A 56038-nucleotide genomic window follows, 5' to 3' on the forward strand; every position below is an offset into this window, starting at 1 on the left:
CCTGGCGACCGTAGATCATGAACATGACCGCGAAGATAGCGATGGCGAGAATGAAATTGGCGATCGGACCGGCGGCAACCGTAACGGCGCGCTTCCACAGTGCGGCGCCGAGGAAAGTGCGCTTACGCTCGGCTTCCGGCAGGGACGCGAGCGCGTCGTAATCCGGAATCGAGGCCGCGTCCTCATCGCCCAGAAACTTCACATAGCCGCCCAGCGGTATAGCCGACAGCTTCCAGCGGGTGCCGTGCCGGTCGTTGAAACCGATGATCTCGGGACCGAATCCGATGGAAAAGGCCGTGATACCGATTCCCGACCACCGGCCGGCCAGATAGTGGCCGAGTTCGTGAATGAACACGATCAGCGTGAGCACGAGCAGGAAGGGAACGATATAGCCGGTCAAGAAAGCGACCGAGCCAGTCAGCATGTCCATGTTTCAGTCCCCAGTCTTTCGTGAGTACGGGCGCGGGTTACGGGCCGAAAAGGAACACGCCCGCTGGCGCATTTGCGGCACCCGACACGATCGCATCGCCAAGGGCAATGAGGAACGCGGCGAAGCAGGCGAAAACAAGGCCGTCGACACGGTCCATGACCCCGCCATGGCCCGGAATGAGACGGCTGGAATCCTTCACGCCGAATCGGCGCTTGATGAAGGATTCGAAGAGATCGCCGATCTGGCTGCAAACGGAGAGGATAAGCGCGATGACGGGGATCCACAAACCGTTGAGCGGGAAGAAGGCGGCGTGCACGAGCGTGCCTGCGATGACGGCCGAGACCGCACCGCCGATGGCACCGGACCATGTCTTGCCGGGAGAGATCGGCGGCGCGAGCTTCGGGCCGCCGATGGCGCGTCCGACGAAATAGGCCAGGATGTCCGTTGCCCAGACGACGGCGAAGATGAAGATCATCGCGGCGAAGCCTTCGCCGGTGTCGCCGCGGATGGCGGCCAGCGAGATCGAGGTCAGGCCGGAATAGGCGATGCCGCCCGCAAGCCAGCCATTCTTCGTGACAGCAAGGGCATAGACGATGCTGAGAACGGTCGCGCTCAGGAGCACCGGCAGCGCCAGTTCATCGAAGCCGAAGATTACGAGGCCGGCGATGCCAGCGACGGTCGCCCAGCCGAAGGCATTGCCGCGGAAATCCGAATCGGGAAGCCGCGTGATTGTCGACCATTCGTAATAGACGAGCACGGAGATTGTGGCGGCGAGCAGGCGGAAGGCAAAGCCGCCGTACCAGGTGGCGGCAAGAACCACGGCGGCAAGCACGATGCCGGAGAGGATGCGCAGACGAAGTTCACTCTGCATCACGAACCAACCGCAAGTGTGGGAGCGGGCTGCAGGCCACCGAAACGGCGTTCACGTGCAGCATAGCGCGCGAGCGCCGTGCGAAAGGTGTCGCGTGAAAAATCCGGCCAGAATTCAGGAATGAACATGAGTTCGGCATAGGCCGCCTGCCAGAGCAGGAAGTTTGACAGACGCTCCTCACCGCTGGTGCGGATGACGAGATCAGGGTCGGGAATGCCTGCCGTGTCGAGCGAAGCGCTGATCCGCTCGGAGGTCAGCTGCGATGGGTCGAGACGACCGGCGGCGACCTCCTCGGCGAGTTTGCGCATGGTGCGGGCAATCTCGTCGCGCGAACCGTAATTGAAGGCGATGACCAGCGTGATGCCGGAATTGCCGCGTGTCGTCTCCTCGGCTTCCAGAAGCAGCGGCAGGATGTCGCTCGACAGGTTTGCCCGGTCGCCGATCACACGGATGCGGACATTCTGCTTGTGCAGCACGGCAAGGTCACGCCGGATGAAGGTCTTCAGGAGCCCCATGAGGTCCGAGACCTCACTTTCCGGCCGGTTCCAGTTCTCCGAGGAGAAGGCAAAGAGCGTGAGGTAGGAGACGCCGCATTCGGCCGCCGCTTTCACGGCCTCGCGCACGGCCTCGACACCCTTGCGGTGCCCCATGGCGCGCGGCAGGCCGCGTGCATTCGCCCAGCGCCCGTTGCCATCCATGATGATGGCGACGTGTGCCGGTACGGTGCTGGGCGAAAGCTGGTTCATGGACAATCCGAAAAAGAGAAAAGAATGCAGGTGGCGAACGCCTTAAACCTGCATGATTTCCCTTTCCTTCTCGGCAAGCAAGCGATCGACGTCCAAAATCGTGTCGTCCGTCATCTTCTGCACCTTTTCGGATTGGGCGCGGCTCAGGTCCTGACCGATATCGCCATCCTTTTCGGCTTTCTTGAGGTCATCCATGCCGTCGCGGCGCACGTGGCGGATCGCGACCTTGGCCTTTTCGGCATAGTCATGCGCGACCTTGACGAGCGACTTGCGGCGCTCTTCGTTGAGCTCCGGCAGCGGGATGCGCAGGTTCTGGCCGTCGATGATCGGGTTGAGGCCGAGATTCGATTCGCGGATGCCGCGCTCGACGGCGCCGACCATGCCCTTGTCCCAGACGGAGACCGACAGCATGCGCGGCTCGGGAACGGAGATGTTGGCGACCTGGTTGAGCGGCACGCGCGAGCCATAGGCTTCGACCTGCACCGGGTCGAGCACATTGGCCGAGGCACGGCCGGTGCGCAGCGACGCGATGTCGTTCTTGTACGCGGTGATCGCGCCATCCATACGGCGCTTCAGTTCCTTCAGGTCGATACCTTCACTCATCGGAATACTCCCATTATCATTCAGCGGTTGCACGCGCCCAGCGTGCACCGTCGTGAGAATCAGTTGTCGGTTACGATGGTCCCGCGTCCGCCACCGGTCAATATTTCGGCAAAACCGCCCTTTTCATGGATGGAGAAGACGATGATCGGGATGTGGTTTTCGCGCGCCAGCGCGACGGCCGCGACGTCCATGACGGCAAGGCCCTTTTCCAGCACTTCGCTGTGCGTCAGGCGGTCGAAGCGGGTTGCCGTCGGATCCTTCTTCGGATCGGCGGAATAGATGCCATCGACCTGGGTGCCCTTGAAGATCGCTTCGGCGCCCATTTCGGCGGCGCGCAATGCGGCAGCACTATCGGTCGTGAAGAACGGGTTGCCCGTGCCGCCGGCAAAGATCACCACGCGGCCAAGCGACAGGTGATAGAGTGTCGCGCGCTGCGAAAAACTTTCGCAGATTTCCGGCATGGCGATGGCCGAGAGCACGACCGTGTCGATGTCGAGCTTGCGCAGCGAGGTGGCGAGCGCCAGTGCGTTGATGACGGTCGCAAGCATACCCATGTGGTCGCCGGTGACGCGATCGCCGCCCTTGGAGGCAACGGCCACGCCGCGGAAGATGTTGCCGCCGCCGACGACGACGCCGACTTCCACGCCCATGGCGCGGGCTTCGGCGATATCGGAGGCGATGCGGTCGGCAACCGCGACATCGATACCAAAGCCCTGCGAGCCCATCAGGGCCTCGCCGGAGCATTTCAGCAGAACACGTTTATAGATTGGCTTGACCGTCATTTTGTCGCTCCAGAACTCGTGCACCTGCTCACCCGATCCGGCCGCCCGGGCGGCAACCGGGGCGGTTGCGCAAGGGGCAGCCATGGCCGCAGAGAAATTTCGGGGCAGGCATATCGGCAAGCCGGATACACGAAGGGCGCCGCGTTGTCACGCGGCGCCCAATTGTTTTCCCAAACGGGATCAGGAAAAATCAGCCTTTGGCGACGGCTGCGACTTCAGCGGCGAAGTCCGACTCTTCCTTTTCGACGCCTTCGCCGAGCAGGAGGCGGGCCATGCCGACGACTTCGATCGGCGCGCCGACGGTCTTTTCAGCTTCCTTGACGGCAGCGCCAACCGTGAGGTCGGGGTTCATGACGAAGGCCTGCGACAGCAGGGCGACTTCTTCGAAGAACTTGCGCATGCGGCCTTCGACCATCTTTTCGATGATCGCGTCCGGCTTGCCGGAGGCGCGCGACTGCTCGATGAACACGTTGCGTTCGCGTTCGGCGACAGCAGCGTCGACTTCTTCGGCGCGGATGGCGAGCGGCGCCGTTGCAGCGACGTGCATGGCAACCTGGCGGCCAATGGCGTTCAGAGCTTCCTTGTCGCCGGTCGACTTCAGCGCGACGAGAACGCCGAGCTTGCCGAGACGGTCAGCGGCAGCGTTGTGGATGTAGGTCGCGACGACGCCGTCTTCGACCGACAGGGCAACCGAGCGGCGCAGGTTCATGTTTTCGCCGATGGTGGCGACGGCGTCCTTGATCGTGTCTGTAACGGTCTTGCCGGTCGCCGGGTAGATGGCAGCACCTACGGCGTCAACGGTGCCGTCGGTGGTGAGTGCTACGTCGGCAACGCCACGAACCATCGACTGGAAGGCGTCGTTACGGGCAACGAAGTCGGTTTCCGAGTTGACTTCGACGACGACGGCCTTGGTGCCGGCGCTGGCGATGCCGATGAGGCCTTCGGCAGCCGTGCGGCCCGACTTCTTGTCGGCCTTGGCGATGCCCTTGGCGCGCAGCCAGTCGATTGCCGCTTCGATGTCGCCGTTGTTTTCAGCCAGCGCCTTCTTGCAGTCCATCATGCCTGCGCCGGACTTTTCGCGCAGTTCCTTCACCAGTGCAGCGGTGATTTCAGCCATTGTGAGCCTCTTGTCGGTTGTTGCGTGCCGCCGAAAACCGCGGCGAACTCAAGGTTTTGGGAACGAATGTACCCGGAAATATGACAGGTGATGAAGATCACCGCCGGCCTGCCGCCGCAAACGCGCCCCGTGGGAACACGGGCTGGCAGGACCTTTAAACAAGCCGAGGCCAGGGATCGTCTCTCTGGCCTCGGTTTAACAGGAAAGAGGGAGCGAAAGTGTCGCTCCGACCTTGGCCTTACGCTTCGGCTTCGAGAGCCGGCTCGACCGGAACCTCAGCCGAGGCGCCGAGGTCACGGCCCGAAGCGCCCTGCTGGCGCGCGATGCCGTCGATGGCAGCGCGGGCGATCAGGTCGCAGTAGAGGGCGATGGCGCGCGAGGCGTCGTCGTTGCCGGGGATCGGGAAGTCGATCGGGTCCGGATCGCAGTTGGAGTCGATAACGGCGACGACCGGAATGCCAAGACGCTTGGCTTCTTCGATCGCGATCGATTCCTTGTTGGTGTCGATGATGAACATCAGGTCCGGCGTGCCGCCCATGTCGCGGATACCGCCGAGAGCCTTTTCAAGCTTTTCGCGCTCGCGCTCGAGGTTCAGGCGCTCCTTCTTCGAGTAGCCGGAGCCTTCCGAAGCGAGGATTTCGTCGAGCTTGCGCAGGCGCTGGATCGAGTTGGAGATGGTCTTCCAGTTCGTCAGCATGCCGCCGAGCCAGCGGGCGTTGACGTAGTACTGGGCCGAACGCTTGGCAGCGTCAGCGATGATGTCGGAAGCCTGACGCTTCGTGCCGACGAACAGAACGCGGCCACCACCGGCAACGGTGTCGGACACGACCTGAAGGGCGCGCGACAGCATCGGAACGGTCTGGGCCAGGTCGATGATGTGAACGTTGTTGCGATCGCCGAAGATGTACGGCTTCATCTTCGGGTTCCAGCGGTGCGTCTGGTGGCCGAAGTGGATGCCGGCCTCGAGAAGCTGGCGCATAGAGAAATCGGGCAATGCCATGCCTAGTTATCCTTTTCCGGTTGAACCTCCGCAAGGCGAACAGCACTTCCCAAGAGAAATGCCACCGGGCGGAACGATCCGGATTTCTCCCGGACAATCCCAAGCCTCACGTGTGGAATGAGCGGCCCTTTACGCCCAGTTTCCCGGAAAATCAAGGGCCGCGGGTTAAAAAATGCTGAGATCGCCGCGCCTACTTGCATTCCTGCGGCTTGAACATCTCAAGCTTGGCGAGCTTGCCGGTCAGCACGAACTCACCGTAATCCATGGTGAGGTCCCGCGTCACGCCGTTCTCGTAGAGCTTGAACGCCATGCGATAGACCGGCAGCGCATCGCCATCATTGGTGTCGTTGTAGTAAGCGATGGACACCGGCCAGAAGGCTTGCTTGGCGAATTTGCCGGCCTTGTCCGCATCGGGATCGCCAGCCTTCGGCATTTCCTTCTTGCCGACGACGGAGGTCGTCATCAGCGTCTTGTCGCCGGCGTCCGAGCCATCGTAGAGGCGCGATTCGAAGAAGCGGTCACCCTTCTTGGCGTGCTCGATGACCTCGAGCATATGTTCGGTCGGAAAACGGCTCTCCGCCAGTTCCAGCTTGCGCGCGTCGGGCGATGTCAGGTCGACGCTGACGCCCGTCTTGTCCTCACGCGCCGTGCCGCGCACTTCCTTGTCCAGCTTCTCGTCGGTGAAGGAGCGGGTGAGGAAGCGGAAGCTGCCGCTCTTCAGGTCCTCATAAGTGGTCGTCTGCTGGTCGGTAAGGCGCGTCTCCTCGCCGGTATTCACCTGCGTGACGAAGCGGAAGCTTACCGTGTAGCCGTCGCAGGGACTGCCGTTGAACTCATAGACCATGCGGCCATACATGCCGGCGATGCCGGAGCGCTCGGTGGCGTCCTTGAGCTGGAGGTCATAGACGGCGCGGTGCGGCGCAAGCCCGCTCGCCGGTGTGGCAAAGGCGCTGGTCACGCCGCTGCCGGCGAGGCATGCCCCGGCCATGGCGGCCGCGACAAAGGCTGAACGAAACATCCGTTTCCTCCTGTTGAAGTCGAGCGCGATGTTATATGAACTCTTTCGGCAAAAGCGAGGCAATATCCGAGCGATGCCATATTCATTTCCAACATTGCCGCGGTCCCGCGACGCAATGCCCCCTGAAGCCGAGAACGGAGACCGCAATGTCCGCTGAAATCGAAAAACGCGTCAAGGAACTGGGCTACGACATTCCCGTGGCGGCGGCACCGGCGGCCAACTACGTGCCCTTCGTCATCAGCGGCAACGTGCTCCACATTTCCGGCCAACTCCCCATGCTTGACGGCAAGCTCGCGGTAACCGGCCATGTCGGCAAGGATGTCGATGTCGCTGGCGCCCAGAAGGCGGCCGAACTCTGCGCGCTCGGCCTGCTCGCCCAGGCGAAGGCGGCACTCGGCGACCTCTCGCGCATCAAGCGCATCATCAAGATCAACGGCTTCGTCGCCTCCACGCCCGATTTCGTCGAGCAGCATCTCGTGCTGAACGGCGCCTCGAACTTCCTGGTCGGCGCGCTCGGTGAAGCCGGCAAGCACGCCCGCGCCGCCGTCGGCATGGCCGCCCTGCCCCTGAATGCGGCCGTCGAGATCGACGCCATCATGGAAATCGCCTGATGCACAAATTCAACTGGCTGACCGAGCGACCGATCGCGCATCGCGGCTATCATGATCTCAACCGGGCGGTCTGGGAAAACACGCTTTCGGCCTTCGCCCGCGCCGTCGAGGCCGGTTTCGCCATCGAGTGCGACCTGCAATATGCCGCCGATGCCATTCCCGTCGTCTTCCATGACGACGACCTGAAGCGTCTCTGCGGCATCGAAGGCGACGTTCGCCAGCGCACCGCCGCCGAGCTCGGCCTTTTGAAGATCGGCGGCACGGCCGACAAAGTGCCGACGCTGCGCCAGCTGCTCGACCTCGTGGGGGGTCGCGTGCCGCTTGTCCTGGAACTGAAGGGCCGCAAGGGCGACGACGACGGCTTCGCCATGGCCGTGCTCGATACGATCGAGACCTATGACGGCCCGATCGCCCTGATGAGCTTCGACCAGTGGCTGCTGAAGGATATCAAGGGGCTCGGCACCGACAGGCCCGTCGGCCTGACGGCGGAAGGCGCGCGGCCGGAAGAGTTCGCCGTACATGAGGAAGGGATGCAGCTCGGCCTCGACTTCATCTCCTACTACTACGGTCACCTGCCGAACGCCTTCATCAGCCGGCAGCGCGACCTCGGCAGACAGATCATCACCTGGACGGTGCGCGACGACGAGGCGCGCACGATCACGGCGCTCAACGCGGACCAGATGACCTTCGAAGGTTTCGATCCGCGCGAAGCCCTGACGGCCTGAGGTGACGGTGCGCATCCGCGTTGAAACGAGCTTTGCCGATATTTCGGCTGAAGATTGGGGGCGCCTCGCCGGCGCCTCCAGGGTCGATGCGCAAACGCCCTACAATCCGTTCGTCAGCCACGCTTTCCTGTCTTCTTTGGAAGACTCGGGCTGCGCCACGGCCGAGACCGGCTGGCTCGGCCAGCATCTTCTCCTGGAGAACGACGAGGGCGCCCTTATCGGCGCCCTGCCCGTCTATCTGAAAAACCACAGCCAGGGCGAATATGTCTTCGACCACGGCTGGGCCGATGCCTTCGAGCGGGCCGGCGGCAGCTATTATCCGAAGCTGCAGGCCTCCATTCCCTTCACGCCCGCCACCGGCCCGCGCCTGCTGCACCGGGCCGATCAGCCGGCCATCGAGACGCAGGCAGCCCTTGCCGGCGGTCTGAAAGAGCTTGCCAAGCGCCATGGCGTCTCCTCCGCCCATGTCACCTTCGTGCCGGATACGGAAATCCCGATCTTTGAGGCGGCAGGCTATCTGCACCGCACCGACCAGCAATTCCATTTCGTCAATGACGGCTACGGCTCTTACGAAGCCTTTCTCGAAACGCTGGCGTCACGCAAGCGCAAGGCACTGAAGAAGGAGCGCCGGGCGGCGCTGGAACACGGCATCGAGATCGACTGGCTGACCGGCAGGGACCTGACCGAGGCGATCTGGGACCAGTTCTTCACCTTCTACATGGACACCGGCAGCCGCAAATGGGGCCGCCCCTATCTCAACCGCCAATTCTATAGCCTGATCGGCGAACGCATGGCCGAAGACATCCTGCTCGTGATGGCCAGGCGCGACGGCCGCTACATCGCCGGCGCGATCAACTTCATCGGTGGCGATACGCTCTTCGGACGGCACTGGGGCTGCATCGAGGATCATCCGTTCCTGCATTTCGAGGTCTGCTATCACCAGGCCATCGACTTCGCGATCGCCAAGGGCCTGAAGCGCGTCGAAGCCGGCGCGCAGGGCGAGCACAAGCTGGCGCGCGGCTACCTGCCGACTATTACCCATTCCGCCCACTACATCACCCATGCCGGTTTGCGCCGCGCCGTCGCCGATTACCTCGAACGCGAGCGCCGGGACGTGGAGATGATGGGCGACTATCTGGCCGAACACGGCCCCTTCCGCCGCGGCGGAGACCACAACGAGACAGAGTAAGACCGGGAGACGAGCATGAGCTACGACAGCAACAACATCTTCGCAAAGATCCTGCGCGGCGAGATCCCCTCGCACCGTGTCTATGAAGACGAGCACACGATCGCCTTCATGGATGTGATGCCGCAGGCCGACGGACATACGCTCGTCATTCCCAAGGCGCCCTCGCGCAACATCCTCGATGCGGATCCCGAAACGCTGGCGCGGCTGATAGCCGTCGTGCAGAAGATCGCCGTCGCGGCCAAGGAGGCCTTCGAGGCGGATGGCATCACCATCCTGCAGTTCAACGAAGCGCCGGCCGGCCAGTCGGTGTTTCACCTGCATTTCCACGTCGTTCCGCGTAAGGACGGCATCGCGATGCGGCCGCATTCCGGCACGATGGAAGATAGCGCGGTGCTTGCTGCCAATGCGCAAAAACTACGCGACGCGCTTTGAACGATGCCGTTACGCTTATGCGGTGGCGGCAAGCCGACCGGAGATCGGCGCGGCATGACGGCGCAAGACCTGTCCTGACAGGATATAGGCGAGGAAAAAGACGGTAAGTCCACCGAACACATCCATCAGATGGTGCCCGCCTTGAACCAGAATGGCGGGTATCATCAGCAGGTTGACGATCGCGGCCGGGATCGCCAGAAACCGCACCCGCGCCAGGAAAACCACCGACATGCAGGCCATGACGGTGTGGAACGACGGGAAACCGATCAGGCCGAGAACATTGTGTGGCGACAGCGCCGTGGCGCCCTCGCGGCTCAAGCGCACCAGCTCGCTGCCATAGGCCGGATCGACGGCGATCGGCATGCGCTCGAGAACCTCGGCCGGCAGGCCGTGTATGGAAGACGCGCCGAAGGACGGGAAGAACGACCAGCAGATGATCGCCAGAAGCGCGCCCAATATGCCGGTCAGCATGAAACGCTGCAATTGGAGGCTGTCGGCGAAGAAGCCGAGTGCCAGAATGATCACCACCATCTGCGGCAGCGAACTGAAATAGACAACCCGGAGAATCAAGCCTAAGAGCGGAAAATCCGATATCCAGATCGCAAAAGCCGGCCAGTCGAAGCCTACGGCCGCATCGAGCCGTGACAGCAGCGGATCGATCGGTACGAAGGAAACGGGCAGCAGCATGTAGTTGAAGATGGATCCGGCCATCGAGAACAGGATAAACAGCCCGGTTGCCGTCACAGTCGCGGCAATCTGAGCATCCGAGCGGAAGCTGCGGTAATATTGCCCGAGCCCGATCATGACGAGGCCACCCAAAATAAACAGGGCATAGGCGCCGGCATCGATAGCCACGCCCTTCACGACAATCAGCACGGCCGATAGCGCCAGCAGGATCACCGTCAGCAACAGGATCAGTCGTTCCGCGGGAAGAAACAGCATGCCGGTCTCCTTGATCGTCCTTTCTCTACCGAATGCACTTTAAAATTTGGATAAATGCGACCGGGCAGGCTCAAAAGCCGAGCATAGACAGGCCAACCGCAAGTGTCGCGATCGAGACGCCGATGCCGACGGCGGGTTTCCGGCCAGTCGTGAAGAAGGCGGCAGCCCCGACGGCCACCGAGCCTAACCGCAGCCAGAGCGGCGAGGTTTCGAGAACACCGGTCGGATAGACGATCAGCTTGGCGATGACGGCCGCCACAAGCGCGGTGGCGACCGCCCTCACCCAGTTCAGCAATTCGGATTTTTCATCGATGCGGTTGCCCGCGATGACGCCGGACCAGCGCCAGAAATCGGTGGCGAGCCAGCCGGCGATGGCGATGTAGATATAGGGCCAGGGACCGTCGAAACTCATCGCTTTGCCTCCCTCTGCCTTAGCGTCCGTTCTCCCCACCAGGCGAGCGTGCCGCCGATGATGCCGGCGAGCAGGATGTCATATTCGGGAGCGATCACCGCGAAGAGCCAGCCGAGCGCAAGGCCGATGCCGAGTGCCCAATAAATCACCCGATGGCGCGCGGAAATCCAGATCGAGGCGAGAAAATAGACCGGCGTCAGGAAGAACAGGCAGCCGGAGACAACAGGTGGGAACTCCGAAACAGCGCCATAAACGAGGCCGACCAGAAGGATATTGACCGTGGTCAGCGTCATGCCGAAGCCGGCGAAGAACGCGACGCGGCCGGAGCGCGGCACGTCGCGCACATGCTCCATGGCAAAAACCCAGGCGGTAATGGCGACGAAATGCGAAATGATGAGCAACAGCCAGGTCGGCGTGCGGCGGTCACGGATTTCCGGGATGAGTGCGGCCACCATCGGCATCATGCGCACGGAAGACAGCGTTACCGCCAGGAACGCCGTCGCGATATGCGCGCCCGACAGCATGGAGCCAACGAGGATAACCTTCGCGGGAAGCGCCCAGACCATGCCGGTCATGAACATGACCTGCCCGACCGGGATCTTCGCCTCCGCCGTGAAGGCGGCAAAACCGACGAAGGAGAGCATGAGGATGATGGCCGGCAGGCTGAAAAGCCCGCGCATGCCGACAAGGAACCAGTGTGTTTGGGAGTGGTGGTCCGGCGCGGTCTCGGCAGTCATCGATGTCTCTTGCAGCAAAAAGAAAGCCGGGCAGTTTCCTGCCCGGCCCGTATCATTTGTAAAGCCGTTATTTCTTGCGCGGCACCTTCGGAACCGCGCTTGACGATTTGCGCGGCGGCTCGTCCTTCGGCTCCTGAGCCTTGGCTTCCGCCGCCTTCTTCGACGACTTGGCCTTGGCGGGTGCCGCCTCGGCGGCAACGGTTTCCTTGGCCTTGCGGGGCTTGGCCTTCTTGGCGGCAGCCTCTTCCACTTCGGCCTTCGGCTTGATCGGCGCGGTTTCCGGCACGGCGTCGAGAATCAGGCCCTTCGAGCCGTCTTCCTTCGGGCCGACGGAGACGCGAACGACGCCGCCCTTCTTGAGCTTGCCGAAGAGGATTTCGTCGGCGAGCTTCTTCTTGATGTTTTCCTGAATGACGCGCGCCAGCGGACGGGCACCCATCTTCTCGTCGTAGCCCTTCTCGGCCAGCCAGGCGATTGCTTCCTGCTGAAGATCGAAGGTGACGTTGCGTTCGGCCAGCTGCGTTTCCAGCTGCATGACGAACTTCTGCACGACCTGATGGATGACCGGCGTCGGCAGCGAGCCGAACGGGATGATCGCATCGAGACGGTTGCGGAATTCCGGCGTGAACAGGCGGTTGATCGCCTCCATGTCCTCGCCTTCGCGCTTGGACGAGCCGAAGCCGATGGCGGCCTTGGCCATGTCGGATGCGCCCGCATTGGTCGTCATGATCAGGATGACGTTGCGGAAGTCGATTTTCTTGCCGTTATGGTCGGTCAGCGAGCCGTGATCCATGACCTGCAACAGGATGTTGTAGAGGTCCGGATGCGCCTTCTCGATTTCGTCGAGCAGCAGCACGCAATGCGGATGCTGGTCGACGCCATCGGTCAGCAGGCCGCCCTGGTCGAAGCCGACATAGCCGGGAGGCGCACCGAGCAGACGCGAGACCGTGTGCCGCTCCATGTATTCCGACATGTCGAAGCGCAGCAATTCCACGCCGAGCGAGGCGGCAAGCTGCTTGGCGACTTCCGTCTTGCCGACGCCCGTGGGGCCGGAGAACAGATAGCTGCCGATCGGCTTGTTCGGTTCGCGCAGGCCGGCACGGGCAAGTTTGATCGCCGATGCCAGCGCCTCGATCGCCAGATCCTGGCCGTAGACCACCGAGCGCAGTTCCTTCTCCAGGTTGGAGAGCACCTGCTCGTCGTCCTTGGACACGGTCTTGGCCGGAATGCGGGCCATGGTGGCGATCGTCGCCTCGATCTCCTTTTCGGTGATCAGCTTGCGACGCTTGCCGGCAGGCAGCAACATCTGGGCCGCACCGGTCTCGTCGATCACGTCGATCGCCTTGTCCGGCAGCTTGCGGTCGTTGATGTAGCGCGCCGAAAGCTCGACAGCCGACTTGATCGCCTCGTTCGAGTAACGGAGCTTGTGGTACTCCTCGAAATAGGGCTTCAGGCCCTTCATGATCTCGATAGTGTCGTCGATGGTCGGCTCGTTGACGTCGATCTTCTGGAAGCGGCGGACGAGCGCGCGGTCCTTCTCGAAGAACTGGCGGTATTCCTTGTAGGTCGTCGAGCCGATGCAGCGGATCGCACCGGAGGACAGCGCCGGCTTCAGGAGGTTGGAGGCATCCATCGCGCCGCCGGAGGTCGCGCCCGCGCCGATGACCGTGTGGATCTCGTCGATGAACAGCACGGCACCCGGATAGTCCTCGAGTTCCTTGACGACCTGCTTCAGGCGCTCTTCGAAATCACCGCGATAGCGCGTGCCCGCAAGCAGCGTGCCCATATCGAGCGAGAAGATCGTGGCGTCTGCCAGCGCTTCCGGCACCTTGCCTTCGATGATGCGCTTGGCGAGGCCCTCGGCAATCGCCGTCTTGCCCACGCCAGGATCACCCACGTAAAGCGGATTGTTCTTGGAGCGGCGGCAGAGAACCTGGATCGTGCGGTTCACTTCGGCATGACGGCCGATCAGCGGGTCGATCTTGCCGTTGCGGGCCTTCTCGTTGAGGTTGACGCAATAGGCGGTCAGCGCGTCCTGTTTCTTGGCGGGCTCTTCCTGCTCGCTGCCGCTGCCGCGCGTCTGCTTCTGTTCGTTTTCGGTTTCGTCGGAGCCGCGCACCTTGCGCTCCTCGGAGGCGCCCGGCCGCTTGCCGATACCGTGCGAGATGAAATTGACGGCGTCGTAGCGCGTCATCTCCTGCTCCTGCAGGAAGTAGGCGGCATGGCTCTCGCGCTCGGCGAAGATCGCGACGAGCACGTTGGCGCCGGTCACTTCTTCGCGGCCGGAAGACTGAACATGGATCACCGCGCGCTGGATGACGCGCTGGAAGCCGGAGGTCGGCTTGGAATCCTCTTCATAGCCCGTCACCAGATTGGCGAGGTCATGATCGACATAGTCGGTGACGGTCTTGCGCAGCACGTCGAGATTGACGTTGCAGGCGCCCATCACGGCGGCGGCGTCGCCGTCGTCGATCAGCGCGAGAAGCAGGTGTTCCAGCGTTGCATATTCGTGGTGGCGCTCGTTCGCATAGGTCAGTGCCTGGTGGAGCGCCTTTTCAAGGCTTGCAGAAAATGTCGGCACGGTCGTTCCTCATTTCTTTTCCATGACACATTGCAGCGGATGCTGGTGCTGGCGGGAGAAATCCATCACCTGTGTCACTTTGGTTTCGGCAACCTCGTAGGTGAACACGCCACACTCGCCCACGCCATGATTGTGCACATGCAGCATGACCCGTGTGGCCGCTTCGCGGTCCTTCTGGAAGAAACGCTCCAGAATGTGGATCACGAACTCCATGGGCGTATAGTCGTCGTTGAGAAGCAGCACGCGATACAGGCTCGGCTTCTTCGTCTTCGGCTTCGTGCGGGTAATGACGGAGGTGCTGCGACCGGGAGTGCCGCCGCTCTCGTCACCGTCCTGCATTGTGACCCGTCTCACAGTCATTTTCGTGGTCATTCCCTGATTACGAGTCCTATTCGGCCGCTTCCTTTATGGCGCGTCGTTCGGCTGAGGTAGCCTTTGGACCTGTTATCTAATGTTTCGTCACACGATTGTAAGACCCCTGCTTCGCACTGCAATCATAATCGCCGGCTGTCCGAAGGAAATAGCGAAATTTGCGACCAGCGCGTCAGCCCCGCGCAACCCCCGAAACGCGAAAAGGCCGGCTGCGGTTGCCCGCAGCCGGCCGATAAACGTTATACGCGTACGCTTTACGAGAAAGCCTTAGGCGGCGACGGCCGACTTGGCAGCGGCAGCGGCCTTGGCGACCGGTGCTTCGTAGGTCTTGTAGGCGCCCTTGGCGATGTCGGCATACATTTCGCTGAGCTTCGTGGCTTCAGCGACGAAACCTTCATAGGAGGACTTCACGAACGCGGTCTGGAGCTCGACGGCAGCTTCGACGCTCTTGACGCCGGAGAGCTTTTCGAAGTGAGCGAGGCCGTTTTCGAAGGACTTCTTGGAGAAGTCAGCGGTCTCGGTGGCGATAGCCTGCCAGCCCTGAGCAGCCGTCGTGTAGCTCTTCACGAACGTGTCCACGGCTTCCTTGCCCTTCTTGTTTGCATCGTCAAAATTGAACATCGAAGTCTCCTTTGGATCCCGGGGTATGGTCCGAAATCTATATGCAATGCACAAAAAAGTCAATGAAATGGTGCGGCGCAATATTTTCCAGCCAAAGCAACATCTTGGGCGATAGGTATGATTATTGGCGTTGAGAAAAGCCAAGCTGTCGCAAAACAATAATAATCGGCGTCGGAACGAGAACAGCTTGGGTGAGTTACGGCTCTTGGGCGGGCATCAGGCCTCACCTTTCCCGTCCCGTACGTTCGTCCCGTTGACGGTGACGCCGCACTGACTGCCACCGTCGCCTGCCCCTCCCTCAACGTCATCCTCGGCCTTGAGCCGAGGATCCATACGGCGAGCACAACACCTGCGGTGTGGATCCTCGGCTCAAGGCCGAGGATGACGGAGGAGAAGCAGGAGCCAAGGGCAGAAGTAGGTGCCAGACACAAAAAGCCCGGCGCGAAGGGCGACCGGGCCTTTGAATTCCAACGATGTCCGACAGATCAGAGATCGATGTCGAGGATCGCCATGGAGAAGTTGTAGGAGAGTTCGCCGTCCTCGTCGTCGCGGAACACGACGCCCAGGAATTCATCAGCAAGATAGACTTCGGCCGATTCATCCTTGCGCGGGCGCGCCTTGATGACGATCTCCTTGTTGATATTGCGCTTGAAGTAGGCCTCAAGCTTCCTGATTTCTTCCGGCTTCACGATATGTCTCCGTAACGATTTGCTGTGCGCGCTTCTCGCACCTGCTCCCGAGCGTGTAAACCCTCGAAGACGGGTACCAGCCGACTTTTCCGGTCAGAGGTCGTAGTCGAAGGCCGCCAGCAGCTGATCCATCGCACGCGACGGCTCGTTGCAGCCTGCCTCGCCCACGACACGCGCCGGCACGCCGGCAACCGTCGATTTCGGCGGCACGGGCTTCAGCACGACGGAGCCGGCGGCGATGCGCGAGCAGTGGCCGATATGAATGTTGCCGAGGATTTTCGCGCCGGCACCGATCATCACGCCGTCGCCGATCTTCGGATGGCGGTCGCCACCCTCCTTGCCCGTGCCGCCGAGCGTCACGTTGTGCAGGATCGAGACATTGTCGCCGATGGACGCGGTTTCGCCGACCACCAGACCCGTCGCGTGATCGAGGAAGATGCCCTTGCCGATATGGGCGGCCGGGTTGATATCCGTCTGGAACACGCTGGAGGAGCGGCTTTGAAGGTAAAGCGCGAGGTCACGCCGGCCGTTTTTGTAGAGCCAGTGCGCGACGCGGTGCGTCTGGATGGCGTGGAACCCCTTGAAATAGAGCACGGCATCCAGGAACCGCAGGCATGCGGGGTCGCGGTCGTACACGGCCTGGATATCGACGCGCAGGATGCTGCCCCATTCCGGCCAGTCTTCCAGCATTTCGTCGAAAATCTGGTGCAGGAGGTTGGCCTGCAGGTCCGGATGGTCGAGGCGCTCGCAGACGCGATGGATCACGCTTTCCTCCAGCGAGCGGTGGTTCAGCACCGTCGAATAGAGAAAGGCCGCCAGGAGCGGCTCAGCCTGGGCGGCAACGCGGGCTTCCTCGCGCAGGCTGTCCCAGATCGGATCCATGGCCTTGAGCTTGTCGCCGGCCCTGAGTTCATTCGTCGCGACCATCGCCGCACTCCTTCATCACCATACCGGATCATATATAAAGCAAAGCGCGTCCCAGCGGAATGGCCGGACGCGCTTTGTCGTAAACGGCGTGTCAGCGCGCGCCGATCTCCGCATAGAAATCCAGCACGGCGCGTTTAAAGACCTTGTCGCCGACAGCCAGCATGTGGTCGCGGCCGGGGATATCGAGCGCGCGAGCATCCGGCATCAGGGCTGCCAGATCCTGCGGATTGCCGGCAATATCGTCCTTCGTGCCGACGCCGATCAAGGCGGGCACATCGATGCGCCCCATGTCTTCGACGGTCAAAAGATCCCGCGAAGTCATGATGCAGGCGGCAAGCGCCTGGCGGTCGGATTTCGTCTGATCGGCGAAGGCGCGGAACATGCGGCCGCGCTCGTGGGTCACGACGTCGAGCGAGGGCGCGAGCAGCGCATCGGCGATCGGATCCCAGTCACCCACGCCTTCCACCATGCCGATGCCGAGCCCGCCGAAAACGACGGAGCGCACGCGGTGCGGGTGGGCAAGCGCCATGAAGGCGGTGATGCGCGCACCCATCGAATAGCCGAAGACATGGGCTTGCGAAATGCCGAGATGGTCAAGCAGCGCTGCCGCATCGCCCGCCATCAGCGGTGGCGTGTAGAGCGCCGGATCGTGCGGCTTGGCGCTGGCGCCATGGCCGCGATTGTCGATGGCGATCACGCGGTAGCCGGCATCGCCCAGCGTCTTCAGCCAGCCCGGAAACACCCAGTTGACGCTGGCGCTGGAGGCAAAGCCGTGGATCAGCAGCACCGGATCGCCCGACGGGTCGCCCTCGTCGAAAAAAGCAAGCTCCAGGCCCTCATGGGTGAAACGGGAAAGGGGCGGGTTGTCGAGGTTCATCGCGGACCGTCTTTCGTTTTCTCGACCCTGCTCATACTGCCCTTTGACCGCGGAGAAAACGCCCGGCATAGGAAATTTCGATCAAGCAAAACCTATCGTAGGCAGTTGCAGCTCACGCGATCAATCCATGTTTTCTGGCATAGGTCTCACGAGCAAGGATGAACTCACTGCTCCACACATCGACAACATCATAGCTGCGATCCAGTACGGCCTGGAGATCAGGGGCAGCATCCATCCTACTCAAACGGACTTGCTGGCTGTAAGGATATTCATGCCCGAAGCTGTCGATAACCTGTGTCATGATGGCCGCGTATTCGCGTAGTCCCATCGCTCGCAACGCGTCCCGAACAACAGGAGCCAAAGCACCTGACGTATTATCGAAAAACTGATGCAGGCCGCCATTGGCGACCTCTCCTTCAAAAATCAAAGTAGCGTAGAGATAGACATAAGGCTGCCCCAACCGTCCGCCCCCCTCAGGAGTGAGTTTGTCTTCGATGGAGATTGCACACTTCGCCTGTGCTATCGCCTCCGCAAGAAGCCAGTCATCAAGTGAACCCAAATCACTATAAGGTGCCGCCATCGTCACTACCAGCTATCTAAGTCAGCCTACGCGTGGTTGATGATGCTATCAAATCCCAGAATCTGCAAACGCCAAGGTTGCCGCCTCGCCCGGAACGGACATCAAGGCGTGACAACGCACCGCCTACAAAATCTGCGTCCCCGCGACGGTTTTGCATCTACACATTTGACCGGAAGGCGACTATGGTCCGCGCCAGAAAACGGACTTCCACGGAGCATGACATGGCTGGGCACAGCATTCCCCATTTCCAGAACGACGGCGGCCATCGCACGATCGAGATCGGCGTGAAGGAATTCATGTGCGTCGGTGCCTCGGTGCCCTACGACCACCCGCATGTCTTCCTCGACATGGGCGACGACAATGAAAAGGTCTGCCCCTACTGCTCGACGCTCTACCGCTACAATCCGACCCTGAAGGCCACGCAGACGGAACCTGCCGGCTGCACCTTCACCAACCAGGCGGCGGCGTGACGGCCTAGAGGGCCGCACCATCATGTCCTCTGTAAAATCAGCGACTATCGTCGGCGCCGGCATTGCCGGCCTGACGACAGCCCTTGCGCTCGCCCGCAAGGGCATCCCTTCCCACATTCTTGAACAGGCCCCCGCTCTCGAAGAGGTCGGCGCCGGCCTGCAATTGTCCCCCAACGCTTCGCGCATCCTCGCCGATCTCGGCTTGCTCGATGCACTGAGCGCCTGCTGGAGCGAACCGGATCATATCCTGCTCGCCTCGGGAAACACGCTGTCTCCCCTCGCTTCCGTTCCAGCGGGCAAGGCTGCCCGCAGCCGCTGGGGTGCACCCTACGGCGTCCTGCACCGGGCGTCGCTCCAAGCCGTTCTCATCGATGCGATCAGGCAAAACCCGCTCTGCACGCTGACGACGGGCCAGCGAATCGAAAGCGCCGAAGCCGCCCGCGCCCTCGCGCCATCGGACGTTCTGATCGCCGCCGATGGTGTCTGGTCCCGCCTGCGCAAAGCCGTCCCTGGCGCCCTGCCCGCCCGCTATTCCGGTAATATCGCCTGGCGCTTCCTCGTACCCTACGGTCTGGCGCCAGCCTTCCTCAATCCGCGCACCGTGACGGCCTTTCTCGGCCCGCATGCGCATCTCGTCGCCTATCCGCTGGCGGAGATGCAGGCCTTCAACATCGTCGCGATCCATGCGGAGGCCGATGCACCGCCGGAAGGTTGGACGCGCAAGGGCGATGCCCTGACGCGCGGCCGTCTTCAGGACGCCTTCGCCGGCTGGCACGCGGGCATCCGCCGTCTCATCGCGGAGGCGCAGAACCCAATGGCCTGGCCGCTGTTCGGCTGCGCGGATGGCGCCTGGACGGATGGGAAAGACATGGTGCTGATCGGCGATGCCGCCCATGCCATGACGCCTTTTGCGGCGCAGGGTGCGGCCATGGCGATCGAGGATGCGGCGCTGCTAGCAAACCGCCTCGCCGGCACCACCGTGATCGGGCCGGCGCTGCGCCAGTTCGAAAAGGAACGCCGCGAACGCGTCGAAAAAGTCCGCAGCCGCGGCGCTTTCAACCGCTTCGCCTACCACGCCCGCGGCCCAGTCGCGCTTGCCCGCAACCTCGTGCTCTCGCTGCGCAAACCGGAGCAACTCGCCGGCGATCTGGACTGGCTTTACGGTTACCGCACGCCCGATTGAAAGCCCTCACCCGGCAAACCGGATGAGGGCATTTTCTGCGTCAGACGGCGCGCGCCGCGGCCAGTCCGCGTTCGATATCCGCCTTGATGTCCTTCACGTCCTCGAGGCCGATCTGCAGGCGCAGCACCGGACCTTCTTCCGGCCCCTTGGCGACGCGGCGGTCGTTGAGGTTCACGTGCACCGCCAGGCATTCGAAGCCGCCCCAGGAATAGCCGAGGCCGAAAATGCCGAGCGCGTCGAGGAAGGCATGAGCCTTGGCCTTGTGACGTTCCGGCGAGCCGCCGTCGAGCACGATGGAGAAGATGCCGCTCGAGCCCTTGAAGTCACGCTTCCACAGATCGTGGCCCGGAAAACTCGGCAATGCCGGATGCAGCACGCGCGACACGTCATCGACGCCTTCCAGCCAGCGCGCCAATTCCAAAGCGCTTTCCTGGTGCCGCTCCAGCCGCACGCCCATGGTGCGCAGGCCGCGCAGCACCTGATAGGAATCGTCGGGCGATGCACAGGTGCCGAGCGTGATCTGCGTGTCGAACAGCTGGTCCCAATGGGCGGCATTGGCCGAGACGGTGCCGAACAGCACGTCGGAGTGACCCGCCGGATATTTCGTCGCCGCATGAATGGAGACGTCGACGCCGAAATCCAGCGGCTTGAAATAGAGCGGCGTCGCCCAGGTGTTGTCCATGGCGACGACGGCGCCATGTCTGTGCGCGGCGGCGGCAATCGCCGGGATGTCCTGCATCTCGAACGTATTGGAGCCCGGCGCTTCCGTGTGCACGAGCTTGGTGTTCGGCTTGATCAGGGCTTCGATGCCCGCGCCGATCATCGGATCGTAATATTCGACGGTCACGCCGAGACGCTTCAGCATCGTGTCGCAGAAATGCCGCGTCGGGTGATAGACCGAATCCACAATGAGCGCATGATCGCCGGAGGAAAGATAGGCGAGGAACGGCACGGTGACGGCGGCAAGACCCGATGGCACGAGAATGGTGCCGGCAGAGCCCTCCAGCTCATCGATCGCCGCACAAAGCGCATCCGTCGTCGGAGTGCCGCGCGTGCCATACGTATATTTCTGCGCCCGGTTCTCCATCGTCGCGGCATTGGGGAAAAGCACGGTCGAAGCGTGCACGACCGGCGGATTGACGAAACCGTGATAATCCGCCGGGTCGTTCCCGGCATGGGCAAGGCGGGTGTTCACGCCGGCGCCGGCGAGGATTTCGTCTCTGTTTTTCATGGATTTCATCCGGAAATGCGAAGGGGCTTTGCGGAGGCGACTTTTCGCCAGCCAGCGCCGCAGGTCAACCCCACCTCTCTGATCGAGATGTCGTTCAAAGCGCTTCAAATGTTAAAGAAGTGGATTTTTTGAGCGATTTACTGCACAATTCCCCGAGTTTTTGCCCAAAACTGCATCAAATGCTGACAAATTTGGGTTCGCAACCGGAAAATAGGCCCGGTCACTTGACCCTGCGTAATTTTGAGAATGAGATAAGCAACCTCGCGCCGGGAGGGTGGCGAGTTCCGCACCGTGTTCATTCGAATGCGTGACCAGCGGACAAAACAAAGACAACAGAAAAAGGTTGTGAAAAAATGGCAAAAAAAATCGTGACAGCGCTCGTTGGCGCTGCCGTGCTGGGGCTTGGCGCAACGGCTGCTCAGGCAGATACGCTCTCTGACGTGAAGGCCAAGGGCTTCGTGCAGTGCGGAGTGAACGGTTCGAACCTCGCCGGCTTCGGCGCGCAGGATTCGGCTGGCAACTGGGCCGGTCTCGACATCGATCTCTGCAAGGCCGTGGCCGCTGCCGTCTTCGGCGATGCCACCAAGGTGAAGTTCACTCCCCTTTCGGCGAAGGACCGCTTCCCGGCTCTGCAGTCGGGTGAAATCGACCTTCTCGCCCGCAACACCACCTGGAGCGTCAGCCGCGATTCGCAGCTCGGCTTCGATTTCCGCGCCGTGAACTACTATGACGGCCAGGGCTTTATGGTGAAGAAGGAGCTCGGCGTGAAGTCGGCGCTCGAACTCTCCGGCGCCTCGGTCTGCGTGCAGTCCGGCACCACGACGGAACTGAACCTCGCCGACTACTTCCGCTCCAACAACATGGATTTCAAGCCGGTCGTTTTCGAAGCGCAGGATGAAGCCGACGCCGCCTACAATGCCGGCCGTTGCGACGCCTACACGACCGACGCTTCGGGCCTCTACTCGATCCGCCTGAAGATGGCCAATCCGGACGACCATATGGTTCTGCCGGAAATCATCTCCAAGGAGCCGCTCGGCCCGGCCGTTCGCCAGAACGACTCCAAGTGGTTCGACATCGTGACCTGGTCGCACTATGCGATGGTCGCCGCCGAAGAGTTCGGCATCACGACCGCAAATGTCGAAGAGATGAAGAAGTCCGCCAACCCGGATATCAAGCGCTTCCTCGGCGAAGAAGCTGACTCGACCATCGGTGCCGACCTCGGTCTGCCGAAGGACTGGGCCGTGCAGATCATCAAGGCTGTCGGTAACTACGGCGAATCCTTCGAGCGCAATGTCGGCGAAGGTTCCCCGCTCAAGATCGCACGCGGCCTGAACGGCCTGTGGACGAAGGGCGGCCTGCAGTACGCTCCGCCGATCCGCTAAGCTACGGTCAGACGTGACGATCGGGAGGGCGCAGAAACGCCCTCCCCTTTAAAACAAACGCCCGGCAAACAGGGCGAACCAACGTCAGGGGAAATGCATGGCTCTTGCGGATGCCCGAACAGGGTCCGGCGAACCGCCGAAGGTATCGCTTCTTTACAATCCGGCGCTCAGAAGCGTCGTCTATCAGGTCGTCACGCTCGTCGTGATCATCGGCGCCGTCTGGTACGCCTGGAACAACGTCGTCCAGAACCTTGCCCGCGCCAACATGACGGCGGGCTTCGGCTTCCTGAACAGTCGCGCCGGTTTCGACCTTGCGCAGGCGCTGATCTCCTATTCCAGCGACTCGACCTATTTCCGCGCGTTGCAGGTCGGCCTCATCAACACGCTCGTGGTCGCCGCCGCCGGCATCGTCACCGCGACGATCGTCGGCCTTTTGGTCGGCGTCGGGCGCCTGTCGCACAACTGGCTGATCGCGCGGCTCTGCACGGTCTATGTGGAAATCTTCCGCAACATCCCGCCGCTGCTCGTTATCTTCTTCTGGTATCTCGGCGTTCTCGCCCTGCTCCCGTCCATCCGCACGATCTTCCAGAGCGTCAAGGACGATCCGGGCGCCGTCTTCTTCATCTCGAACCGCGGCATCTACATGCCGGCTCCGGTGTTCGGTGAAGGGTTCGGCGTGGTGCTCGCCGCCTTGCTGATCGGCATCGTCGCGGCCATCGCCTTCACGATCTGGGCCAATGCCCGCCAGCGCGCCACAGGCCAGCGCCCGCCGGTTCTCTGGGTCAATCTCGCGCTCATCGTGCTCCTGCCGCTTGCCGTCTTCATCGTGATGGGCCAGCCGCTGTCGCTCGACTATGCGGTGCCTGGCTCCTTCAACATGAAGGGCGGCATGGTGATCGGGCCGGAATTCCTGGCGCTCTATCTCGCGCTGTCGCTTTACACGGCCTCGTTCATCGCCGAGATCGTACGCGCCGGCATCCGCGGCGTCTCGCACGGGCAGACCGAAGCCTCCTATGCGCTCGGCCTTCGGCCCGGCCATGCGACGCGCCTCGTCGTCCTGCCGCAGGCGCTGCGCATCATCATTCCGCCGCTCACCTCGCAATATCTCAACCTCATCAAGAACTCCTCGCTCGCGGTGGCCGTCGGTTATGCCGATCTCGTCGCGGTCGGCGGCACCATCCTCAACCAGTCCGGCAAGTCGATCGAGATCATCTCGATCTGGATGCTGATCTATGTCTCGATCAGCCTCGTCACGTCGCTGTTCATGAACTGGTTCAATGCCAAGATGGCCCTGGTGGAGCGCTGAGATGACCGAGAGCATTACCTACGTCCGCGACCGGTTCCTCGAGCCCGAAAAGCCGCCGCTGTCCGATTCGACGGCCATCGGCTGGGTCCGCAAGAACCTCTTCGCCTCGGTGAAGGACAGCGTCCTGTCGCTCATTGCGCTTGCCGCACTCGTCTATTTCCTGCCAGGCCTGATCAACTGGCTGTTCGTCTCGGCCGTCTGGACCGGGTCGGATCGCACGGCCTGCCTGACGGTCGAACAGGGCGGCCAGCTGCCCGCCGGCTGGAACGGTGCCTGCTGGGCCTATGTCGGCGACCGCTTCGTCCAGTTCATGTTCGGCTCCTACCCCCGTGACGAGCTTTGGCGGCCGCTTCTTGTCGTCGCCATGTTCGTCGGGCTGCTCATCCCCTTCCTGATGCCGAAGGTGCCGCGCAAGGGGCTGAACGCGATCCTGCTGCTCATCGTGCTCCCGGTGGTCGCGTTCTTCCTGCTGCTTGGCGGCGTCTTCGGCCTGCGCCATGTGGAAACGTCGCTCTGGGGCGGCCTGATGGTGACGCTGATCATCTCCTTCGTCGGCATCACGATCTCGCTGCCGGCGGGCATCCTCCTAGCGCTCGGCCGCCGGTCGAGCATGCCGATCCTGAAGACGGTCTGCGTCGCCTTCATCGAACTGATCCGCGGCGTGCCGCTGATCACCGTTCTCTTCATGGCAAGCGTGCTGCTGCCGCTCTTCCTGGAGCCGGGCAACAATATCGACAAGTTCCTGCGCGCGCTCATCGGCGTGTCGATCTTCGCATCCGCCTATATGGCGGAGGTCATTCGCGGCGGTCTTCAAGCCATTCCGAAAGGACAATATGAAGCGGCCGATGCACTTGGTCTAAACTACTTCCACAAAATGACCTTCATCGTGCTACCGCAGGCCATCAAACTCGTGATCCCCGGCATCGTGAACACCTTTATCGGCATGTTCAAGGATACGTCCCTCGTCACGATCATTTCGATGTACGACCTGCTCGGCATCGTGAAGGCGAGCTTTGGGGATTCGGGCTGGATCACGCCGGTCACGCCGCTGACGGGTCTGATCTTCGCCGGCTTCACATTCTGGATTTTCTGCTTCGGCATGTCGCGCTACTCGGCCTTCATCGAACGCCGCCTCGACAAGAGCCACAAGAGATAAGTGAGAGGAACACACACATGGCCAACCAAGCCCAGGCGCAAAAACTGGCAGTCTCCACCACGGATGTCGCGGTCGAGATCACCAACATGAACAAGTGGTACGGCGACTTCCACGTTCTGCGCGACATCAATCTCAAGGTCATGAAGGGCGAGCGCATCGTCATCGCCGGCCCGTCGGGCTCCGGCAAGTCGACGATGATCCGCTGCATCAACCGGCTGGAAGAGCACCAGAAGGGCCAGATCGTCGTCGACGGCATCGAGCTGACCAACGACCTGAAGAAGATCGACGAAGTGCGCCGCGAAGTCGGCATGGTGTTCCAGCACTTCAACCTCTTCCCGCATCTGACGATCCTGGAAAACTGCACGCTGGCGCCGATCTGGGTGCGCAAGATGCCGAAGAAGGATGCCGAGGAAGTGGCGATGCACTACCTCAAGCGCGTCAAGATCCCCGAGCAGGCCAACAAATATCCGGGCCAGCTTTCGGGCGGCCAGCAGCAGCGCGTGGCAATCGCCCGTTCGCTGTGCATGAAGCCGAAGATCATGCTGTTCGACGAGCCGACCTCCGCGCTCGATCCGGAAATGGTCAAGGAAGTGCTCGACACGATGGTGTCGCTGGCCGAGGAAGGCATGACCATGCTGTGCGTGACGCACGAAATGGGCTTTGCCCGCCAGGTCGCCAACCGCGTCATCTTCATGGACCAGGGCCAGATCGTCGAACAGAATTCGCCGGCCGAGTTTTTCGACAATCCGCAGCACGAGCGCACAAAACTCTTCCTCAGCCAGATCCTGCACTAAGCGGGTCGGCATCGGGATTTTGCGAAGGCGGGCCGCAAGGCTCGCCTTTTTTTTGCTGCCCGAATGGGCAGCGTCGTGCGCATTGCGTGGATGTTGGGGCTCCAGAAGCCCGCAGGTGGGGTAAATGAGGTTGGCAGAGCCCGCCCATCTGCACTGCCACTCAAGGAGTGAACAAGCTCACCTCTCCTTCGTGGCGCGTAGGCGTCAGGCCGCACGCACAACGGCAGCGCGGTATCCGCCGGCTATCGCGGAACGAAAAAGGCCGCCCGATGGGCGGCCTTTTCCAGATACGATATGTCGAACCGATTACTCGGCGTCGCCTTCAGCGGCCTTCTTCTTGGCCGGGGCCTTCTTCTTCGGAGCGGCGTCTTCGCCTTCCTGAGCTTCGGCCTTGGCGGCAGCCTTCTTCTTCGGCGCAGCCTTCTTGGAGCCCTTGTCGTCGCCGTCTTCGTCATCAGCCAGCAGGTCTTCCTTGGAAACGGTCTTGTCCGTTACCTTGATTTCACCGAGCAGGTGATCGACGACCTTTTCTTCGAAGATCGGCGCGCGCAGCGAAGCGGCGGCACCCGGGGTCTTCTGGAAGTATTCGAGGATCTGCTTTTCCTGGCCCGGGAACTGGCGCAGCTGCTGATAAAGCGACTGCTGCATTTCCTCGTCGGTGACCTGGACGCCGGCCTTTTCGCCGATTTCCGAGAGAACGAGGCCGAGGCGGACGCGGCGTTCGGCGAGCTTGCGGTATTCTTCGCGAGCGGCTTCTTCCGTGGTGTCTTCGTCAGCGAAGGTCTTGCCGGACTGGGCGAGATCGGTGTTGATCTGGCGCCAGATGTTCTCGAACTCGGCTTCGACCAGGCGCTCCGGGGTTTCGAACTTGTACATCTCGTCGAGCTGGTCGAGGATCTGACGCTTGACCTTCTGGCGGGTGACCGAGCCGTACTGGCTTTCGATCTGGCCGCGGACGATTTCACGCAGCTTGTCGGCCGATTCGAGGCCGAGTTTGGTGGCCAGCTCGTCGTTGATTTCGACGTCGGCGGCGGCAGCGACTTCCTTGACCTTGATGTCGAAGGTCGCTTCCTTGCCGGCAAGGTTTGCGGCCGGGTATTCAGCCGGGAAGGTAACGGTGATGACCTTCTCGTCGCCAGCCTTCAGGCCGACGAGCTGCTCTTCGAAGCCCGGGATGAAGCGGTTGGAGCCGAGAACGAGTTCTGCGTCTTCGTCCTTGCCGCCGTCGAAGGCTTCGCCATCGACCTTGCCGAGGTAATCGATCGTGACGCGGTCGCCGTCGGCAGCCTTGCCCTTCTTGGTTTCGTAGGAACGGGCGCTTTCGGCGATCTTGAGGATCTGCTCGTCGACTTCCTTGGCGTCGATATCGACGACTTCACGGGTGACGGCGATGCCGGAATTGTCCTTGAGGTCGATCGCAGGGATGACTTCGTAGGACAGCGTGAATTCGAAATCGGCCTGGCCGTTCAGGATCTTCTCGGCTTCGGCCTGGTCTTCGGTCATCGCGACTTCCGGCTGCGTGGCCGACTTTTCGCCGCGCTCGGAGAGGATGGCGGTCGGACGGTCGCGGACGATCTCGTTGACGAGTTCGGCCATGACGGATTTGCCGTACATCTTCTTGAGATGGGCGAAGGGCACCTTGCCCGGACGGAAGCCGTTGATGCGGACACGGCCCTTCACGTCCTCAAGACGCTCGTTCATCTGAGCTTCCATGTCCTTGGCCGGGATGACGACCTTGATTTCGCGCTTCAGCCCTTCAGCGAGCGTTTCGATAACCTGCATGTTCAAACCTTCATTTCGAGTTGGCGGTGCTCAAACCGCGGTTCCGGTTATGGCGAGCACCCCGCCGGTCCATTTGCCGGCAGTGGCTTTACTGAATTCGGTGGCCTTTTGGCAAGCAAAATGGCGCGCTGAAATGCTCCACGCCCACGCAAACCTGTTGTTTTGCGCGTTTCGTGGTTCTGGTGCGGGTAGAGAGACTTGAACTCCCACGCCTTGCGGCACCAGAACCTAAATCTGGCGTGTCTACCAATTTCACCATACCCGCTCTCAGAAACCTCGTTGCCACGGGCGGCCAGGCCGCTCCCATGACGCCTTCCGAGCGCGGCGTCTCTATATCACCCGTTTTCGGCGGATCAAAGGAAAAATGACACGGAAATGACTGTTCTCCCAGCCCTTGCGCTCAATAAAGCGGTTCGTCATAGACAGGCTCGCCGCGCAGGATCAGCCGGGCGATCTGCGGCGTGCCGTCTTTCGCCACGCGCGCCTCCACCTCGAGCTCTTCCTGGTTGCGGGCCTCCTCCAGCACCTTGCCCTGCCCTTCCGGCACATAATAGCGCTCGAGGCCGTAGCTGACGAAAAGGCTGTCCGGCAGCACGCCGTCGGTCACGGAGTAGTAATCGAAGGGCTGCGTGCGCAGGAGAACGCTGCCTTCCTCAGGCGCGAGCGTGCCGAAACTCGCCTCGGTCGCCGTCCACAGCCCGTCCGTACCGGGCTTCAGGCGCACGACAAGCCGCTCGCGGCCGTTCACCTTCGGCACCTCCCCCGTGACGATATCCTTCGCGATCGTCGAGATTGGGTAGGAGAGGATGACGTAATCGCCGCGCAGCAGATCGCGCGGATCGAGGGGCAGCGTCTTCAACCTGATATCCGCGCCGTTGCGCAGGATCGAGGCGCGGCTTTCGACCATGTAGCCGAGCACGGCCGTCTGCAGAGCTGCTGCGATGATGGCGGCTACGACCGGCGGAATGCGGAAAGAAGAAAGGATCGACATGGCTCAGGCCTCCGCCTTGGTTTCAACCCTGGAAAAACGGCGTTCGACGACGATCACGGCCCAGGCGATCAGCGCGACCACCAGACCGGAGATCAGGAAGAAACCGGATGTTCCGATGATCGAACCGATGGTTTCAGAGGCGAGATAGAGCGTTTCAGCCGCGAAGGTGACGTAACCGAGATAACGCACCGCGCCGTTCTCCTTGCCTGAAAACACGATGCCACCGATGGCCACGACAAGCGTGATGATGCCGAGCATCAAGCGATCTCCCACGGCGTCGAATTCGGCATGCAGAACAAACAGGCCGAGCAGCAGCACGAGATAGGAATAGAAGGCGGGGGCAGCACCGGCGCTGCGCGCCAGCGCGTGAAGCGGCGATTGCGGCACGGCGGCTAGCAGATAGGCCAGCGCGCCGAGCGATGCGATTGTTATCGCCGTGGCGGGGGTATCGTGTTCGCCATAGATGAAGGCAAGCCAGGCGACCAGCAGCAGATAGGCGATATGGCGCACACGCCCGGCGTCCGTGTAACGCACCAGCAGGATGACGATGACGGCCATCAGCGGCATCAGCCAGAGCAGCAAAGTATCGCTGGCATGGTAGGATTCGCTCCAGTCCGTCCAGGCGACGGCGAAGGCGAGAAAACCGGCAATGGCCGTCACGGCGCCGGAGCGGAAAAGTATTGCCGCAATCACCGCGCCGGCAAACCAGACGAGCATCGCCTGAAGCGCATCGCCCGAGAGATGATACATCTGCCCGATCAGCGCGATGGCGCCGCCGAAGGCCAAAGTGCCGACAGCAAGGAAGGCGGCGGCAAGCCGCGGCGCGCCACGCTGGATGAGCAGGCCGCCCGCCAGATAGGCACCCCAGATCAGCGCGACGATGCCGACGACGCGCACGAGGCGCGGTATCGCCTCCCAATTGGCGGCGACCAGCAGCAGCACGGCGGCCGACACCAGAAGAGCGGCAATCATCATCAGCACACGGCCGAGGCTGAACGAGCTTTCGCGGGAATCATATTCCTTCAGGAGACGATCGACGGTCGGCGCATCGAGCAAGCCTTGCTGCGTCCACAGTTTGAGATCGCGTTCCAACCTGCCCCTATACATTCGTCCCCGCCCTTTTTCTGAAATGCGCCCGACTCGCGTGCTTCACACCCTGTCAGCAAGAACGGTATAGCGCGTCGAGAAATTCGCAATCGAAGCGACAATCCGCAATGCGGACGATCGTTCGGGGTAAAGGCCGCACGACGGGCGGGATGATTAACGGGAAATAAAGAAATCCCTGGCAGATTTAGCAACAAGACGCCGATGGCGTTTCGATTTCGGGCATGCAGCGGGCGCATATCATCCATTCCCATATTGCACTGCACAAAATCGAGGGATCGGGTTAGATTGTAGTCATCGGATCAGAGATGGTCCGGACCGGAAACCAAGGCGCCGCTGAGGCGACAGGCAGACCGGAGGGCGGAATGGTCGAACGCCCGGCATGATGCCGACAGACCCGATGCCGGAAACGGGATTGAACAGGAATTCGGAGCAGCGCACTCCTCCTCCCAGCGCTCCTCCGATACGATTGGCAACACTCCTCCTCCCAGTTGCCAATCATTCTTAATGACGCCCGCCGGACCTCCTCCCCCGGCGGGCGTTATTGTTTTCGCCAGATACCTGGCAAACCACGCCCCGCAATCCCAAAATCGCCCGTCACCATCCGCTGCATGCCGATGCCTGCGCCGCATTCAGCACAGGCGGGCCGAAAGCATGCGGCTCACGCATGGGTGCCATTCCCATCGCGCACTTTTGCCCATCCTTCGGGCAGGCTATAGCCTTCTCATCGGTCGGGCGACGATCTCCTCCTCCCAACGTCCCCGACAAGGATTGGCAGCCCCTCCTCCTCCCAAGCTGCCAATCGATATTAGCAACGCCCGCCGGATCTCCTCCCCCGGCGGGCGTTGCTTTTTGCACCGCAACCAACCAATCTCGCATGGCTTATTTACCTTTGTGGCTTCAGGCCCAGATTTTGGCCAGAATTTCGCCGAAATTTCCGCTTGACATGCGCAAAACGCATGGGTGCCATACGGCAATTGCGCTGTCTTTTTCCGCGGCGCAGCGTATATTCCAATTCATCAGATCAGGGCGGCGCCAAAGACGAGCGGCCGCCCAGTACGCAAGCCCACGAAAGGGGTAAATGACATGAACCTGGCACGCTCTTTCAACAACTGGCGCAAGTACCGTCAGACCGTCAGCGAACTCGGCCGTATGACCGACCGTGAACTTCGCGATCTCGGCATCGGCCGCAGCGATATCCCGTACATCGCTCGCAAGGCTTCGATCTAAGCCGACCGGACCCCATACGGGTCGCAATTTGAACGCCCTCCGGCTCCCACCGGAGGGCGTTTTCGTTTGCACGTCTTTTTGCGGCGCACAATGTCGCAATTCCCCGACTGCGACACTGTGCGGGATGGCAACCGCGAGCGCTCGCTCCGGCCACATGCCTGGAATAGCAGCACTTTCTGGCTATTTCGCATGCAGCGCGAGCATCTGCCTGATCCGTCATCGTCTTATTGCACAAATGCATAGCAGCTGCATTTTCTTTGCACTGCACATTAACAAGGGTGTCGCGTATATAGGCGTCACAAACCGGTGAGACAGACCTCCCGGCCAACACTTCGAGGAAACGACCATGAACCCGATCCGCATTGCCAAGAACTGGATGTCCTACCGCCGCACGATGAACGAACTCGGCAACCTGTCGAACCACACGCTGTCCGACATCGGCCTGACCCGTTACGACATCCGCGACATCGCAGCCCGTTCCTTCCGCTAAGATAGAGCCGGTTTCCGCCGCTGCGGCCGGAAACGGCCAGCGCGAGGGACGATCAAACGGCACCATCTGGTGCCGTTTTTGATTCCAGGGGCATGATGCCCCGCCCCAATGCTTTTCCTTGGAAATGCGCCGTTGCCCATGATAACCAACCGCCCATGACCAAGACCTCTTCCCACACTCCCATCCATGTCATCGGCGGCGGCCTTGCCGGCTCGGAAGCCGCCTGGCAGATTGCCGAAACCGGCATTCCCGTCATCCTGCATGAAATGCGCGGCGTGCGCGGCACGGATGCGCACAAGACGGACAGCCTTGCCGAGCTCGTCTGCTCCAATTCCTTCCGCTCCGATGACGCCACCTCGAACGCCGTCGGCGTTCTGCATGCCGAAATGCGGCTTGCCGGCTCTCTCATCATGCGTTCGGCCGATGCGAACCAGGTGCCCGCAGGCGGCGCGCTCGCCGTCGACCGCGATGGTTTTTCCGCCGCCGTGACGGCCGCGCTTGAAAGCCATCCGCTGATCACCGTTACCCGCGAGGAAGTGACCGGCCTGCCGCCGGAGGACTGGGACCAGGCGATCATCGCCACCGGCCCGCTCACCGCGCCGTCGCTTGCCGCCGCCATTCAGGCGCGCACCGGCGCCGATTCGCTCGCCTTCTTCGATGCGATCGCGCCCATCGTGCACACCGCCAGCATCGATATGGATATCTGCTGGTTCCAGTCGCGCTACGACAAGGTCGGCCCCGGCGGCACGGGCAAGGATTATATCAACTGCCCGATGGACGAAGCGCAGTACAACGCCTTCGTCGATGCGCTGATCGCCGGCGACACGACGGGCTTCAAGGAATGGGAAGGCACGCCCTATTTCGACGGCTGCTTGCCGATCGAGGTGATGGCCGAGCGCGGCCGCGAGACGCTGCGCCACGGCCCGATGAAGCCGATGGGCCTGACCAATGCGCACAATCCGACCGTCAAGGCCTATGCCGTCGTTCAACTGCGCCAGGACAATGCGCTCGGCACGCTCTACAATATGGTCGGTTTCCAGACGAAGCTGAAATATGGCGCGCAGGCCGAAATCTTCCGGCTGATTCCCGGCCTGGAAAACGCGGAATTCGCCCGCCTCGGCGGCCTGCACCGCAACACCTATATCAATTCGCCGACGCTGCTCGACCGCTCACTGACGCTGAAGGGCCGTCCGGGCCTCCGATTCGCCGGTCAGATCACCGGTTGCGAAGGCTATGTGGAAAGCGCCAGTATCGGTCTGCTTGCCGGCCGCTTCGCCGCGGCCGAACGGCTCGGCCAGACTCCGTCGCTGCCGCCCGAAACGACGGCCTTCGGCGCATTGCTGAACCACATCACCGGCGGCCATATCGTCTCGGAAGACGAGCCGGGCAAGCGCTCCTTCCAGCCGATGAACGTCAATTTCGGCCTCTTCCCGCCGCTGGAGCCCGGCGCGGTCGTTCGGCCCGAAGGGCTGAAACGGTTTCGCGGCAAAGACAAAGCGGTCGCCAAGAAGCAGGCAACCGCCGCACGCGCCTTGGAAGATTGCGCCCGCTGGCTCGGGCGCTGATCGTCAGATGAGTTAGCCGGCCGGCTGGGCGTTGAGGTTTGCAGCGCCCGGCATGAAGCTGCCGAGCAGCCAGAGGGAGACTTCTGCCGCCTCCTTCTCGTCGCGGAATTCATAGGTGCCGCCTTCAAAGGCGGCATTGGCGTATTCCACGGTCAGGCGTCTCGGGCCGGCGCTGTTGACGCGGACCGTACCCGGCTCGATCAGGTGGCAGGCATAGTGGTGGCCGTGGGCCTGCATGCAGCCAGCCTTGCCGTCGTGCAGGCGAAGGAAGACCGTCCGACGATCCTTGGTGGTCACGACGGCGCGGATGGCCTCCTCCGGAAAGGCCCGGCCGAACTCCACGATGGCAAGGCCGGCATCCTCGCCAGCCTCTTCCTGCCGATCCTCACTGCGAAACTTGTGGCGGAAGATCAGGCCGGCCACGAACAGGCCGGCGATGATGATGGTCCAGAACATCGACTCTCCTCCCGCAAAACACGTTCAGCCGCTGTAGCCGACAAGGCTTGCGCCAGTTTTACGTCCTGACACGTTTTCAGAACGGGCCACGCCGCAGGGCGCGCCACATCCACCACTGCTGCCGCCATTGGGCGGGTTGGAGCCCGCCCTCCAGCGCACCGGAGCCCGCTTTCTCCGCCGCCCTCAATATAGGCGCAACGAGGGCGACTGGCAAAAAGGCGGCGCGATTCGCAACCGACACGCCATTGGCGGCGCGCGCCTTGGCGAGATGGTCGCGGCCGAGCCCGACAAAGGCTTCCACGGCACGGGCAGCGGCGGCCGGGTCGTTGCCGGCGAGCAGCGCTTCCGGCGTCAGGCCCGTTGCAGCCATAAGGTCGGCGGGCAGATAGACCTGGCCGCGCCGGCGGTGGATCGGCAGGAGGAGCAGTGCACCGGCCACGGTCTGCGCGACACCGGCATGACCGGCAGCCTCGGCGGATTTCGGAGCGTTTGCAGGATCGAGAATGAGGCTTGCGAGCTGAATCAGCGCAGACGCCGTCTCGCCGGCATAACCTTCCAGCGCCGCGCGGCTTTCCATCGGGTCGTTGTAAACGTCGAAGATGCGCCCCTCGATCATATCCGTCAGCACCGCGACCGGCAGCCGGTATTCCTTCACACAGGTCATGAGGCCGGCGGCGAGCGGATTGGCCATGGCGTCGCCGTCCGCCTCGCCCTCCAGGAGATCGCGCCACCATTGCAGGCGGATTTCGCCGGGCAGCGCTTCGCGCACGGAATCGCGCACGCGGGCGATCTCGGCATTGAAGGCGTAGAGGGCAGCAAGCGGGCCGCGTTTCTCCGCCGGCGCCAGCAGGCAGGCGAGATAGCGGTCGCGATCGGTGTCGCGGAGCACTGCCAGGCAGTGCGCATAGTTGTCCTTGGTCTCGGTCACGTCAGGTCTTTCGTGTCACACGGCGATGAGGGCGGCGGCAACCGCGCGGCTTTCGGCCAGCATGACATTGAAGGTGCGCACCGCAGCCCCCGTGCTCATCGGGTCGGAACGGATATGGCGTTCTCGCAGTGCGGCCTTGATCTCGGCCGGCAACGGGCGAATCTCCTTGCCGGTGCCGACAAGCAGCACCTCGATCTCACCCGCCTCGTCCAGCACACGCTGGAGATCGGCCAAGGTCAGCGGCGTGTCTTCCGTCTTGTCCCAGCCGTGGATGCCAGAGGGCAGGCACAGGATGGAGCCGCGATGCGACATGTCGGCGAAGCGGAAACCGCCATTGCCATATGCGTCGATCGGCGCGCGTCCCGGGAAATGCGCCTCCCGGATTTCGATACCCTTAGCCATTGGCTCCCGTCTCCGGGACCGTCCCCGCGCCACCCTTGCCGGGGCGGTAGCGCTCCGGCCGGAGGCGGAACAGAATGAGGATCGGTCCGGCAATGTAGATAGAGGATATGGTGCCGATCGCCACCCCGAAGAGCAGCGTCAGCGCGAAGGTGCGGATCGCCTCACCACCGAGCAGAGCCAGCGCCGCAAGCGCGATCAGCGTCGTCGCCGAGGTCAGCACGGTGCGCGACAGCGTACGGTTGATCGCGTCGTCGATCAGGATCGGCAACGGCATCTGCTTGAAATGGCGCAGGTTTTCGCGAATGCGGTCATAGACCACCATCGTGTCGTTGAGCGAGTAGCCCGCGACCGTCAGAAGCGCCGCGACGGCGCTGATGTTGAACTCGATCTTGGCGAGCGCCAGGAAGCCCAGCGTGAAGAACACGTCATGCGCCAGCGAGATGATGGCGCCGATGGCGAAATGCCATTCGAAACGGATCCAGATATAGGCGACGAGCGCCAGCAGGCCGGCGACGAAGCCGAGCGTGGCTGTATCGATCAACTCACCCGATATGGCTGGGCCGACAACCTCGACGCGGCGGAAATCATAATCATCCTCCAGTTCGCCGCGGGCGATGAGAACGGAGGTCTGCTCGGCATTCTCGCCTTCGCCCTGGGCGGTGAGGCGCACGAGCGCCCGGCGCGGATCGCGTGTCGCATCGACGCTCTGGACATCGACGCCCGTATCGGTGAGGCGGGCGGCGATCTCGAAGGGATCGGCATTGCCGTCCTTCGCCTGGAGTTCCAGCGCGGCACCACCGGTGAAATCGATGCCGAGCCGGAGCTTGCCGACATAGAGAAGGCCGGCAATGGCAATCGACAGCACTGCTGTCAGTAGGAAGACGCCGTTGCGCACGGCCATGAAGCGCAGGTTGAGACGGTCGAACAGGCCGGTGCGCACGCCCTTGGGCAGATGCGTGATGTGGCTGCGGCCAAGCCAGGCGCGTACGAGGCGCTGCGTGAGGCCGAAGGTGGTGAAAAGCGTCGCCAGCATGCCGATGCCGACGGCGAGCGCGAAGGCGCGCACGGGGGCGGCGGACAGCAGGAAGAGCACGGCGATGGCGATGAGCATCGTCGCCGACGCATCCAGCACCGTGGCGCGGGCGCGGCCGAAGCCCGTATCGACGGCCTCGTCCAACGACCGGCCGGCCTTGGTCTCCTCGCGAATGCGCTCGAAGATCAGCACGCTGGCATCGACGGCGATGCCGACGGTCAAGACGATGCCGGCGATCATGGAGAGCGATAGCGGCGCACCGATGAGGGCGAGGATCGCGAAGGTCAGCGTGACGTTGAAGAACAGCGACAGCGAGGCGATGATGCCGAGAACGCCGTAGAAGAAGGTCATGAAGGCGACCACGGCGAGAACCGCAACTGCAAGCGCGATAACCACGGTGCCGGTGGAGGTGGCGCCCAGCGCCGGCTCGATCGAGCGCTCCTCAATGATCGTCACGGGTGCCGGCAGCGGGCCGCTTGCGATGATTCGGGCGAGGTTCGCCGCACCTTCCGCGTCGAAATCGCCGGAGAGGCGACCGACGCCGTCGGTGATGGCGCCCTGGATCTGCGAGGTGGAGATCACTTGCCCGTCGAGCAGGATGGCGATGGTACGGCCGCTGTTGTCGCGGGTGAAGGCGGCCAGCCGCTCGGCAGCCTCGGCGCGCAGCACGAATTCGATGAAGGGCTCGCCGTTGGCCGCCGGCTCTGCCGAGGCGACATCCGCCGCGGTGAAGAGATCGTCCTGCCGCACCAGATAACCGACCGGCGGCTCGCCGGTGGAATAGAGCACTTCCGAACCGGCAGGTGCCCCCTCCTCGATCGCCGTGTTGACCGGCATGCTGTCATCGACCAGCCGCGCCGAGAGCTTGCCCGCCTGCGACAGCAGATCCTTGACGCGCTGCGGATCGGTGAGGCCCGGCATCGCCACGACGATGCGGTCGCGCTCGCCGCGACGAACGGAAAGGGCAGGAATATCGAGGCTTTCGACGCGGCGGCGTACGGCATCGACGGCGCCGAGCGACGCGGCCTGCACGGCCTCGTCAATAGCGGCGGAGGACAGCACGATATTGAACTGGCCCGGCTGCGGCTCGCTCAGCGTGCCAACATCAAGGCCAGCCAGTGCCTCGCGGGCCGCATCGACGCGGTCAGTCGCGGTCACCGTGACATCGACGGTATCTTCAGCGCCGTTGAGATCGCTGTGTGGAATGCGGGCGGCGCGCAGGGTGTTGCCGATGGTTTCCACGACGGCGCGCAGGCGGTCTGCGGCGATATCAGTACGGGAAACTTCGAGAACGAGGCGGGACCCGCCGGTGAGATCAAGGCCCGGAACGAGGCGGTGCGCCACGATCCAGTTCGGCAGGCCGGCGGCCGTGCGGGCTGGAAGAAGGCTGGGCAGCAGGACAAGAAGGCTCGCCACGAGGACGAGCCAGAGGGCAAGGGTCTTCCAGCGGGCGGATTGCTGCATCAGGGTCTCGCTACGTCAATTCCGGCGGGGTTAAGCCATCTTGGGGCGAAACCATTCTGCCGGAATTGCGTGAACCAAAAAACAACGCGGCGTGCACGCCGGCTGAAAACCAGTCGGGCCACCCGGTGGAGTTTACCCCAGCCGGACGGCAAGCCAAGCTTATTCCTTGACGGGTTCGCCCTTGACGCGGACTTCGCTGATGCCGCTGCGCACGACACGCACCTTGGTGCCTTCGGCGATTTCGACTTCCAGTTCGCCGTCGTCGACGACCTTGGTGACCTTGCCGACGATGCCGCCGCCGGTGACGACCTGGTCGCCGCGGCGGATGTTCTTCAGAAGCTCTTCGCGACGCTTCATATTGGCGCGCTGCGGACGGATGATGAGGAAATACATCACCACGAAGATCAGCAGGAACGGCAGGATCGACATGAGAATGTCAGCGCCGCCCGCTGCCCCGCCAGGTGCCGCCGTCTGGGCGAAGGCCTCGGTAATGAACATCAGCTACTCCTTGAAATCTTGAATTTGCGCGGCCTGAGCGGCCATTTCGGTTGCCGGAATATAGGCAAGCGGGCCTTGAATGCAACACACGAGCACGTCAACCCCGCTGTTTTCAAGCGCTTTCCCCCTTTTCGCCACCGCCCGCCGCATGCTACCCGGCTTTCACGCATGAGGAGAGACACAGTGCAGGAAGATCACGTCAAGCTTCTGCTGGCCGAAATCGGCCGCATCACCGCGGCACTCGAGCGCCTGGCCGGCCCCGCCCCCGCAATCAACGACTGGAATGCTGCCGACGTTTTCGTCTGGTCGCCGGCCCGTCAGCATGTCCAGCCCGTCAAGCGGCCGAACCGCATCGAGATCGATCTGATCCGCGGCGTCGACCATGTGCGCGACATTCTCGTCGACAACACCGTGCGCTTCGCCCGCGGCCTGCCGGCCAACAACGTTCTGCTCTGGGGCGCCCGCGGCATGGGCAAGTCCTCGCTGGTCAAATCCGTGCACGCGCTGGCGGCGAAGGAAACGGCAAGCGGCCTGAAATTGATCGAAGTGCACCGCGAGGACATCGCGACGCTGCCGCAGCTCCTTGAGATCCTGAAGGACGCGCCTTTCCCGTCCATCATCTTCTGCGACGACCTGTCCTTCGACCATGACGACACGTCCTACAAGTCGCTGAAGGCGGCGCTGGACGGCGGCGTCGAAGGGCGGCCGGACAATGTGCTGCTCTATGCCACCTCGAACCGCCGGCATCTCCTGCCGCGCAACATGATCGAGAACGAGCAGTCGACGGCGATCAATCCGTCGGAAGCCGTGGAAGAGAAGGTGTCGCTGTCGGACCGTTTCGGCCTGTGGCTCGGCTTCTACAAGTGCAGCCAGAGCGAATATCTCGAGATGATCGACGGCTACGCCAAGCATTTCGGCCTGGATATCCCGCAGGAGCAGCTGCATGCCGAGGCGCTGGAATGGGCGACGACGCGCGGCTCGCGCTCCGGCCGTGTCGCCTGGCAATATGTGCAGGATCTGGCGGGACGCCTCGGCGTCGCGCTCAACAAGTAAGACGAGCGCCGCCCCTGAAACGGGCCGGCGTTTCGCTTTTCAGGAAAAGACCGGCCTCATGAAGCTGCGCTCATAGCTGATGATGCTGCGATTGTGCTTGTCCATGTCGAAGGCGGCGATGCATTCCGGATCGCTCACCATGCGGGTGCGGTAGTCTTCATAGGCTGCAAGGCTCGGGAAGCTGAACAGCGCCAGCGCAATGTTGTTTGCGCCCTCGCTCGGCAGGAAATAACCGTGATGCTGGCCGCCCATGCGGTTGACAATGGGGATCCAGGCGCGGGCATAGGCCTCGAATTCCGCCAGCTTGTGCGGGTCGATGACATATCTGAGATAGCAGGTGATCAAGGGAATTCTCCGTCTGTGATGGGGCGGACCATTTCAGATTCGCGTCTGCAAAGGCAGAGTCCAATGCTCCCAATCCGCATCGCACGCGCCACCCTGACCCGCATAGAATCGCTGCGCCGCCGCGTTGTCGGGCAGGACCGTCCAGCGCAGGGCGGAAGCGCCGATCTCCACGGCATGGGCGCGCAGCCGCGCAAACAGCGCCTGCCCCACGCCCTGCCCGCGAAACGCCTCCGCGACGTAGAGTTCCTTGAGCACCACGACGGGCTTGAGATCATAGGTCCAGGGAATGCGGTAATGCACGGCGATGCCAGCAAGCGCATCCTCCTTCAGCGCCACAAAGACGCCGAAGGCTGGAGCAGCACTGAGGCCGTGAAGCCTGAGAGCGTCGGGCGTGACGGCGAAGGCATCGATATAGCCCTCGAAGACGGCCAACGCCCGCATCATTTCCCAGACGGCCTCCACGTCGTCGCGTGTGAAAGGCCTGACGTGAAGGCCATCCGCGCTCATTCGGCGGCAATCGCCAGCAAGCTGCCCGGCGCGCTACCGGTGGCGAACGCATGGCCCTCGTCTTCCCAGCCGGTGATGCCGCCGATCATGATTTTGACCGGACGGCCGAGGCGGGCGATCTTGAGGGCGGCCTGATCCGCGCCGTTGCAATGCGGGCCGGCGCAATAGGCGACGAAGACAGTGTCTTCAGGCCATTCGGCCATGCGCTCGGCGCTGATCTGCCGGTGCGGCAGATGAATAGCACCCGGCACATGCCGGCGGGCATAGGCTTCCGGCGAGCCGATGACATGGAGCAGGACAAAATCCTGATCGCCGGACTTCAGCGCGGCCGCGACATCAGCGCAATCGGTCTCGACGGACAGCAACTTCAGGAAATGCTCGACGGCGGCGGCGGGGGAAGCGGCCGGATGGTCGGTGACAAAGCTCATTGGTGTCTCTCCTTGTTGGGACGGGAGAGATGTAACCGGAACGGGGTGCGGCTTGCAGGTGGCATGATCGCCATATACCATCAAGATCATGACAAACCCGCTTTCGCTATCGCCGCCAGCCAATCCGCTCGTCGTGACTGTCGCCTATGACCAGCTCTGCACCTTCGAATTCGGCATCGCGACCGAGGTTTTCGCCCTTGCCCGGCCGGAAATGGGGCCGAACTGGTATCGCTTCGCCGTCGCCGGCCTCGATGAGGGTGAGATGCGCTCGACGGGCGGGCTGCGTTTCGCCGTGGACGGTGGGCTCGACCTGCTGGCGCAGGCCGGTACGATCATCATTCCCGGCTGGCGCGGCATCGATGCGCCGGTGCCGCAGGTGCTGATCGAGGCGCTTCAGGCGGCGCATGCGCGGGGCTCACGCATCCTCTCCTTCTGCTCAGGCGTCTTCGTGCTCGCCGCCGCCGGCCTGCTCGACGGCCGGCGCGCCACGACCCATTGGCGCTATACGGACACGCTGACGGCGCGCTTTCCCGCCATCGCGGTGACGCCGGATGTGCTCTATGTCGATGCCGGCAGCGTGCTGACCTCGGCGGGTACCGCAGCGGGGCTCGATCTCTGCCTGCATCTCATTCGCCGGGATTTCGGCACGGAGGCGGCCAATCTCGTCGCCCGGCGCCTCGTCATGCCGGCGCACCGCGATGGCGGCCAGGCGCAGTTCATCCGCCAGGTCGTGCCGCGTACGCATGAGAGCAGCCGGCTCGGGCCCTTGCTCGACCATATGCGCGAAGACCTTGGTGCCGACCACACGGTCGCCGCCCTCGCCCGCCGCGCCGGCATGAGCGATCGCACTTTCCTGCGCCGCTTCGAATCGGCCACCGGCATGACGCCGGCCCGCTGGCTGCTCGCCCAACGCCTCGGCAAGGCGCGCGACCTGCTGGAGGAGACCAGCGCGTCGGTCGAGGAGATCGCCGCCCTGTCCGGCTTCGGCACGACAGGCACGCTGCGCCATCATTTCCGCCTTCACCTGTCGACGACGCCGGCCGCTTATCGCGAGACCTTCGGGCGGCAGGCCGCGGCCCGGTCGTGAAACGCAAACGGACGGCCAGAGGCCGCCCGCGCTATTTCATCCGGATGTCCGGCCCCACCTATTCCAGAAAGGTCATCGGGTTGACCGGCGTGGCGTTCTTGCGCACCTCGAAGTGAACCTTCGGACGGGTCGCGTTGCCGCTCATGCCGGAGGTCGCAACCGTCTGGCCGCGCTGAATCTTCTGGCCGCGCTGCACGTTCAGCCCACCCGCATTGCCATAGACCGTAACGGTGCCGTCGTCATGGCGGACGAGCACGGCGTTGCCGAGTTCCTTCAGGCTCGAGCCCGAATAGATGACCACGCCGTTTTCAGCGGCCTTGATCGGCGTGCCCTCGGGAACCGAGATATCGATTCCGTCATTGCGGTTGCCTTCGACATTGGCGCCGTAGCCGGCAATGACCGCGCCGCGCACCGGCCAGCGGTACTTGCCGATACCGGTCGATTCGGGAGCGTCATCCGTCACGTCGGACTTTTCCGTCGCTTCGGTAACCGAAACCGTCTTCACCGGCGCCTTGTAGGCTTCCGGCTTCTTTTCCGCCGTCTCGACCTTCTTTTCCTTGTTGACCGGAACCGAGGCCGTCGTCGTCTTGTCGGTGGTGACCTTCTCGGCCACGACCGCGCCGCCGGCCGGGATTACCAGCTTCTGGCCGATGCGGATGGATGCCGTATCCAGACCGTTCGCCTTCTTCAGCGCATCGACCGAAACGCCGTTGCTGCGGGCGATCTTGGCGAGCGAATCGCCCGGCTGCACTTCGTAACCGGCCTTGCCATTGCCTTCGCCGGCATCGGCGACGTTCGAGGTCGTCTGGCCGTTCTCCGACTTCTGCTTGTCGCGGCTGGAGGTGCCGGGCAGGATGGCGACGTTCTTCTCGCCCTTCTGCTCCGGCGTCGGCAGCTTGCCATCGACCTTCAGCGTGTGATCCGTCGAAGCCTTGGCGGCGCTCGCCGTCGTCGAGAAGGTCGGGATGACGATCTTCTGCCCCGGCTCGGCATCCGAGGAACGCTTCAGGCCGTTGGCGGCAAGAATTTCCTTTTCCGGCACGCCGTAGCGGTTGGCGAGCGTCTTCACGCTTTCGCCCTGGCGCAGCATGATGACGGGCGCGTTGTTCGTCGACCAGCCAGCCTTGCCCTTGACGGTCTTCGTCGTGGCATCGGCCTCGTCGACGATGGCCTTCGCCTTGCGCTGCGGCAGTTCCTGCGCCATCGCGACGTCACGCTCGGCGTCGGCACGGGCGCCGGCCGTCGGGTCGGAAAGCTCGCCGCGCTGGACAGTCATCGGCGTCGTCGCAAGACGCGTGCCGGAGCCGTTCGTCGTCGACGTATTGATCGGATCGTAGGAGACGTTGCCCTGATCCGGGAACGGCTGGTTCAGTGCTTCGTCGCGCGAACCGCCCATCGGATTGACCTGCGCCACCTGGCCGTTGCCCACCGTGCCGCGCGGAACCGGATCGCCGCCGAGAAGCGTGCGGCGCGGAACCGAATTCGTGGTGATATTGTCAGAACCGGAGCTGGAAAAGAGGCCGCCAAAACGGGAAACGTCCGAGCTGCACCCGGTCGCAACGCTGGCCAGCAGGGCGGCCGCCATCAGACGGGTCGCTGTCCTACCAAAACTCGGCGATACACTCTTACGCATGAGACTACCCAATCGGTACGCTACTTGATGTAGGCCGATTAAAGCGCGTTAGAGTTACTGCCCGGTTAAAGCCGGGCTATCCGCATCGTTTTTTTGATGAATTGATAACCATGGCGGCGCAGCGTGGCCGCCAGCCGAAGCTCAGAAGCCGGTGGCGTACATGCTGTCGGCGCGCGAGATGCGGCCGGAGACACGGGCGACGTTCTCGTAGTCGCCGGCGCTCGGCTGGAAGATCGCCGAGATCGGCGTCGCGCGGCGCTGGCTGCGGTCACCGGTGGCGGTCGCATTCTCTAGAGCGGCATCCGGCGCCGTCATGTCGAGGGCGCTTTCATTGTAGGCGATGGCGCGGAGCGCCGAGACGGCATGTTCGCGCGTACCGGCATAGCGGCCGCTGCGCTGGTCTTCGGCCGGCATGCTGTCGAAATATTCGATATAGGCGCGGTAGTAGCCCTTGCGGTCGCCTTCCTCGAGGAAGTGGCCATAGGCCGCATATTCGCGCTTTTCCAGATCCGACGTGTCGAGATTGTTGCGCTCGGCTTCCGTCAGCGACGGCTGACTGTAAGCCGCCTCTTCCTTGGCGACGCTGAGCACGAGCAGCGCATCGACGGACAGACCGACATGGGCGGACGGATCATAGCTGCCGCCGGCGAGATGCGCGGTCGATGCGGCCTCTGCGACTTCTTCGGCAGGCTTACCCGCAGCCTTCGTCGCGAGATAGGCGAGGCCGTCATTGGTCGAGCTGCTGGCGATCCTGTTCGAAACGTACATTGCCCTCTCCATCGGAACTTCGGAAACCACTGGAAAACCGGCGTTCTGCGTGGAATTTGTGCTTCGTTACCGGCCTACGCCCCGAAGCTTGCGCGAAGCTTACCAAAGTTAACAAATGGTTAACGCGCTGTATTTGCAGAGGGAATTCACGCGTCGCGTGTGACAGGCTGCAACGAGAGCCCCGTCTTGCCGTAGAAATACCGCAAGACTCAGCGGGCAAAGGCCCGCTAAGCCGCAAAATATTGATTTCGGAAGAGATTGCGGCGGGCTTAGAGAGCCTGCGCCATCTGGGGCAAGATCGGCAGGTAGGGCACCTCGAAGAGGTCTTCGCGATCGAAGCGGCTGCCGGTCTTGACCAGCTTCAGCATGCGGCACTCGGTTTCACTGACCATGACGGGCGCAATGAGCATGCCGCCGGAGACGAGCTGTTCGGCGAAGAAGCGCGGCAGGGCCTGAAAGGCGGCGGTAACGAGGATGCGGTCGAAGGTCCCCTCGCCCGGCATGCCGTTGCTGCCATCGGCCTGGCGCACGATGACGTTGCGGATGCCGGCCTTGTCGATGGAGGCTTGCGCGTTGGTGACGAGCGTGCGGTAGCGATCGACGGTCAGCACGCGCTCGGTCATGCGGCCCATGACGGCGGCGGTGAAGCCGCTGCCGGTGCCGACTTCGAGAATGCGCTGGCCAGCCTTGAGGTTCAGGAGATGCAGGATGCGCACCGAGAGGTCGATGCCCTCCATGAAGGAGCCGCAATCGAGCGGCAGCACGCGGCGCGAATAGGCCTCGCCGGCAAATTGCGGCGGCACGAACAGCGTGCGCGGCGTCTGTTCGACAGCGGTCAGAAGCTCGATATTGTTGATGCCCTGCCCGCGCAGACGCAGCGCCAGAGCCGCAAAACCTTCCTTCTCGATCACCCGCCCCGTGCTCAATCCGCGTCTCCACCGTTGAGCGCGCGCTGCACGCGGTCGAGCACGGAATAATCCGTCAGGTCGAGCTTGAGCGGCGTCACCGAGATCTTGTGGTTCTTCACGGCATGGATGTCCGTGCCGGCGCGGAAATCGCCCTTCCGCTCGCCGAAGCGCAGCCAGTAATAGGGGAAGCCGCGACCATCGGCGCGTTCCTCGATCGTCAAACCGAAATCGAGCTTGCCTTGCGCCGTGACTTCGACGCCCTGTACGTCTGCCGGCGCGCAATTGGGGAAATTGAGGTTGAAGAACGTCCAGTCCGGCAGTTCCACATCCATCAGCTGGCGAATGAGTTTCGGCGCGAAGCTCTCGGCCACCTCCCACGGCACGATGCGGCCGCCGGCATGGTTGTAGGCTTGGCTCAGCGCCATGGACTTGATGCCTTGCAGCGTGCCCTCGATGGCGCCGGCGACCGTACCCGAATAGGTCACATCATCAGCCATGTTGGCGCCGACATTCACGCCGGACAGAACGAGGTCCGGCTTCCTGTCCAGAACTTCGCGCACGCCCATGATGACGCAGTCCGTCGGCGTGCCGCGCAGGGCGAAACGCTTTTCGTCGATCTTGCGCAGACGCAATGGCTCGGAAAGGGTCAGCGAATGCGCAAGGCCACTTTGGTCCGTTTCCGGGGCCACGATCCAGACGTCGTCAGTCAGTTCGCGGGCTATCCGTTCGAGGGCCACAAGGCCCTCTGCGTGGATGCCGTCGTCATTGGTCAGCAGAATGCGCATTCCATACTCCGCCTCAAGCGGCCTTCTCGATCTTCGTCAGGCCGCCCATGTAAGGCAGCAGGACCTCCGGCACGGTGACCGAGCCGTCGGCGTTGAGGTAGTTTTCCAAAACGGCGATCAGCGCGCGGCCGACGGCGGTGCCCGACCCGTTCAGCGTGTGCACGAACTTCGTCGCCTTGTCGTCCTTGCCACGATAGCGCGCATTCATGCGGCGGCCCTGGAAATCGCCGCAGACCGAGCAGGACGAGATTTCGCGGAACGTATCCTGTCCCGGCAGCCAGACTTCAAGATCATAGGTCTTGCGGGCGCCAAAGCCCATGTCGCCGGTGCAGAGCGTCATGACGCGGTAATGCAGGCCGAGACGCTTGAGGATTTCCTCCGCGCAGGCCGTCATGCGCTCGTGTTCGTCGACGGCGCTTTCGGCATCGGTGATCGAGACGAGTTCGCATTTCATGAACTGGTGCTGGCGCAGCATGCCGCGCGTATCGCGCCCCGACGAGCCGGCCTCCGAGCGAAAGCACGGCGTCAGCGCGGTAAAGCGCAACGGCAGCTTTTCCTGATCGAGAATGTCTTCGCGCACGAGGTTGGTGAGCGAGACTTCAGCGGTCGGGATCAGCCAGCGGCCATCCGTGGTGCGGAACAGATCTTCGGAAAATTTCGGCAGCTGGCCGGTGCCGAACATGGCATCATCGCGCACGAGCAGCGGCGCGTGGACTTCCGTATAGCCGTGCTCCCCGGTGTGCACGTCCAGCATGAACTGGCCGAGCGCGCGCTCGAGGCGCGCCAGCTGACCCTTCAGCACGGTGAAGCGCGAACCGGCGATCTTGGCGGCGGCTTCGAAATCCATGTAGCCGAGGGCTTCGCCGATTTCGTAATGCTCCAGCGGCTTATGGTTCCAGCCGGGCTTGCTGCCCCATTTGTGCTTTTCCACATTGCCGGTCTCGTCCGAACCGACGGGCACGTCGTCAAACGGGATGTTCGGCAGGCGCGACAGGGCATCGTTGAGCTCGGCAGTGACCTGGCGCTCTTCCTCCTCCGCGGCCGGGAGTTGGTCCTTGATGGCCGAGACTTCAGCTTTCAATTTGTCGGCAAGCTCGCCGTTCTTGGCGGCCATGGCCGCGCCGATCTCCTTGGAGGCGGCGTTGCGGCGCGACTGCATGTCCTGCGCCTTCTGGATGACGCTGCGGCGCTTTTCGTCGAGTTCGACAAGGCTCTGAGCAAGAGGGCTCGCGCCGCGTTTTGCCAGAGCGGCATCGAGAGCGGCAGCGTTGTCGCGGATCCATTTGATATCAAGCATTGTCGTTCCAGGCGTTGCGTGGATGGAGCCCATCCCGCCCGGCAGCGACCCGCCGGCGAAGCCTCAGTCGGCTTCGCCCTGCGTTGCAGCGACCTCGTTTTCCGCATCCTGCGCGTTCGAGACGCTCGCCCGCTGCCGTTCGATGAGTCGGGCCGTATAGATGGAAATCTCGTAGAGAAGGATGGCCGGCAGTGCAAGGCCGATCTGGGAAACCGGATCCGGCGGCGTCAGGACGGCAGCCACCACGAAGGAGATGACGATGGCGTATTTGCGCTTTTCCTTCAGCGTCTGCGACGTGATGAAACCGGCGCGCACCAGCAGCGACGAGATCACCGGAAGCTGGAACACCAGGCCGAAGGCGAAGATCAGCGACATGATGAGGCTGAGATATTCGGACACTTTCGGCAGAAGCTGGATCGACACCTGGCCTTCGCCACCGCCCTGCTCCATGGCGAGAAAGAACCACATGACCATGGGCGTGAAGAAGAAATAGACCAGGGCCGCGCCGATCAGGAACAGGATGGGCGACGCGATCAGGAACGGCAGGAAGGCGGCGCGCTCGTTCTTGTAGAGGCCGGGAGCGACGAATTTATAGACCTGCTGGGCAATCACAGGAAAAGCGATGACGAAGGCGCCGAACATGGCGACCTTGATCTGCGTGAAGAAGAATTCCTGCGGCGCCGTATAGATCAGCTCGACATTGCGGTGCGTCAGCCCCGCCCATTCCACCGCCCATTTGAAAGGCAGGACGAGCAAGTTGAAAAGCTGCTTGGCGAAATAGAAGCAGACGAGGAAGGCGATGAAAAACGCACCGACGGCCCAGAGCAGACGGCGGCGCAGTTCGATCAGATGCTCGATGAGCGGCTGGGGCTTGTCGTCAATATCGCCGCTCATGCCTCGCCCTTCTTGGTCTTCGTAGTCCTGGTTTTTGCCGTCTCGGATTTGGCCTGAGCCGCCTTCTTGGTTGCCGATGCCTTGGCTGTAGCCTTTTTCGGCTCGGCCTCGGCCTTCACAGCCGCCTTGCGCGGCTTTGCCACCTTGGCACTGTCGTCAACGGCCTTCTTCTTAGCCGTCCTGCTGACCGGACCGGCCTTGAGCGGCACGGCGGCGACGGGTTCGGCGGAAGCGGGCTTGCCCGCTTCGGACGGAACAGCGACCGGCGCGCTGGACACGCTCTCGGCCGGATTGGCCGAAGGCGTGGTGACGGAACTGCTCGCCTTGTGAAGGTCGGCTTTCAGATCGTCGCCCATCTGACGCAGCGGGTTCACCGCATCACGGATGGTGTTGAGCGGGTTGAGCTTCTGCGCTTCACCGATGGTCTTGCGCAGATCGTCGAGATCGGCCTCGCGCAGCGCCTCGTCGAACTGCTGGCGGAAATCGCCCGCCATGCCGCGCATCTTGGAGACCATGCGGCCGAGCGTCCTGAGCATCTGCGGCAGGTCCTTCGGACCCACCACGATGATCAGCACGATGGCGATGACGAGTATCTCGGTCCAGCCGACATCAAGCATAGAAAACTGTCCTCATAGGCCGTAACCAGCGGTCCACGGCCGGATGCCGGTCACTTGACCTCGTCGGCCTTGTGATCGACCGTCTTCGCCTGGTCGGCGGCAGCGGCCTCCTCGTCGGACATGCCCTTCTTGAAGTTCTTGATACCCTTGGCAACGTCGCCCATCAGTTCCGGGATCTTGCCGCGGCCGAACAGCAGCAGCACAACCACCAGAACGATCAGCCAATGCCAGATGCTGAAAGAACCCATTTTCCTAACTCCCTTACGAACCCTTACCCCGATGTAAGACGTTCAGCTGTTTTTTTCAAACACTAGAATATCCCGCTGGTTAGCCGAAAGCGTGACGTCACGCAATCCGGCGGCCAGCTGGTCTGCCCGCACACGGGCCCGGATAGGCCGGTCCGTGCCCGGTATGGCAAGATTCAGCAGCTCCACGACGCCGAGAAACCGCCGCGACAATATGCGCGCCGGAATTTCGCCGCCCGTCTCCAGAACCCGAATCCCGGAGAGGCGCACGGCGACATGCACCTTCTGCCCATCCCGGAAGCGGCTGCCATCCACATTGCCGAGCGGCGTTTCCACGATGCCGCCGCGCACATGTCCCGGAAATTCGTTGATCTCAGAGAAAAACGCTGCGGCAAATATATCCTTCGGGTGAAGGTAAAGCTCCTCCGCCGTGCCGACCTGCACGAGACAGCCGTCCTTGAGAAGCGCGATCCGATCGCCCATGCGCATCGCCTCTTCGGCATCATGCGTGACGACAATGGCGCTGGCGCGCGACTGGCGCAAAATCGACAGCGTGTCGGCACGGATGGAATCCTTCAGGCGTGAGTCGAGGCCGGAGAACGGCTCGTCCATCAACAGCACGGAGGGGCGCGGCGCGAGCGCACGGGCCAGCGCCACGCGCTGCTGCTCACCGCCCGACAGCATGTGCGGAAACTTTTGGGCATAATGCGAAAGGCCGACGCGCTCCAGCGCGATCTCGGCCTCGGCTTCCGCTTCGGCGCGCGGCAGTGCCGTCAGGCCGAAGCGCACATTGTCGAGCACGGACAAATGCGGAAAGAGCGCGAAATCCTGGAACATCAGGCCGACGCCGCGCCGCTCCGGCGGCAGAAAGGTGCTTGGGCCTGCGATCTCGCGGTCGTTGAGAAGGACGCGACCCGCCGTCTGCACTTCGATGCCGGCGGCGATGCGCAGCAGCGTCGTCTTGCCGGAGCCGGAGGGGCCGAGCAGGCAGAGCACTTCGCCGGGCTCGGCCGTCAGCGAGATGCCACGGATCGTCTGCTTGTTCTGGTAGCTGTGGTGGATGTCTTCGAAGGCAAGGCGCGCGGCGAAGGTTACCGCCGATGCCCGTCTCGTCTCGATATCGCTGGAGCCCGAGGGGTCCGAAGCCATTGCCAAAATCTTTCCCTGTCACCGTTCGGGCCGGCCACAGTCCTGCCCGAACAGCGCTTCTTATTCTGCTTACCGCAGGAGCGCATCCCGCTGTTTGTTTTCCCGCAACATCCCGCGCAAGGCGCTTCAGAAACCGCGGGGCCAGCCCATAAGCGTCGCCTATTCGTCTTCTTTCCCGCCCGGTGTCAAGAGACCGAGTTCTTCCAGGTCGAGCTGGGTAATCGGATCCTCGTCCTCTGCCAGTTCGTCCTCGCCGAGCGGCAGAGGTACCTGAAAATTGGAGGGAATGCGGCCGGAAAGAAGACCGGCGCCCTTCAATTCTTCGAGACCGGGCAAGTCGCGCAGTTCCTCCAGGCCGAAATGGTCAAGGAAGTCGCGTGTCGTGCCGAAGGTGACAGGGCGGCCGGGCGTGCGGCGGCGGCCGCGAAACCGCACCCAACCCGCTTCCATCAGCACGTCGAGCGTACCTCTGGAGGTCTGCACGCCTCTGATGTCCTCGATCTCGGCGCGGGTGACCGGCTGGTGGTAAGCGATGATCGACAGCACCTCGAGGGCGGCGCGCGACAATTTGCGCACCTCCGTCTCGTCGGTGCGGATGACAAAGGACAGGTCCGGCGCCGTGCGGAAAGCCCAGCCGTCATCGACTTGCACGAGGTTGACGCCGCGCCCGGCATAGAGGCCCTTCAGCTCGCGCATGACATGCAGCACGTCGACGCCGCGCGGCAGGCGATCGGCGATATAGCTCTGCGACACCGGCCCGGCGGAAGCAAAGACCAGCGCCTCGGCAATGCGCGCAGCCTCATGCAGCCGGCGCGGATCGACGATCGTGCCGCCGTCCATGTCCTCGTCCCCATCAGCCATTATCGGCGTTCCCCTCGTCGTTGCCATCGGGCTTTGGGCCGCGGCGCAGATAGATCGGTTGGAACACGCCGTCCTGACGAAGCTCCAGGCGCCCTTCCCGCACGAGTTCCAGCGTCGCCGCAAACGCACTGGCGATCGCCGTCGTGCGCTCGGTCGGATCGGTCAGGTAGCGCAGCATGAAATGGTCGAGCGCCGTCCAGTCGTCATCCGCAAAGCCGCCGACGAGCAGCGACAGGATTTCACGCGCATCGGAGAGCGACCAGACCGTGCGCTTCTCGATCGTCACCTGGGTGATCGCATGGCGCTGGCGCAGCGACGCATAGGCGTTGAGCAGGTCGTAGAGCGAGGCTTCGAAAGCGGAGCGCCGTTCGGTCGGGATATGCTCCGGCATACCGCGGGCAAAGACATCGCGGCCGAGGCGGTTGCGGTTGACGAGGCGCGTCGCGGCATCACGCATCGCTTCCAGCCGCTTGAGGCGGAAGGCCAGGCTCGCCGCCATTTCTTCGCCCGAGGGGCCATCGTCCTTGGCCTGTTTAGGGATGAGAAGACGCGATTTGAGATAGGCCAGCCACGCCGCCATGACGAGATAATCGGCGGCGAGTTCGATGCGGATCTTTCGCACCTTGTCGATGAAGGCGAGATACTGCTCGGCAAGCGCCAGCACGGAGATGCGGGTGAGATCCACCTTCTGCGTGCGGGCGAGATGCAACAGCAGGTCGAGCGGGCCTTCGAAGCCGGCAAGATCGACGACGAGGCTTTCTTCCGAAAGCCCCCGCTCCTCGCCGGCATCCTGCCACAGATCATCCATCGGCGCTCCCGCGCCGCGACCGTTCTTCTGTGACTTGCCTGTCGGTCCCGACACAAAACTCCTTTGCGGCGCCCCTTTAGGACACAGCGATCATGGCATTGAATTCTTCGCGCAGCGCCTGTTCGTCCGCCCCGTCGGGCGTCGTGAAGGCTGCACGCACCGCCTTCGCCCGCCGCAGGCTTTCACCCGCCAGCGGCGGCGCATTCTCGGTCACCATGATCATTTCGTCCATGATGCCATGGCAATGCAACACCATGTCGAGGCCGGCGGCGATGATTCCCCGGGTTCTTTCGGCGATATCGCCCTTGAGCGCATTCATCGACACGTCGTCGGACATCAGCAGGCCGTCGAAGCCCATATGGCCGCGGATGATCTCGCGCACCACCTTGGCCGAGGTCGTCGCCGGATTGTCCGCGTCGATCGCGGTGAAGACGATATGGGCGGACATCCCCATCAGCTCGTCCTTCATGCGGCAGAAGGGCACGAAGTCGCAGGCTTCGAGTTCGTCGCGGCCGGCATGCACCACCGGCAGGTCATGATGGGAATCGACCATGGTGCGGCCGTGACCCGGCATATGTTTCATGATCGGCAACAGGCCGCCGGCCTTCAGGCCCTCGGCCGCCGCCTTGCCCATCGCCGAGACGATCTCAGGCTCCTGGCCATAGGCGCGGTTGCCGATGACGTCGTGCACGCCGGGCACGGCGACATCCAACACCGGCAGACAATCGACATTGATGCCCAGGCGATAGAGATCGAAGGCATGCAGGCGCGACATCAGCCAGGCGGCGCGCAGGCCCTTCTCCTCATCCGCGCGGTAGATGGCGCCGAGGGCGGCGGCATTCGGATATTGCTGGACATGCGGCGGCTTGATGCGCTGGACGCGGCCGCCCTCCTGGTCGATCAGGACGGGGATATCGCTGCCGCCGCCGATGCAGGCGCGCATTTCCGCCGTCAGGTCCGCAACCTGGGCGGGATCGCCGATATTGCGGCCGAACAGGATGAAGCCCCAGGGCCGCTCGCTGCGGAAGAAGGCCTTTTCGTCTTCGGTGAGGCTCAGGCCCTTGCAGCCCGAAATGAAGGATTTCGATTCGCTCATGTCGGCAATCTCAGCGGTTTGGCGTTGGATGGGCAAAAAGAAAGGCGCGGAACTCGTCCCGCGCCTTCCCAAAATCTGGTCTTAACCTCAGCGCGTGACGAGGCAGCTGCCGCCGGCGCCCTTATAGCGGCTGCACAGCGCGTTTGCTTCTTCACGCGAGCCGGCCGGGATGCGAATGCGGAAGAACGTGCCCTTGTTGGGGATTTCCGCCTTCTTGATATCCACGCCGCGGCCGCCGATGACGCTGCCGAATTTCGACGAAAGGTTCTTGTAGGTCTTCTGCGCATCCGCTTCCGAGGGTACCGAGGCGATCTGGATGACGTAGCTGCCGGGCGCAACCGCAGCAACCTGGGTCTGTTCCGCCGTCTGCTGGGTCTGCGTCGCCGATGCGGTCTCCGTGCCGGAAACATTGCCATTTTCCGTGACAGTGCCGACGACGGTGACCGGCTGGTCGACCGGACGGGTTACCGGAACCGGCGCCTTGCCATCGGTCGAAGTGCCCTCGGTCGTGGTGCCGGCCGTCGCACCGATCGTCGTCGTCTTGACGGTGCGCACAGGTGCGGTGTCGTCGACTTCAGCGGTCGCCACTTCGGCGAGCGCCGAGCGCGGCTGGCCGTCCGTGGCATTCTGCTCGGCGCGCAGCGAGGCGTCGGCGTCGAGGGTGGCATTGGCGGTCGCGGACGCTTCGCCCGAGGTGGCAGCCGTCGTTGCCGTCGCCTTGGCGTCAAGGCCGGCGGTTTCGGTCGAAGGCTCGCTCACGATGTCTTCGCGGGCGACGAGCGTGCCGTCGGGCTTGACGATCATCGTCTTGACCTTGCGCGGCGAGACGAGCGGCTTGCCGTCGGCCGTCGCCGTTTCCGGCTCGTCGACACCCGGCAGCAGGCGGTTGCTGTCGTCTTCGGCCGTGGCGGGCGTATCGACGCCGTCATCCGGCAGGGCTTCCGGCGTCAGCGTGCGCTGCACGACATCGACAGGCTCTTCCGTCGAGGTGACGAGCTGTTCCTGCTGCGGCGTGCTGGCATTGTCGCCGGCAACGCGGTCATAGACTGCCTTGTCCTGGTTGGGCACGGTCTTGCCGCCCTTTTCGGCGGGCACGACCTTGACCGGATCCTTGTCGGCGAGAATGACGCGCGGCTCGCCGGAGCCGGCCGCGCCACCACCGGTGAAGGCGCTCCAGGCATAGACGCCACCGCCGCCAATCAGGAGCAGGCCGGCGATCGACGCTGCGATCAGCAGGCCGCGACGCGGGCGCGACTGCTCGTCGTCATAGCCGTCGCCGCTGTAGAGCTGGGTCGCCTGGCCCGGATCGACCGGGATCGCCATGCGCTCGGGCTGGCTGAGCGAACGGCGGAAATCCTCTTCCAGCGCGCGCTCGAAATCATCGACATCGTTCATCTGCGCGACCGGCTGGGCGGCAGCGGCAACCGCACCGGCGGCGACACCGGCCTGCAGGCTTTCGCGGCGCGTCGGCTTGGCGGCCGGCTCGGTGAAGAGCTGGGCCATCTCGGCATCGATGTCGAATTCATAATCCGGCTGGACGACCGGCGGCTTTTCCTTCTCGATGACCGGCAGCTGCGGCACGTCGAGTTCGGTGACCGGAGACACACCCTCGTCGGTATCGGCGATCATCGTCGGATCGAACGGCAGCGAGCCGTCCGCCATCTCGGCGACGACGGGCTGGGGGACCGCAGTATAGGTGGAGACCGGCACGGCAACGGCGGGCTCGCGACGGACCGGCGTCTGGACCTCGACGGGCTTTGCGACAGCAGCCTTCACTTCGACCGGTTTCGCCTCGGCGGGCTTGAGCACAGCGGGCTTCGCGTCAACCTTTGCCGGAACATCATCCAGCACGATATCAGACAGGTCGAGCTCGATATCCGAAAGATCGAACTCCATCGATTCGAAGTCGATTTCCGGCTCGGCAACAGCAGCCGGACGGGCTTCGACAACCGGGCGGATTTCTGCGACCGGTGCAGGTTCGACCTTCTCGACCGGCTTCTGGACGACCGGCGTCGCGATCGCGGACATAACCGGATCACGCTGCTGGTTCACCGTCGGCGTCGCGCGACGGCCGAAGATCGAGGCGATGTTGGCAGGATTGCGCGATTCGCCCGTGAAAGGCGTACGCGCCTCCGGAACAGGGAAACGCTCCACGTCGGCCAGCAGGGCGTCGCGATCATCGATAACCGTTTCGACGGATTCGACGCGATAGTCCGGCGCCGCATCGAAGACAGGCTCTTCCGCCCGCCACTGGCTTTCCACTTCAGCAGCGACACGGGCCCGCTCTTCGCGGCTGTCGAAGGTGAGATCGGCAACGAAATGCGGCTCGTCCTTGGCATAGGAAGTCTCGGCCTGGAACGGCTCCGCCTCCGCTTCCGCCGAAATCAGCTCCTGGAAGATCGGCTCGGCATTGCTCTCGACGGTCTCGACGACAACAGGCTGCGGTTCGACAAACGTCGCCTCGGCAACGGCGTGCAGGTCGGCAACAAGATCGTCGGCAAAGCCATCGCCGATCGAAAGCTCCAACTCGCGCTCCAGATCCACACTCAGATCGTCCATGCGAACGTCATCGGCGGCCATCGGCTGGAAGCCGAGGAATTCCGGCTGGCGCGCCTCGGACGCGGACCGGCTGACAGGCCTTACATCCGTAACCGGTTCCTGACGAACGGGCGTGTCGAAGCGCGGCTCGAAGCGGTCGGCGAATTGACGGCCGGCATGAACCACAGGCTCGGCCTCGATGGCGGGCACTTCGTTGACGGCGGCTTCCAGCTCATCGGCGAGCAGCAGCGACGAGTCGGCCTTGAAAACCGGCTCCGCTTCTACGGGCTGTTCGAAGACGGTTTCGGCGAAGGACGGCTCGCGATGCGCGGCAACCGGCGTCGCGCTGTGGCGCACCGGCGCTTCATCGATGATGGCGGCACGGTCTTCCACGACCGGTGCCGGCTCTTCGAAGACAGGCTCGACAGGACGGGCGGCAGTCTTTTCCGCAGCGCGGCTCGGTGCGTCATACTGCTCGAAAGCGCGCATGAGCTCGTCCTCGAGTGCCAGGACGGGATTTTCCCGTCTTGGCACACTATCGAGAGGCTCCGAGGAGGACTTGACATGGGTCTGGGCCACATCCTTGACCGGACGCGGCTCATAGCCGACGAGACGGGCAAGCTCGCTCAGCGGATCATCATCCGCCAAGAGATCCGTGTCCGCGGTTCCGCTTCGCGCGAAGTTCTTGTCTGCCATACTGCTTCCCACTCAAAAGCTACAAAGTCGCGTTTGCCAGCTTATTGTGGGCAAATGGTGACGTTATCGCATCTCGTCCGGTGCAGCCGTGCCTGTAATGGCAAGGGCGGACTTCAAAACAGAGGCAACAGCGTGCACCAGCCCAAGTCTGGCGATACTCAATTCTCTATTTTTATCGTTAACAAACCGTAATTCCGTTTGTTCTTTGCCTTTATTCCAATGCGCATGGAACGCGCTGGCAAGATCATAGAGATAAAAAGCGATGCGATGCGGCTCCTGCGCCAGTGACGCTGCCTCGATGACACGCGGATATTCTGCGAGCTTGGCGAGGAGCTGAAGCTCGCTCGGATCGGCGATATTGCCCTCGATCGCACCGGCGAGATCGAGCGCGGCGATGTCGAGCCCCGGGAAAGCCTCGGCCGCCTGGCGGAACACCGACATGCAGCGCGCATGGGCATACTGCACGTAGAAGACCGGATTGTCCTTGGACTGCTCGGTCACCTTGGCGAAGTCGAAGTCGAGCGGTTCGCTGTTCTTGCGATAGAGCATCATGAAGCGCACCGGATCGCGGCCGACTTCATCGACGACATCCCGCA

General features: G+C 62.9%; 59 protein-coding genes and 1 tRNA gene (2 of these 60 running past the window's edge). 15 read left to right on the forward strand and 45 right to left on the reverse strand.

Annotation, left to right across the window (positions count from 1 at the left end; all coding sequences use genetic code 11):
• The 8 genes from rseP to AC27VQ_RS18755 all read right to left on the reverse strand — a co-directional run.
• Positions 1–430, reverse strand: the start of a protein-coding gene (gene rseP, locus AC27VQ_RS18720; protein ID WP_488717467.1) for an RIP metalloprotease RseP. Its footprint begins 704 nt before the window's first position; 430 of the gene's 1134 nt are visible here — the first part of the coding sequence; its start codon is at positions 428–430; its stop codon lies off the left edge, out of view.
• A 37-nt stretch (positions 431–467) separates the two neighbouring features.
• Positions 468–1301: a phosphatidate cytidylyltransferase gene (locus AC27VQ_RS18725; RefSeq protein ID WP_488717468.1), complete on the reverse strand. Its 834-nt coding sequence runs from the start codon at positions 1299–1301 to the stop codon at positions 468–470.
• Complete coding sequence (locus AC27VQ_RS18730) at positions 1301–2047, reverse strand: isoprenyl transferase (protein ID WP_488717469.1); 747 nt, start codon at positions 2045–2047, stop codon at positions 1301–1303. The genes AC27VQ_RS18725 and AC27VQ_RS18730 overlap by 1 nt, the downstream gene beginning before the upstream one ends.
• Before the next feature lie 42 nt (positions 2048–2089).
• A complete protein-coding gene (frr, locus tag AC27VQ_RS18735) occupies positions 2090–2650 on the reverse strand; it encodes a ribosome recycling factor (protein WP_313525183.1) in 561 nt (186 codons plus the stop codon).
• A 59-nt stretch (positions 2651–2709) separates the two neighbouring features.
• Complete coding sequence (gene pyrH, locus AC27VQ_RS18740) at positions 2710–3432, reverse strand: UMP kinase (protein WP_488717470.1); 723 nt, start codon at positions 3430–3432, stop codon at positions 2710–2712.
• A 190-nt stretch (positions 3433–3622) separates the two neighbouring features.
• On the reverse strand, positions 3623–4549 hold the full coding sequence (tsf, locus tag AC27VQ_RS18745) for a translation elongation factor Ts (RefSeq protein WP_488717471.1): 927 nt from the start codon (positions 4547–4549) through the stop codon (positions 3623–3625).
• A gap of 238 nt (positions 4550–4787) precedes the next feature.
• Positions 4788–5549 (reverse strand): 30S ribosomal protein S2, encoded by a 762-nt coding sequence (gene rpsB, locus AC27VQ_RS18750; RefSeq protein ID WP_117371155.1) that lies wholly within the window; start codon positions 5547–5549, stop codon positions 4788–4790.
• A gap of 190 nt (positions 5550–5739) precedes the next feature.
• A complete protein-coding gene (locus AC27VQ_RS18755; RefSeq protein ID WP_488717472.1) occupies positions 5740–6567 on the reverse strand; it encodes a cell envelope integrity EipB family protein in 828 nt (275 codons plus the stop codon).
• 146 nt (positions 6568–6713) lie between these two features.
• On the opposite strand from AC27VQ_RS18755, the gene AC27VQ_RS18760 reads away from it, so the two are divergent.
• Genes AC27VQ_RS18760 through AC27VQ_RS18775 form a run of 4 tightly spaced genes read left to right on the forward strand, consistent with a single transcriptional unit; the run spans position 6714 to position 9524 of the window.
• The gene (locus AC27VQ_RS18760; protein WP_160859452.1) at positions 6714–7178 is read left to right on the forward strand and encodes a RidA family protein; all 465 of its coding nucleotides are present in this window, start codon (positions 6714–6716) and stop codon (positions 7176–7178) included.
• Complete coding sequence (locus AC27VQ_RS18765; RefSeq protein ID WP_488717473.1) at positions 7178–7903, forward strand: glycerophosphodiester phosphodiesterase; 726 nt, start codon at positions 7178–7180, stop codon at positions 7901–7903. Before AC27VQ_RS18760 ends, AC27VQ_RS18765 begins: the two co-directional genes overlap by 1 nt.
• Before the next feature lie 7 nt (positions 7904–7910).
• Entirely contained in the window at positions 7911–9092 is a 1182-nt protein-coding gene (locus AC27VQ_RS18770) for a GNAT family N-acetyltransferase (RefSeq protein WP_488717474.1), read from the forward strand.
• Between the two features lie 15 nt (positions 9093–9107).
• Positions 9108–9524: an HIT family protein gene (locus AC27VQ_RS18775; protein WP_488717475.1), complete on the forward strand. Its 417-nt coding sequence runs from the start codon at positions 9108–9110 to the stop codon at positions 9522–9524.
• Positions 9525–9539: 15 nt separating this feature from the next.
• Here AC27VQ_RS18775 and AC27VQ_RS18780 read toward each other — a convergent pair whose 3' ends face one another.
• From AC27VQ_RS18780 to AC27VQ_RS18825, 10 genes are all read right to left on the reverse strand, one after another.
• Entirely contained in the window at positions 9540–10466 is a 927-nt protein-coding gene (locus tag AC27VQ_RS18780) for a phosphatase PAP2 family protein (RefSeq protein WP_488717476.1), read from the reverse strand.
• 70 nt (positions 10467–10536) lie between these two features.
• Positions 10537–10878, reverse strand: coding sequence for an AzlD domain-containing protein (locus tag AC27VQ_RS18785; RefSeq protein WP_488717477.1), 342 nt, complete (start codon positions 10876–10878; stop codon positions 10537–10539).
• Entirely contained in the window at positions 10875–11615 is a 741-nt protein-coding gene (locus AC27VQ_RS18790; RefSeq protein ID WP_488717478.1) for an AzlC family ABC transporter permease, read from the reverse strand. The genes AC27VQ_RS18785 and AC27VQ_RS18790 overlap by 4 nt, the downstream gene beginning before the upstream one ends.
• A gap of 67 nt (positions 11616–11682) precedes the next feature.
• Complete coding sequence (clpA, locus tag AC27VQ_RS18795; RefSeq protein ID WP_488717479.1) at positions 11683–14196, reverse strand: ATP-dependent Clp protease ATP-binding subunit ClpA; 2514 nt, start codon at positions 14194–14196, stop codon at positions 11683–11685.
• 9 nt (positions 14197–14205) lie between these two features.
• Positions 14206–14535 (reverse strand): ATP-dependent Clp protease adapter ClpS, encoded by a 330-nt coding sequence (clpS, locus tag AC27VQ_RS18800; protein ID WP_313525219.1) that lies wholly within the window; start codon positions 14533–14535, stop codon positions 14206–14208.
• A gap of 300 nt (positions 14536–14835) precedes the next feature.
• A complete protein-coding gene (locus AC27VQ_RS18805) occupies positions 14836–15189 on the reverse strand; it encodes a phasin family protein (protein WP_488717480.1) in 354 nt (117 codons plus the stop codon).
• A gap of 485 nt (positions 15190–15674) precedes the next feature.
• Positions 15675–15878 (reverse strand): DUF3126 family protein, encoded by a 204-nt coding sequence (locus AC27VQ_RS18810; RefSeq protein ID WP_117371167.1) that lies wholly within the window; start codon positions 15876–15878, stop codon positions 15675–15677.
• A 93-nt stretch (positions 15879–15971) separates the two neighbouring features.
• Positions 15972–16805, reverse strand: coding sequence for a serine O-acetyltransferase (cysE, locus tag AC27VQ_RS18815; protein ID WP_488717481.1), 834 nt, complete (start codon positions 16803–16805; stop codon positions 15972–15974).
• Between the two features lie 91 nt (positions 16806–16896).
• Positions 16897–17682: an alpha/beta fold hydrolase gene (locus AC27VQ_RS18820; protein ID WP_488717482.1), complete on the reverse strand. Its 786-nt coding sequence runs from the start codon at positions 17680–17682 to the stop codon at positions 16897–16899.
• Between the two features lie 112 nt (positions 17683–17794).
• Positions 17795–18262 (reverse strand): DMP19 family protein, encoded by a 468-nt coding sequence (locus AC27VQ_RS18825; protein ID WP_488717483.1) that lies wholly within the window; start codon positions 18260–18262, stop codon positions 17795–17797.
• A gap of 221 nt (positions 18263–18483) precedes the next feature.
• On the opposite strand from AC27VQ_RS18825, the gene AC27VQ_RS18830 reads away from it, so the two are divergent.
• Together AC27VQ_RS18830 and AC27VQ_RS18835 are read left to right on the forward strand one after the other, a co-directional pair.
• Positions 18484–18732: a zinc-finger domain-containing protein gene (locus AC27VQ_RS18830; RefSeq protein WP_488717484.1), complete on the forward strand. Its 249-nt coding sequence runs from the start codon at positions 18484–18486 to the stop codon at positions 18730–18732.
• Between the two features lie 22 nt (positions 18733–18754).
• Positions 18755–19915 carry an FAD-dependent monooxygenase gene (locus AC27VQ_RS18835; protein WP_488717485.1) on the forward strand — a complete coding sequence of 387 codons (1161 nt, stop codon included), beginning with the start codon at positions 18755–18757 and terminating at the stop codon, positions 19913–19915.
• 40 nt (positions 19916–19955) lie between these two features.
• On the opposite strand, the gene AC27VQ_RS18840 is transcribed toward AC27VQ_RS18835, so the two are convergent.
• Positions 19956–21146 (reverse strand): cystathionine beta-lyase, encoded by a 1191-nt coding sequence (locus AC27VQ_RS18840; protein ID WP_488717486.1) that lies wholly within the window; start codon positions 21144–21146, stop codon positions 19956–19958.
• 353 nt (positions 21147–21499) lie between these two features.
• On the opposite strand from AC27VQ_RS18840, the gene AC27VQ_RS18845 reads away from it, so the two are divergent.
• From AC27VQ_RS18845 to AC27VQ_RS18860, 4 genes are all read left to right on the forward strand, one after another.
• Positions 21500–22528 (forward strand): amino acid ABC transporter substrate-binding protein, encoded by a 1029-nt coding sequence (locus tag AC27VQ_RS18845; RefSeq protein ID WP_314095194.1) that lies wholly within the window; start codon positions 21500–21502, stop codon positions 22526–22528.
• Between the two features lie 97 nt (positions 22529–22625).
• On the forward strand, positions 22626–23834 hold the full coding sequence (locus AC27VQ_RS18850; protein WP_488717487.1) for an amino acid ABC transporter permease: 1209 nt from the start codon (positions 22626–22628) through the stop codon (positions 23832–23834).
• Position 23835: 1 nt separating this feature from the next.
• Positions 23836–24990, forward strand: coding sequence for an amino acid ABC transporter permease (locus AC27VQ_RS18855; protein WP_313525249.1), 1155 nt, complete (start codon positions 23836–23838; stop codon positions 24988–24990).
• A 17-nt stretch (positions 24991–25007) separates the two neighbouring features.
• The gene (locus AC27VQ_RS18860; RefSeq protein ID WP_313525252.1) at positions 25008–25784 is read left to right on the forward strand and encodes an amino acid ABC transporter ATP-binding protein; all 777 of its coding nucleotides are present in this window, start codon (positions 25008–25010) and stop codon (positions 25782–25784) included.
• A 306-nt stretch (positions 25785–26090) separates the two neighbouring features.
• Here AC27VQ_RS18860 and tig read toward each other — a convergent pair whose 3' ends face one another.
• The 4 genes from tig to AC27VQ_RS18880 form a co-directional block, all read right to left on the reverse strand.
• Positions 26091–27566 carry a trigger factor gene (tig, locus tag AC27VQ_RS18865; protein ID WP_488717488.1) on the reverse strand — a complete coding sequence of 492 codons (1476 nt, stop codon included), beginning with the start codon at positions 27564–27566 and terminating at the stop codon, positions 26091–26093.
• Between the two features lie 180 nt (positions 27567–27746).
• Positions 27747–27831: transfer RNA gene (locus tag AC27VQ_RS18870), tRNA-Leu, on the reverse strand.
• A gap of 135 nt (positions 27832–27966) precedes the next feature.
• Positions 27967–28557 carry a GDYXXLXY domain-containing protein gene (locus AC27VQ_RS18875; RefSeq protein WP_488717489.1) on the reverse strand — a complete coding sequence of 197 codons (591 nt, stop codon included), beginning with the start codon at positions 28555–28557 and terminating at the stop codon, positions 27967–27969.
• Between the two features lie 3 nt (positions 28558–28560).
• Entirely contained in the window at positions 28561–29664 is a 1104-nt protein-coding gene (locus tag AC27VQ_RS18880; RefSeq protein ID WP_488717490.1) for a DUF2157 domain-containing protein, read from the reverse strand.
• A 1083-nt stretch (positions 29665–30747) separates the two neighbouring features.
• On the opposite strand from AC27VQ_RS18880, the gene AC27VQ_RS18885 reads away from it, so the two are divergent.
• The 3 genes from AC27VQ_RS18885 to trmFO all read left to right on the forward strand — a co-directional run bounded on the left by AC27VQ_RS18885 (position 30748) and on the right by trmFO (position 32946).
• Positions 30748–30891, forward strand: coding sequence for a DUF1127 domain-containing protein (locus AC27VQ_RS18885; RefSeq protein ID WP_117371030.1), 144 nt, complete (start codon positions 30748–30750; stop codon positions 30889–30891).
• A 346-nt stretch (positions 30892–31237) separates the two neighbouring features.
• Positions 31238–31381 carry a DUF1127 domain-containing protein gene (locus tag AC27VQ_RS18890; protein ID WP_117371029.1) on the forward strand — a complete coding sequence of 48 codons (144 nt, stop codon included), beginning with the start codon at positions 31238–31240 and terminating at the stop codon, positions 31379–31381.
• A 155-nt stretch (positions 31382–31536) separates the two neighbouring features.
• Positions 31537–32946 carry a methylenetetrahydrofolate--tRNA-(uracil(54)-C(5))-methyltransferase (FADH(2)-oxidizing) TrmFO gene (gene trmFO, locus AC27VQ_RS18895; RefSeq protein WP_488717491.1) on the forward strand — a complete coding sequence of 470 codons (1410 nt, stop codon included), beginning with the start codon at positions 31537–31539 and terminating at the stop codon, positions 32944–32946.
• Positions 32947–32958: 12 nt separating this feature from the next.
• Here the strand turns inward: trmFO and AC27VQ_RS18900 are convergent, their stop codons facing one another.
• The 5 genes from AC27VQ_RS18900 to yajC form a co-directional block, all read right to left on the reverse strand.
• Entirely contained in the window at positions 32959–33402 is a 444-nt protein-coding gene (locus AC27VQ_RS18900) for a hypothetical protein (RefSeq protein ID WP_313525272.1), read from the reverse strand.
• Positions 33403–33478: 76 nt separating this feature from the next.
• Positions 33479–34330 (reverse strand): phytoene/squalene synthase family protein, encoded by an 852-nt coding sequence (locus tag AC27VQ_RS18905; protein ID WP_488717492.1) that lies wholly within the window; start codon positions 34328–34330, stop codon positions 33479–33481.
• Positions 34331–34345: 15 nt separating this feature from the next.
• Positions 34346–34732 carry an Mth938-like domain-containing protein gene (locus AC27VQ_RS18910; protein ID WP_421592430.1) on the reverse strand — a complete coding sequence of 129 codons (387 nt, stop codon included), beginning with the start codon at positions 34730–34732 and terminating at the stop codon, positions 34346–34348.
• Entirely contained in the window at positions 34725–37229 is a 2505-nt protein-coding gene (gene secD, locus AC27VQ_RS18915) for a protein translocase subunit SecD (protein ID WP_488717493.1), read from the reverse strand. Before secD ends, AC27VQ_RS18910 begins: the two co-directional genes overlap by 8 nt.
• Before the next feature lie 159 nt (positions 37230–37388).
• A complete protein-coding gene (yajC, locus tag AC27VQ_RS18920) occupies positions 37389–37727 on the reverse strand; it encodes a preprotein translocase subunit YajC (RefSeq protein ID WP_313525284.1) in 339 nt (112 codons plus the stop codon).
• Between the two features lie 183 nt (positions 37728–37910).
• Here yajC and AC27VQ_RS18925 point away from each other — a divergent pair, with 183 nt between their 5' ends.
• A complete protein-coding gene (locus AC27VQ_RS18925; RefSeq protein ID WP_488717494.1) occupies positions 37911–38780 on the forward strand; it encodes an ATP-binding protein in 870 nt (289 codons plus the stop codon).
• Positions 38781–38819: 39 nt separating this feature from the next.
• Here AC27VQ_RS18925 and AC27VQ_RS18930 read toward each other — a convergent pair whose 3' ends face one another.
• From AC27VQ_RS18930 to AC27VQ_RS18940, 3 genes are read right to left on the reverse strand one after another with little or no spacing between them, the layout of a single operon-like run.
• Positions 38820–39125, reverse strand: coding sequence for an NIPSNAP family protein (locus tag AC27VQ_RS18930; protein ID WP_298103708.1), 306 nt, complete (start codon positions 39123–39125; stop codon positions 38820–38822).
• A gap of 33 nt (positions 39126–39158) precedes the next feature.
• Positions 39159–39632 (reverse strand): GNAT family N-acetyltransferase, encoded by a 474-nt coding sequence (locus tag AC27VQ_RS18935; protein ID WP_488717495.1) that lies wholly within the window; start codon positions 39630–39632, stop codon positions 39159–39161.
• Positions 39629–40060: a rhodanese-like domain-containing protein gene (locus tag AC27VQ_RS18940; RefSeq protein ID WP_488717496.1), complete on the reverse strand. Its 432-nt coding sequence runs from the start codon at positions 40058–40060 to the stop codon at positions 39629–39631. The genes AC27VQ_RS18935 and AC27VQ_RS18940 overlap by 4 nt, the downstream gene beginning before the upstream one ends.
• A gap of 88 nt (positions 40061–40148) precedes the next feature.
• Between AC27VQ_RS18940 and ftrA the strand changes: the two genes are divergently transcribed.
• Complete coding sequence (gene ftrA / locus AC27VQ_RS18945) at positions 40149–41147, forward strand: transcriptional regulator FtrA (protein ID WP_488717497.1); 999 nt, start codon at positions 40149–40151, stop codon at positions 41145–41147.
• Between the two features lie 58 nt (positions 41148–41205).
• On the opposite strand, the gene AC27VQ_RS18950 is transcribed toward ftrA, so the two are convergent.
• The 14 genes from AC27VQ_RS18950 to argS form a co-directional block, all read right to left on the reverse strand.
• Complete coding sequence (locus tag AC27VQ_RS18950) at positions 41206–42780, reverse strand: peptidoglycan DD-metalloendopeptidase family protein (RefSeq protein ID WP_488717498.1); 1575 nt, start codon at positions 42778–42780, stop codon at positions 41206–41208.
• 141 nt (positions 42781–42921) lie between these two features.
• Positions 42922–43548 carry a hypothetical protein gene (locus AC27VQ_RS18955; protein ID WP_488717499.1) on the reverse strand — a complete coding sequence of 209 codons (627 nt, stop codon included), beginning with the start codon at positions 43546–43548 and terminating at the stop codon, positions 42922–42924.
• A gap of 269 nt (positions 43549–43817) precedes the next feature.
• Entirely contained in the window at positions 43818–44474 is a 657-nt protein-coding gene (locus tag AC27VQ_RS18960; RefSeq protein ID WP_488717500.1) for a protein-L-isoaspartate(D-aspartate) O-methyltransferase, read from the reverse strand.
• Positions 44471–45241: a 5'/3'-nucleotidase SurE gene (gene surE / locus AC27VQ_RS18965; protein ID WP_488717501.1), complete on the reverse strand. Its 771-nt coding sequence runs from the start codon at positions 45239–45241 to the stop codon at positions 44471–44473. Before surE ends, AC27VQ_RS18960 begins: the two co-directional genes overlap by 4 nt.
• 13 nt (positions 45242–45254) lie before the next feature.
• Entirely contained in the window at positions 45255–46538 is a 1284-nt protein-coding gene (gene serS, locus AC27VQ_RS18970) for a serine--tRNA ligase (RefSeq protein ID WP_488717502.1), read from the reverse strand.
• A 63-nt stretch (positions 46539–46601) separates the two neighbouring features.
• On the reverse strand, positions 46602–47432 hold the full coding sequence (tatC, locus tag AC27VQ_RS18975) for a twin-arginine translocase subunit TatC (protein WP_314094138.1): 831 nt from the start codon (positions 47430–47432) through the stop codon (positions 46602–46604).
• Complete coding sequence (gene tatB / locus AC27VQ_RS18980) at positions 47429–48049, reverse strand: Sec-independent protein translocase protein TatB (protein ID WP_488717503.1); 621 nt, start codon at positions 48047–48049, stop codon at positions 47429–47431. The genes tatC and tatB overlap by 4 nt, the downstream gene beginning before the upstream one ends.
• Positions 48050–48099: 50 nt before the next feature.
• The gene (locus tag AC27VQ_RS18985; protein WP_117371012.1) at positions 48100–48297 is read right to left on the reverse strand and encodes a twin-arginine translocase TatA/TatE family subunit; all 198 of its coding nucleotides are present in this window, start codon (positions 48295–48297) and stop codon (positions 48100–48102) included.
• Positions 48298–48339: 42 nt separating this feature from the next.
• Positions 48340–49443: an ABC transporter ATP-binding protein gene (locus tag AC27VQ_RS18990; RefSeq protein ID WP_313525321.1), complete on the reverse strand. Its 1104-nt coding sequence runs from the start codon at positions 49441–49443 to the stop codon at positions 48340–48342.
• Between the two features lie 159 nt (positions 49444–49602).
• On the reverse strand, positions 49603–50304 hold the full coding sequence (scpB, locus tag AC27VQ_RS18995) for an SMC-Scp complex subunit ScpB (RefSeq protein ID WP_488717504.1): 702 nt from the start codon (positions 50302–50304) through the stop codon (positions 49603–49605).
• Complete coding sequence (locus AC27VQ_RS19000; protein WP_488717505.1) at positions 50297–51112, reverse strand: segregation and condensation protein A; 816 nt, start codon at positions 51110–51112, stop codon at positions 50297–50299. Before AC27VQ_RS19000 ends, scpB begins: the two co-directional genes overlap by 8 nt.
• Before the next feature lie 76 nt (positions 51113–51188).
• Entirely contained in the window at positions 51189–52208 is a 1020-nt protein-coding gene (gene nagZ / locus AC27VQ_RS19005) for a beta-N-acetylhexosaminidase (RefSeq protein WP_488717506.1), read from the reverse strand.
• Positions 52209–52295: 87 nt separating this feature from the next.
• Positions 52296–55442, reverse strand: a complete 3147-nt coding sequence (locus AC27VQ_RS19010; RefSeq protein ID WP_488717507.1) for an SPOR domain-containing protein — start codon at positions 55440–55442, stop codon at positions 52296–52298.
• A gap of 63 nt (positions 55443–55505) precedes the next feature.
• Positions 55506–56038, reverse strand: the final stretch of a protein-coding gene (gene argS, locus AC27VQ_RS19015; protein WP_488717508.1) for an arginine--tRNA ligase. Its footprint extends 1228 nt past the window's final position; only the last 533 of its 1761 coding nucleotides appear in the window; the start codon falls outside the window, past its right edge; the stop codon is at positions 55506–55508.

It is taken from the genome of Shinella sp. 20P9.1.1 (assembly GCF_057798995.1).

Bases quoted from the DNA above. Each gene is read 5' to 3' on its own strand.
- AC27VQ_RS18725 (WP_488717468.1), bottom strand. From the start codon at position 1,301: ATGCAGAGTGAACTTCGTCTGCGCATCCTCTCCGGCATCGTGCTTGCC.
- AC27VQ_RS18730 (WP_488717469.1), bottom strand. From the start codon at position 2,047: ATGAACCAGCTTTCGCCCAGCACCGTACCGGCACACGTCGCCATCATC.
- frr (WP_313525183.1), bottom strand. From the start codon at position 2,650: ATGAGTGAAGGTATCGACCTGAAGGAACTGAAGCGCCGTATGGATGGC.
- pyrH (WP_488717470.1), bottom strand. From the start codon at position 3,432: ATGACGGTCAAGCCAATCTATAAACGTGTTCTGCTGAAATGCTCCGGC.
- tsf (WP_488717471.1), bottom strand. From the start codon at position 4,549: ATGGCTGAAATCACCGCTGCACTGGTGAAGGAACTGCGCGAAAAGTCC.
- rpsB (WP_117371155.1), bottom strand. From the start codon at position 5,549: ATGGCATTGCCCGATTTCTCTATGCGCCAGCTTCTCGAGGCCGGCATC.
- AC27VQ_RS18755 (WP_488717472.1), bottom strand. From the start codon at position 6,567: ATGTTTCGTTCAGCCTTTGTCGCGGCCGCCATGGCCGGGGCATGCCTC.
- AC27VQ_RS18760 (WP_160859452.1), top strand. From the start codon at position 6,714: ATGTCCGCTGAAATCGAAAAACGCGTCAAGGAACTGGGCTACGACATT.
- AC27VQ_RS18765 (WP_488717473.1), top strand. From the start codon at position 7,178: ATGCACAAATTCAACTGGCTGACCGAGCGACCGATCGCGCATCGCGGC.
- AC27VQ_RS18775 (WP_488717475.1), top strand. From the start codon at position 9,108: ATGAGCTACGACAGCAACAACATCTTCGCAAAGATCCTGCGCGGCGAG.
- AC27VQ_RS18780 (WP_488717476.1), bottom strand. From the start codon at position 10,466: ATGCTGTTTCTTCCCGCGGAACGACTGATCCTGTTGCTGACGGTGATC.
- AC27VQ_RS18785 (WP_488717477.1), bottom strand. From the start codon at position 10,878: ATGAGTTTCGACGGTCCCTGGCCCTATATCTACATCGCCATCGCCGGC.
- AC27VQ_RS18790 (WP_488717478.1), bottom strand. From the start codon at position 11,615: ATGACTGCCGAGACCGCGCCGGACCACCACTCCCAAACACACTGGTTC.
- clpS (WP_313525219.1), bottom strand. From the start codon at position 14,535: ATGCAGGACGGTGACGAGAGCGGCGGCACTCCCGGTCGCAGCACCTCC.
- AC27VQ_RS18805 (WP_488717480.1), bottom strand. From the start codon at position 15,189: ATGTTCAATTTTGACGATGCAAACAAGAAGGGCAAGGAAGCCGTGGAC.
- cysE (WP_488717481.1), bottom strand. From the start codon at position 16,805: ATGGTCGCGACGAATGAACTCAGGGCCGGCGACAAGCTCAAGGCCATG.
- AC27VQ_RS18820 (WP_488717482.1), bottom strand. From the start codon at position 17,682: ATGAACCTCGACAACCCGCCCCTTTCCCGTTTCACCCATGAGGGCCTG.
- AC27VQ_RS18825 (WP_488717483.1), bottom strand. From the start codon at position 18,262: ATGGCGGCACCTTATAGTGATTTGGGTTCACTTGATGACTGGCTTCTT.
- AC27VQ_RS18830 (WP_488717484.1), top strand. From the start codon at position 18,484: ATGGCTGGGCACAGCATTCCCCATTTCCAGAACGACGGCGGCCATCGC.
- AC27VQ_RS18835 (WP_488717485.1), top strand. From the start codon at position 18,755: ATGTCCTCTGTAAAATCAGCGACTATCGTCGGCGCCGGCATTGCCGGC.
- AC27VQ_RS18840 (WP_488717486.1), bottom strand. From the start codon at position 21,146: ATGAAAAACAGAGACGAAATCCTCGCCGGCGCCGGCGTGAACACCCGC.
- AC27VQ_RS18845 (WP_314095194.1), top strand. From the start codon at position 21,500: ATGGCAAAAAAAATCGTGACAGCGCTCGTTGGCGCTGCCGTGCTGGGG.
- AC27VQ_RS18850 (WP_488717487.1), top strand. From the start codon at position 22,626: ATGGCTCTTGCGGATGCCCGAACAGGGTCCGGCGAACCGCCGAAGGTA.
- AC27VQ_RS18855 (WP_313525249.1), top strand. From the start codon at position 23,836: ATGACCGAGAGCATTACCTACGTCCGCGACCGGTTCCTCGAGCCCGAA.
- AC27VQ_RS18860 (WP_313525252.1), top strand. From the start codon at position 25,008: ATGGCCAACCAAGCCCAGGCGCAAAAACTGGCAGTCTCCACCACGGAT.
- tig (WP_488717488.1), bottom strand. From the start codon at position 27,566: ATGCAGGTTATCGAAACGCTCGCTGAAGGGCTGAAGCGCGAAATCAAG.
- AC27VQ_RS18875 (WP_488717489.1), bottom strand. From the start codon at position 28,557: ATGTCGATCCTTTCTTCTTTCCGCATTCCGCCGGTCGTAGCCGCCATC.
- AC27VQ_RS18880 (WP_488717490.1), bottom strand. From the start codon at position 29,664: ATGTATAGGGGCAGGTTGGAACGCGATCTCAAACTGTGGACGCAGCAA.
- AC27VQ_RS18885 (WP_117371030.1), top strand. From the start codon at position 30,748: ATGAACCTGGCACGCTCTTTCAACAACTGGCGCAAGTACCGTCAGACC.
- AC27VQ_RS18890 (WP_117371029.1), top strand. From the start codon at position 31,238: ATGAACCCGATCCGCATTGCCAAGAACTGGATGTCCTACCGCCGCACG.
- trmFO (WP_488717491.1), top strand. From the start codon at position 31,537: ATGACCAAGACCTCTTCCCACACTCCCATCCATGTCATCGGCGGCGGC.
- AC27VQ_RS18900 (WP_313525272.1), bottom strand. From the start codon at position 33,402: ATGTTCTGGACCATCATCATCGCCGGCCTGTTCGTGGCCGGCCTGATC.
- AC27VQ_RS18910 (WP_421592430.1), bottom strand. From the start codon at position 34,732: ATGGCTAAGGGTATCGAAATCCGGGAGGCGCATTTCCCGGGACGCGCG.
- secD (WP_488717493.1), bottom strand. From the start codon at position 37,229: ATGCAGCAATCCGCCCGCTGGAAGACCCTTGCCCTCTGGCTCGTCCTC.
- yajC (WP_313525284.1), bottom strand. From the start codon at position 37,727: ATGTTCATTACCGAGGCCTTCGCCCAGACGGCGGCACCTGGCGGGGCA.
- AC27VQ_RS18935 (WP_488717495.1), bottom strand. From the start codon at position 39,632: ATGAGCGCGGATGGCCTTCACGTCAGGCCTTTCACACGCGACGACGTG.
- AC27VQ_RS18940 (WP_488717496.1), bottom strand. From the start codon at position 40,060: ATGAGCTTTGTCACCGACCATCCGGCCGCTTCCCCCGCCGCCGCCGTC.
- ftrA (WP_488717497.1), top strand. From the start codon at position 40,149: ATGACAAACCCGCTTTCGCTATCGCCGCCAGCCAATCCGCTCGTCGTG.
- AC27VQ_RS18950 (WP_488717498.1), bottom strand. From the start codon at position 42,780: ATGCGTAAGAGTGTATCGCCGAGTTTTGGTAGGACAGCGACCCGTCTG.
- AC27VQ_RS18955 (WP_488717499.1), bottom strand. From the start codon at position 43,548: ATGTACGTTTCGAACAGGATCGCCAGCAGCTCGACCAATGACGGCCTC.
- surE (WP_488717501.1), bottom strand. From the start codon at position 45,241: ATGCGCATTCTGCTGACCAATGACGACGGCATCCACGCAGAGGGCCTT.
- serS (WP_488717502.1), bottom strand. From the start codon at position 46,538: ATGCTTGATATCAAATGGATCCGCGACAACGCTGCCGCTCTCGATGCC.
- tatC (WP_314094138.1), bottom strand. From the start codon at position 47,432: ATGAGCGGCGATATTGACGACAAGCCCCAGCCGCTCATCGAGCATCTG.
- tatB (WP_488717503.1), bottom strand. From the start codon at position 48,049: ATGCTTGATGTCGGCTGGACCGAGATACTCGTCATCGCCATCGTGCTG.
- AC27VQ_RS18985 (WP_117371012.1), bottom strand. From the start codon at position 48,297: ATGGGTTCTTTCAGCATCTGGCATTGGCTGATCGTTCTGGTGGTTGTG.
- AC27VQ_RS18990 (WP_313525321.1), bottom strand. From the start codon at position 49,443: ATGGCTTCGGACCCCTCGGGCTCCAGCGATATCGAGACGAGACGGGCA.
- scpB (WP_488717504.1), bottom strand. From the start codon at position 50,304: ATGGCTGATGGGGACGAGGACATGGACGGCGGCACGATCGTCGATCCG.
- AC27VQ_RS19000 (WP_488717505.1), bottom strand. From the start codon at position 51,112: ATGGATGATCTGTGGCAGGATGCCGGCGAGGAGCGGGGGCTTTCGGAA.
- nagZ (WP_488717506.1), bottom strand. From the start codon at position 52,208: ATGAGCGAATCGAAATCCTTCATTTCGGGCTGCAAGGGCCTGAGCCTC.
- AC27VQ_RS19010 (WP_488717507.1), bottom strand. From the start codon at position 55,442: ATGGCAGACAAGAACTTCGCGCGAAGCGGAACCGCGGACACGGATCTC.